This is a genomic window from Microbacterium foliorum, assembly GCF_006385575.1.
GTDB lineage: Bacteria > Actinomycetota > Actinomycetes > Actinomycetales > Microbacteriaceae > Microbacterium > Microbacterium foliorum_B.
Map to the genome: position 1 here is coordinate 3,450,941 of NZ_CP041040.1, position 55,175 is coordinate 3,506,115.

At 68.6% G+C, this 55,175-nt stretch carries 58 protein-coding genes (2 of these 58 running past the window's edge); 16 read left to right on the forward strand and 42 right to left on the reverse strand.

Translation table 11 applies throughout. From position 1 onward, the window contains the following. The 3 genes from FIV50_RS16665 to FIV50_RS16675 form a co-directional block, all read right to left on the reverse strand. Nucleotides 1-719: the 5' portion of a cytochrome c oxidase assembly protein gene (locus FIV50_RS16665; RefSeq protein ID WP_140038403.1), read on the reverse strand. 1,291 nt of this gene lie to the left of the window's left edge; 719 of the gene's 2,010 nt are visible here — the first part of the coding sequence; its start codon is at nt 717-719; its stop codon lies off the left edge, out of view. 85 nt (nt 720-804) lie between these two features. Continuing rightward, a complete protein-coding gene (locus FIV50_RS16670) occupies nt 805-1,092 on the reverse strand; it encodes an HU family DNA-binding protein (protein ID WP_042541574.1) in 288 nt (95 codons plus the stop codon). Between the two features lie 362 nt (nt 1,093-1,454). After that, nucleotides 1,455-2,063, reverse strand: a complete 609-nt coding sequence (locus tag FIV50_RS16675) for a TetR/AcrR family transcriptional regulator (RefSeq protein WP_140038404.1) — start codon at nt 2,061-2,063, stop codon at nt 1,455-1,457. A 126-nt stretch (nt 2,064-2,189) separates the two neighbouring features. Here FIV50_RS16675 and FIV50_RS16680 point away from each other — a divergent pair, with 126 nt between their 5' ends. Next, nucleotides 2,190-3,017, forward strand: a complete 828-nt coding sequence (locus tag FIV50_RS16680; protein ID WP_140038405.1) for an alpha/beta hydrolase — start codon at nt 2,190-2,192, stop codon at nt 3,015-3,017. A gap of 230 nt (nt 3,018-3,247) precedes the next feature. Here the strand turns inward: FIV50_RS16680 and FIV50_RS16685 are convergent, their stop codons facing one another. From FIV50_RS16685 to FIV50_RS16725, 9 genes are all read right to left on the reverse strand, one after another. Then, nucleotides 3,248-4,072, reverse strand: a complete 825-nt coding sequence (locus tag FIV50_RS16685) for a type IV toxin-antitoxin system AbiEi family antitoxin domain-containing protein (protein ID WP_258184321.1) — start codon at nt 4,070-4,072, stop codon at nt 3,248-3,250. Between the two features lie 304 nt (nt 4,073-4,376). Beyond that, entirely contained in the window at nt 4,377-4,682 is a 306-nt protein-coding gene (rpsN, locus tag FIV50_RS16690) for a 30S ribosomal protein S14 (RefSeq protein ID WP_042540535.1), read from the reverse strand. A 3-nt stretch (nt 4,683-4,685) separates the two neighbouring features. Then, nucleotides 4,686-4,856 carry a 50S ribosomal protein L33 gene (gene rpmG, locus FIV50_RS16695; RefSeq protein ID WP_017203558.1) on the reverse strand — a complete coding sequence of 57 codons (171 nt, stop codon included), beginning with the start codon at nt 4,854-4,856 and terminating at the stop codon, nt 4,686-4,688. Beyond that, on the reverse strand, nt 4,856-5,092 hold the full coding sequence (rpmB, locus tag FIV50_RS16700; RefSeq protein ID WP_042540533.1) for a 50S ribosomal protein L28: 237 nt from the start codon (nt 5,090-5,092) through the stop codon (nt 4,856-4,858). The genes rpmG and rpmB overlap by 1 nt, the downstream gene beginning before the upstream one ends. Before the next feature lie 161 nt (nt 5,093-5,253). After that, nucleotides 5,254-7,374 (reverse strand): alpha-galactosidase, encoded by a 2,121-nt coding sequence (locus FIV50_RS16705; RefSeq protein ID WP_140038406.1) that lies wholly within the window; start codon nt 7,372-7,374, stop codon nt 5,254-5,256. 71 nt (nt 7,375-7,445) lie between these two features. Further along, the gene (locus FIV50_RS16710) at nt 7,446-8,777 is read right to left on the reverse strand and encodes an ABC transporter substrate-binding protein (RefSeq protein WP_140038407.1); all 1,332 of its coding nucleotides are present in this window, start codon (nt 8,775-8,777) and stop codon (nt 7,446-7,448) included. Between the two features lie 87 nt (nt 8,778-8,864). After that, nucleotides 8,865-9,770, reverse strand: coding sequence for a carbohydrate ABC transporter permease (locus tag FIV50_RS16715; RefSeq protein WP_375137383.1), 906 nt, complete (start codon nt 9,768-9,770; stop codon nt 8,865-8,867). After that, nucleotides 9,767-10,696, reverse strand: coding sequence for a carbohydrate ABC transporter permease (locus FIV50_RS16720; protein WP_140038408.1), 930 nt, complete (start codon nt 10,694-10,696; stop codon nt 9,767-9,769). The genes FIV50_RS16715 and FIV50_RS16720 overlap by 4 nt, the downstream gene beginning before the upstream one ends. Next, the gene (locus tag FIV50_RS16725) at nt 10,693-12,702 is read right to left on the reverse strand and encodes a beta-galactosidase (protein WP_140038409.1); all 2,010 of its coding nucleotides are present in this window, start codon (nt 12,700-12,702) and stop codon (nt 10,693-10,695) included. Before FIV50_RS16725 ends, FIV50_RS16720 begins: the two co-directional genes overlap by 4 nt. 141 nt (nt 12,703-12,843) lie before the next feature. Here FIV50_RS16725 and FIV50_RS16730 point away from each other — a divergent pair, with 141 nt between their 5' ends. The 3 genes from FIV50_RS16730 to FIV50_RS16740 all read left to right on the forward strand — a co-directional run bounded on the left by FIV50_RS16730 (nt 12,844) and on the right by FIV50_RS16740 (nt 15,550). Beyond that, nucleotides 12,844-13,854, forward strand: a complete 1,011-nt coding sequence (locus FIV50_RS16730) for a LacI family DNA-binding transcriptional regulator (protein WP_140038410.1) — start codon at nt 12,844-12,846, stop codon at nt 13,852-13,854. A 125-nt stretch (nt 13,855-13,979) separates the two neighbouring features. Continuing rightward, nucleotides 13,980-14,966: a hypothetical protein gene (locus FIV50_RS16735; protein WP_140038411.1), complete on the forward strand. Its 987-nt coding sequence runs from the start codon at nt 13,980-13,982 to the stop codon at nt 14,964-14,966. A 140-nt stretch (nt 14,967-15,106) separates the two neighbouring features. Next, the gene (locus tag FIV50_RS16740; RefSeq protein ID WP_140038412.1) at nt 15,107-15,550 is read left to right on the forward strand and encodes a hypothetical protein; all 444 of its coding nucleotides are present in this window, start codon (nt 15,107-15,109) and stop codon (nt 15,548-15,550) included. Nucleotides 15,551-15,786: 236 nt separating this feature from the next. Here the strand turns inward: FIV50_RS16740 and FIV50_RS16745 are convergent, their stop codons facing one another. The 12 genes from FIV50_RS16745 to FIV50_RS16800 all read right to left on the reverse strand — a co-directional run bounded on the left by FIV50_RS16745 (nt 15,787) and on the right by FIV50_RS16800 (nt 28,274). Further along, nucleotides 15,787-16,497 (reverse strand): DNA-3-methyladenine glycosylase, encoded by a 711-nt coding sequence (locus FIV50_RS16745; RefSeq protein ID WP_140038413.1) that lies wholly within the window; start codon nt 16,495-16,497, stop codon nt 15,787-15,789. Between the two features lie 4 nt (nt 16,498-16,501). Then, entirely contained in the window at nt 16,502-18,265 is a 1,764-nt protein-coding gene (locus FIV50_RS16750) for an Ig-like domain-containing protein (protein ID WP_140038414.1), read from the reverse strand. After that, nucleotides 18,255-19,046 (reverse strand): TIGR03943 family putative permease subunit, encoded by a 792-nt coding sequence (locus FIV50_RS16755; RefSeq protein WP_140038415.1) that lies wholly within the window; start codon nt 19,044-19,046, stop codon nt 18,255-18,257. The genes FIV50_RS16750 and FIV50_RS16755 overlap by 11 nt, the downstream gene beginning before the upstream one ends. After that, the gene (locus tag FIV50_RS16760) at nt 19,039-20,046 is read right to left on the reverse strand and encodes a permease (protein ID WP_140038843.1); all 1,008 of its coding nucleotides are present in this window, start codon (nt 20,044-20,046) and stop codon (nt 19,039-19,041) included. The genes FIV50_RS16755 and FIV50_RS16760 overlap by 8 nt, the downstream gene beginning before the upstream one ends. 23 nt (nt 20,047-20,069) lie before the next feature. Then, nucleotides 20,070-20,486, reverse strand: a complete 417-nt coding sequence (locus FIV50_RS16765) for a Fur family transcriptional regulator (protein WP_042540517.1) — start codon at nt 20,484-20,486, stop codon at nt 20,070-20,072. A 44-nt stretch (nt 20,487-20,530) separates the two neighbouring features. Continuing rightward, on the reverse strand, nt 20,531-21,409 hold the full coding sequence (locus FIV50_RS16770; protein WP_375137384.1) for a metal ABC transporter permease: 879 nt from the start codon (nt 21,407-21,409) through the stop codon (nt 20,531-20,533). Continuing rightward, complete coding sequence (locus tag FIV50_RS16775) at nt 21,406-22,260, reverse strand: metal ABC transporter ATP-binding protein (protein ID WP_140038416.1); 855 nt, start codon at nt 22,258-22,260, stop codon at nt 21,406-21,408. The genes FIV50_RS16770 and FIV50_RS16775 overlap by 4 nt, the downstream gene beginning before the upstream one ends. After that, on the reverse strand, nt 22,257-23,273 hold the full coding sequence (locus tag FIV50_RS16780; protein WP_140038417.1) for a metal ABC transporter solute-binding protein, Zn/Mn family: 1,017 nt from the start codon (nt 23,271-23,273) through the stop codon (nt 22,257-22,259). Before FIV50_RS16780 ends, FIV50_RS16775 begins: the two co-directional genes overlap by 4 nt. A gap of 65 nt (nt 23,274-23,338) precedes the next feature. Next, nucleotides 23,339-25,018 (reverse strand): glycoside hydrolase family 13 protein, encoded by a 1,680-nt coding sequence (locus tag FIV50_RS16785; RefSeq protein WP_140038418.1) that lies wholly within the window; start codon nt 25,016-25,018, stop codon nt 23,339-23,341. Between the two features lie 51 nt (nt 25,019-25,069). Next, complete coding sequence (locus FIV50_RS16790) at nt 25,070-25,948, reverse strand: carbohydrate ABC transporter permease (RefSeq protein ID WP_140038419.1); 879 nt, start codon at nt 25,946-25,948, stop codon at nt 25,070-25,072. Then, on the reverse strand, nt 25,948-26,934 hold the full coding sequence (locus tag FIV50_RS16795) for a carbohydrate ABC transporter permease (RefSeq protein WP_258184322.1): 987 nt from the start codon (nt 26,932-26,934) through the stop codon (nt 25,948-25,950). Before FIV50_RS16795 ends, FIV50_RS16790 begins: the two co-directional genes overlap by 1 nt. Continuing rightward, nucleotides 26,931-28,274, reverse strand: coding sequence for an ABC transporter substrate-binding protein (locus FIV50_RS16800; protein WP_140038420.1), 1,344 nt, complete (start codon nt 28,272-28,274; stop codon nt 26,931-26,933). The genes FIV50_RS16795 and FIV50_RS16800 overlap by 4 nt, the downstream gene beginning before the upstream one ends. Before the next feature lie 101 nt (nt 28,275-28,375). Here FIV50_RS16800 and FIV50_RS16805 point away from each other — a divergent pair, with 101 nt between their 5' ends. Both FIV50_RS16805 and FIV50_RS16810 read left to right on the forward strand, forming a co-directional pair. Then, the gene (locus tag FIV50_RS16805) at nt 28,376-29,596 is read left to right on the forward strand and encodes an ROK family protein (protein WP_140038421.1); all 1,221 of its coding nucleotides are present in this window, start codon (nt 28,376-28,378) and stop codon (nt 29,594-29,596) included. A gap of 5 nt (nt 29,597-29,601) precedes the next feature. Further along, nucleotides 29,602-30,141, forward strand: a complete 540-nt coding sequence (locus FIV50_RS16810) for a 2'-5' RNA ligase family protein (RefSeq protein WP_258184323.1) — start codon at nt 29,602-29,604, stop codon at nt 30,139-30,141. 29 nt (nt 30,142-30,170) lie between these two features. Here the strand turns inward: FIV50_RS16810 and FIV50_RS16815 are convergent, their stop codons facing one another. Beyond that, on the reverse strand, nt 30,171-31,091 hold the full coding sequence (locus FIV50_RS16815; protein ID WP_140038422.1) for a LysR family transcriptional regulator: 921 nt from the start codon (nt 31,089-31,091) through the stop codon (nt 30,171-30,173). Between the two features lie 71 nt (nt 31,092-31,162). Here FIV50_RS16815 and FIV50_RS16820 point away from each other — a divergent pair, with 71 nt between their 5' ends. Then, nucleotides 31,163-32,104, forward strand: a complete 942-nt coding sequence (locus FIV50_RS16820; protein WP_140038423.1) for a DMT family transporter — start codon at nt 31,163-31,165, stop codon at nt 32,102-32,104. Here FIV50_RS16820 and FIV50_RS16825 read toward each other — a convergent pair. The 5 genes from FIV50_RS16825 to FIV50_RS16845 form a co-directional block, all read right to left on the reverse strand. Continuing rightward, nucleotides 32,095-33,009 (reverse strand): aldo/keto reductase, encoded by a 915-nt coding sequence (locus tag FIV50_RS16825; protein ID WP_140038424.1) that lies wholly within the window; start codon nt 33,007-33,009, stop codon nt 32,095-32,097. The two genes, FIV50_RS16820 and FIV50_RS16825, sit on opposite strands and share 10 nt — an antisense overlap. Nucleotides 33,010-33,080: 71 nt before the next feature. Further along, a complete protein-coding gene (locus FIV50_RS16830) occupies nt 33,081-34,439 on the reverse strand; it encodes a dihydrolipoamide acetyltransferase family protein (RefSeq protein WP_140038425.1) in 1,359 nt (452 codons plus the stop codon). 36 nt (nt 34,440-34,475) lie between these two features. Then, nucleotides 34,476-35,441 (reverse strand): alpha-ketoacid dehydrogenase subunit beta, encoded by a 966-nt coding sequence (locus FIV50_RS16835; protein ID WP_042540549.1) that lies wholly within the window; start codon nt 35,439-35,441, stop codon nt 34,476-34,478. 11 nt (nt 35,442-35,452) lie between these two features. Further along, nucleotides 35,453-36,580, reverse strand: coding sequence for a thiamine pyrophosphate-dependent dehydrogenase E1 component subunit alpha (locus tag FIV50_RS16840; RefSeq protein ID WP_258184324.1), 1,128 nt, complete (start codon nt 36,578-36,580; stop codon nt 35,453-35,455). Nucleotides 36,581-36,675: 95 nt separating this feature from the next. Next, nucleotides 36,676-37,743, reverse strand: a complete 1,068-nt coding sequence (locus FIV50_RS16845; RefSeq protein WP_140038427.1) for a histidinol-phosphate transaminase — start codon at nt 37,741-37,743, stop codon at nt 36,676-36,678. Between the two features lie 58 nt (nt 37,744-37,801). Between FIV50_RS16845 and FIV50_RS16850 the strand changes: the two genes are divergently transcribed. Beyond that, nucleotides 37,802-38,206, forward strand: coding sequence for a phage holin family protein (locus tag FIV50_RS16850; protein WP_140038847.1), 405 nt, complete (start codon nt 37,802-37,804; stop codon nt 38,204-38,206). A 31-nt stretch (nt 38,207-38,237) separates the two neighbouring features. Here the strand turns inward: FIV50_RS16850 and FIV50_RS16855 are convergent, their stop codons facing one another. Together FIV50_RS16855 and FIV50_RS16860 are read right to left on the reverse strand one after the other, a co-directional pair. Continuing rightward, a complete protein-coding gene (locus tag FIV50_RS16855) occupies nt 38,238-39,515 on the reverse strand; it encodes a hypothetical protein (RefSeq protein ID WP_140038428.1) in 1,278 nt (425 codons plus the stop codon). Further along, a complete protein-coding gene (locus FIV50_RS16860) occupies nt 39,512-39,775 on the reverse strand; it encodes a hypothetical protein (RefSeq protein ID WP_140038429.1) in 264 nt (87 codons plus the stop codon). The genes FIV50_RS16855 and FIV50_RS16860 overlap by 4 nt, the downstream gene beginning before the upstream one ends. 168 nt (nt 39,776-39,943) lie before the next feature. Between FIV50_RS16860 and FIV50_RS16865 the strand changes: the two genes are divergently transcribed. After that, a complete protein-coding gene (locus tag FIV50_RS16865) occupies nt 39,944-40,483 on the forward strand; it encodes a low molecular weight protein-tyrosine-phosphatase (protein WP_181164262.1) in 540 nt (179 codons plus the stop codon). Next, nucleotides 40,480-41,862 carry an adenylosuccinate lyase gene (purB, locus tag FIV50_RS16870; RefSeq protein ID WP_140038430.1) on the forward strand — a complete coding sequence of 461 codons (1,383 nt, stop codon included), beginning with the start codon at nt 40,480-40,482 and terminating at the stop codon, nt 41,860-41,862. The genes FIV50_RS16865 and purB overlap by 4 nt, the downstream gene beginning before the upstream one ends. Nucleotides 41,863-42,017: 155 nt before the next feature. On the opposite strand, the gene FIV50_RS16875 is transcribed toward purB, so the two are convergent. The 3 genes from FIV50_RS16875 to FIV50_RS16885 all read right to left on the reverse strand — a co-directional run bounded on the left by FIV50_RS16875 (nt 42,018) and on the right by FIV50_RS16885 (nt 44,515). Continuing rightward, nucleotides 42,018-43,451 (reverse strand): MFS transporter, encoded by a 1,434-nt coding sequence (locus FIV50_RS16875; protein WP_181164263.1) that lies wholly within the window; start codon nt 43,449-43,451, stop codon nt 42,018-42,020. A gap of 63 nt (nt 43,452-43,514) precedes the next feature. Then, nucleotides 43,515-43,868 carry a hypothetical protein gene (locus tag FIV50_RS16880; RefSeq protein WP_140038431.1) on the reverse strand — a complete coding sequence of 118 codons (354 nt, stop codon included), beginning with the start codon at nt 43,866-43,868 and terminating at the stop codon, nt 43,515-43,517. Continuing rightward, nucleotides 43,865-44,515, reverse strand: coding sequence for an acyl-CoA synthetase (locus FIV50_RS16885; RefSeq protein WP_140038432.1), 651 nt, complete (start codon nt 44,513-44,515; stop codon nt 43,865-43,867). The genes FIV50_RS16880 and FIV50_RS16885 overlap by 4 nt, the downstream gene beginning before the upstream one ends. Before the next feature lie 306 nt (nt 44,516-44,821). Here FIV50_RS16885 and FIV50_RS16890 point away from each other — a divergent pair, with 306 nt between their 5' ends. After that, nucleotides 44,822-45,745, forward strand: a complete 924-nt coding sequence (locus tag FIV50_RS16890; RefSeq protein ID WP_140038433.1) for a hypothetical protein — start codon at nt 44,822-44,824, stop codon at nt 45,743-45,745. A gap of 31 nt (nt 45,746-45,776) precedes the next feature. Here the strand turns inward: FIV50_RS16890 and FIV50_RS16895 are convergent, their stop codons facing one another. Next, nucleotides 45,777-46,613 (reverse strand): sulfurtransferase, encoded by an 837-nt coding sequence (locus FIV50_RS16895; protein WP_140038434.1) that lies wholly within the window; start codon nt 46,611-46,613, stop codon nt 45,777-45,779. A gap of 135 nt (nt 46,614-46,748) precedes the next feature. Between FIV50_RS16895 and FIV50_RS16900 the strand changes: the two genes are divergently transcribed. Continuing rightward, nucleotides 46,749-47,660 (forward strand): DMT family transporter, encoded by a 912-nt coding sequence (locus FIV50_RS16900; RefSeq protein WP_140038435.1) that lies wholly within the window; start codon nt 46,749-46,751, stop codon nt 47,658-47,660. Nucleotides 47,661-47,698: 38 nt separating this feature from the next. On the opposite strand, the gene FIV50_RS16905 is transcribed toward FIV50_RS16900, so the two are convergent. Beyond that, nucleotides 47,699-48,718, reverse strand: a complete 1,020-nt coding sequence (locus FIV50_RS16905; RefSeq protein WP_140038436.1) for a zinc-dependent alcohol dehydrogenase family protein — start codon at nt 48,716-48,718, stop codon at nt 47,699-47,701. A gap of 116 nt (nt 48,719-48,834) precedes the next feature. Here FIV50_RS16905 and FIV50_RS16910 point away from each other — a divergent pair, with 116 nt between their 5' ends. Together FIV50_RS16910 and FIV50_RS16915 are read left to right on the forward strand one after the other, a co-directional pair. Continuing rightward, on the forward strand, nt 48,835-49,494 hold the full coding sequence (locus FIV50_RS16910; protein ID WP_140038437.1) for a GTP cyclohydrolase II: 660 nt from the start codon (nt 48,835-48,837) through the stop codon (nt 49,492-49,494). Between the two features lie 13 nt (nt 49,495-49,507). Next, entirely contained in the window at nt 49,508-49,981 is a 474-nt protein-coding gene (locus FIV50_RS16915; RefSeq protein WP_219846226.1) for a MarR family winged helix-turn-helix transcriptional regulator, read from the forward strand. A 6-nt stretch (nt 49,982-49,987) separates the two neighbouring features. On the opposite strand, the gene FIV50_RS16920 is transcribed toward FIV50_RS16915, so the two are convergent. The 4 genes from FIV50_RS16920 to FIV50_RS16935 are packed head-to-tail and all read right to left on the reverse strand — an operon-like array spanning nt 49,988 to nt 53,520. Beyond that, entirely contained in the window at nt 49,988-50,740 is a 753-nt protein-coding gene (locus tag FIV50_RS16920) for an SDR family oxidoreductase (RefSeq protein WP_219846227.1), read from the reverse strand. Between the two features lie 28 nt (nt 50,741-50,768). Further along, on the reverse strand, nt 50,769-51,194 hold the full coding sequence (locus FIV50_RS16925; protein WP_140038438.1) for a hypothetical protein: 426 nt from the start codon (nt 51,192-51,194) through the stop codon (nt 50,769-50,771). Then, nucleotides 51,191-52,063, reverse strand: a complete 873-nt coding sequence (locus FIV50_RS16930; protein ID WP_219846299.1) for an aldo/keto reductase — start codon at nt 52,061-52,063, stop codon at nt 51,191-51,193. Before FIV50_RS16930 ends, FIV50_RS16925 begins: the two co-directional genes overlap by 4 nt. 2 nt (nt 52,064-52,065) lie before the next feature. Next, nucleotides 52,066-53,520 carry an MFS transporter gene (locus tag FIV50_RS16935; protein WP_140038440.1) on the reverse strand — a complete coding sequence of 485 codons (1,455 nt, stop codon included), beginning with the start codon at nt 53,518-53,520 and terminating at the stop codon, nt 52,066-52,068. 101 nt (nt 53,521-53,621) lie between these two features. Here FIV50_RS16935 and FIV50_RS16940 point away from each other — a divergent pair, with 101 nt between their 5' ends. Then, entirely contained in the window at nt 53,622-54,512 is an 891-nt protein-coding gene (locus tag FIV50_RS16940) for a helix-turn-helix transcriptional regulator (RefSeq protein ID WP_140038441.1), read from the forward strand. Between the two features lie 64 nt (nt 54,513-54,576). Beyond that, the gene (locus tag FIV50_RS16945) at nt 54,577-54,933 is read left to right on the forward strand and encodes a helix-turn-helix domain-containing protein (RefSeq protein ID WP_140038442.1); all 357 of its coding nucleotides are present in this window, start codon (nt 54,577-54,579) and stop codon (nt 54,931-54,933) included. A 139-nt stretch (nt 54,934-55,072) separates the two neighbouring features. Here FIV50_RS16945 and FIV50_RS16950 read toward each other — a convergent pair whose 3' ends face one another. Continuing rightward, nucleotides 55,073-55,175: the 3' end of a ClpP family protease gene (locus tag FIV50_RS16950; protein WP_140038443.1), read on the reverse strand. 491 nt of this gene lie beyond the right edge of the window; the window shows 103 of its 594 coding nt (coding positions 492-594); its start codon lies beyond the right edge, outside the window; the stop codon is at nt 55,073-55,075.

Genomic DNA, 55,175 nt, shown 5'->3' on the forward strand with positions numbered 1-55,175 from the left:
GCGAGACTCGAGTAGCGGCTGACCAGCCGCGCGGTGCCCACGCCCGACCGGTCGCGCAGGATCACGACGAGCAGCAGGCCGCCGAGCCACACCGCCGCGCCGATCGTGTGCAGCAGGATCGAGTTCACGGCGATGTTGTGTCCGGCGAGCTCGCCGGAGTGGCCCTGGGTCGCCAGCGGGAGGAAGGATGCCGCGGCGAGGATCGCCGTGATCAGGGTGGGCGTCCACGTGCGCCACGCGAACGCGAGCACGGTGATCACCGAGCCCATGATCGTGGTGATCAGCCACGACTGACCGAGCGGCAGCTGCAGCAGGAATCGTCCGAGCTGCTCGCCGAACTCGCGCTCGGCACTCAGCTGCGGGTTGAAGGCGGCCATGAACGTGAAGAATCCACTGATGCCCGCGGTGACCGTGAAGACGGCCGCACCCGCCGAGGCCGTGTTGAGGGCGGTGTCGAACGACTTCTCCTCGCTGCGCAGTGCGAACAGGGCCAGCACGAGCGAGCCCAGCATCGCCGCGGCCGCGATGTTCATCACGAGCTTGACGATGGGTGTGGCCCAGCGCACGAACGGACCCGGATCCTGCAGCAGCAGCGGCGCCGCACCTCCGCCGATCACGAGGGCGATGAGCACGCCGATCAATCCGGTCGCGAGCAGGATTCCGACTCCGGCCGCGCGATACGCGGAGCGGTTCGGGGTCTGCACGGCGCGGGCACTCACCCCTCAAGCCTAAGCCGCGGAATCGGGGCGGGAGCACGAAGGCCGCCCCCGACGGATCGGGAGCGGCCTTCGAAGAGGTGCAGTCTTACTTGACGGCAGCCTTGAGCTTGGAACCAGCGGTCACCTTGACGCGGTGGCCGGCCGGGATCTTGATCTCGGCGCCGGTCTGCGGGTTGCGGCCCGTGCGAGCTGCGGTTGCGACCTGCTCGAACGAGATCCAGCCCGGGATCGAGACCTTGCTGCCCTTGGCAACAGCGTCGGAGACCGAGGAGAACAGCGCGTCGAGGACACCCGAGACGGTGGCCTGGCTCTGGCCGGTGGCGGAAGCGATGCTCGCGACGAGCTCGGTCTTGGTGATGGACTTGTCAGCCATGTCATCCTCCAGCGACGAGGTTCCCGTCGCATCGTTGGTGTTCGAAGGGCGACTGCCCTCCGTTGGTCGAGTGACCGCCTTGAATGTACCAACCACCGCCCACATTTCCGCGTCATTTCGCGGGTTTTGGGGTTTTCGGCGGCGTGTCGTGGTGCAGAAGTGACGAATGTGACCCCTGTGGTGCCTTGTTCGGCGGTCGAACACCGCCGTTCCGCGGCTCGCGGCGGGTCTGCACGGTGGGCCTCGTCCCTGCATCGCACTGCGCCTCGGGAGGCGCACTGCGCCTCGGGAGGAGAGTTCTGCTCAGCCTCTCCTCCCGAAGCGCAGCCTTCCGCCCGGGGCGCAGTCCCGAGGGATGTGCGTCAGCGCGGACGGTGGGATGCGACGACCGAGCGGGCGGTGCGCGCGAACGCCGGGGTGACGTGCTCGTCTCCGTCGAGGTAGCCGCCGACGAGGGCTGCGTCGCGCAGCAGGACGAGGGATGCCGCGACGTCGGCGGGGCTCTCTAGTCCGGCCTGCTCGGCGACGGCCTGCAGGGTCGACCGGAACCACTCGCGGTGCTCGTCGATCAGCCGTCGCACCGCGCCGTCGGCATCCGGATACTCCGCCGCCGCGTTGATGAACGGGCAGCCGCGCGTGTGCCTGAGGCGGATGTCGGCGGAGATGCCCTCGATCACGGCGTCGACGAGCTGTGCCGGCTCGGTCACCGCTTCGCCCGCCTCGGCGAACATCGAGCGCAGCATCTCGTCTTCGTTGCGCAGGTACGCGAGGACGAGATTCTCCTTGCCCCCGAACTGCTTGTAGAGCGTCGCCCTGGTGACGGCGGCCTCGTCGATGATGCGGTCGACGCCCACCGCATGGATCCCCTCTTCATAGAAGAGCCGCGTGGCGCTGTCGATCAGTCGGGTGCGCGCGGCGCTCGGACGCTTCGGAGTCGTCGTCGGAGCCGGGATGGGAGTCGTGGTCTTCATGGTGATCCCTCTCATCGTGTCATCCGAATGTGATTTTCGGGAATAGGTTGCGGTAGATAGAACGTTCGGTCTACTATCAGCGTAACGCATCCGCACCAGGCGGGAGCAGAAACAGGAGACGAGACCATGAACAGCACCGAGAAGACCCCGATCGTCCTGATCCACGGACTCTGGATGACCCCGAAGAGCTGGAACACCTGGGCCGAGCGCTTCCGCGCACTGGGCCACGAGGTGATCATCCCGGGGTGGCCCGGCATCGACGACCGCTCGGTCGAAGACATCCGCCGCGATCCGTCCGCCCTCGAAGGCATCGGCCTCAAGCAGATCGCCGACAATTACGAGCGCATCATCCGCGCGCTTCCGGTGAAGCCGATCATCATGGGCCACTCGTTCGGCGGCGTGCTCACACAGATGCTCGCCGACCGCGGCCTCGGCTCCGCCTACGTAGGGGTCGCCCCTGGACAGACCGCCGGCGTCACCGCACTCCCCCTCTCGACGCTCTGGACCGGAACGCCGATCCTCTCGAACCCCTTCGGACGCAACGGCGCAAAGCCGCTGTCGAAGCGCCATTTCCACTTCACGTTCGGCAACGACCTCTCGCGTGCAGCATCCGACGCGCTCTGGGAGGAATACGCCGTGAACTCCTACAACAGGGTCTTCTTCGAAGGCGTGACCTCGGTGCTCAACGAGAAGGGCGGCGTCACCCACGTCGACTACGCACGCGCCGACCGCGCGCCGCTGCTCGTGATCACGGGCGAGATCGACCACGTGGTGCCGCCGGCCATCGGACGTGCGATCGTCAAGAAGTACCGCTCGTCCGGCAGCCCCGCAGTCGTCGACTACAGGGAGTACGCCGGCCGCACGCACCGCCTCGTCAGCCAGGACGGCTGGGAAGAGATCGCCGACTACGCGCTGACCTGGGCGGTGGCGCACGCGACAGCATCCGTCGCCTGATGTGCGGGTGTGCGGGGGTGGGTCCCTCGGGGCTCGGGAGGACCGCGCCGCTCTCGCCCCACATCGCGCTGCGCCTCGGGAGGAGAACTGCGCCTCGGGCGGAGGGATCTGCGGATTCTCTCCTCCCGAAGCGCAGTCTTCCTCCCGAGGGATGCCCGTGCGGGCACGGGAGAAGGTGCAGAGGGGTGCGAAGGGATGCGGGCAGGGAGAGAGATGCGGATGCGGGTGGCTCAGGCCGCAACGTGGAGACGCTGCCCGACCGCGGTCAGGATCACCTGCTGCACCTGCGCCCACTGGCTCATCAGCTGGCCGTAGCCGATGCGGATCACGTGATAGCCGTGCAGCTTCAGGAGAGCATCGTGGGCGATGTCGCTCGTCCGCTGTTCACCGACATGATGACCGCCGTCGATCTGAATGACCAGTCGCTCACCGATGACGAAGTCGACCCGATGGCCGAGTATCCAGACCTGCGGCACGACGGGGATCCCCAGCCACCTCAGGCGCACCTGGAAGATGCTCTCGGTACCGGAATCGGCGAACTGCCGCGCATCCGCGAGCAGACGTCGAGCAGCGGGCGGAAGCGGTGCGCGCTCGAGGATGCCGGGCGCGATGAGGTTCTGTCGCATGGCCGACTCCCAGGTCGCAAGGGCACTCTCATACGGCTGACACCCCGCGACCAGGATCAGCGCGTTCTCGAGCGAGTCCTCGCGCGAATCAGGATCACGCGGGAACACCGGTTCGTTCCAATGCACTGTGCCGCGGGACAACGTCACGTGGCCTGATCGTGCCGGAGCCGCGACGTGCGGCTGCACGTCACCGAGCACCCACAGCCCTTTCCGCGCGGCGAGCGTGACACAGCTCAGGAACACTCCGCGGCGGGCAGCCGCAAGGAGCATCGGGTCGGCATCCGGCAGCGCGACCCACCCGCGGCGAACAGCGATGACGTCACCCCTCTGAACAGACGATCGAAGCGCATGCCTGCTGACCCCGAGCCGTCTCAGGGTCTCGGTGCGGGCCACGCCGTCGCGCTGCGTCAGCGCCTGTCTGGGGTTCACCCGTCGAGGATCGCTGATGGCCGCATCCGCCATCGACACGGCATCCACGATTCGTGTCCCGCTGCCTCAGATCCCCGTCCGTGCAGAAAAGGTCCGCCGCCCTCGCAGCCGACACGTCCCGTATACGCCCGCACAGCCCGCGCGCGCGAACATCCGTCGGGAGGAGGACTGCGCCTCGGGAGGAGGAAATCTCGAGATCGCTCCTCCCGAAGGGCAGTTCTCCTCCCGAGGCGCAGAGGAGACAGAACAGCGAAAGGGGCGAGGATCCGAAGATCCTCGCCCCTTTCGGCTTGTCTGCTGAGACTTACCAGCTCGACTTGGTGACACCGGGCAGCTCGCCACGGTGTGCCATGTCACGGAAGCGGACGCGCGAGACGCCGAACTTCGTGAGGACACCGCGGGGGCGGCCGTCGATGACGTCGCGCGAACGCACGCGAGCCGGCGACGCGTTGCGCGGCAGCTTCTGCAGGCCGACGCGTGCGGCCTCGCGGGCCTCGTCGGTGGCGTTCGGGTCGACCAGGGTCTTCTTCAGCTCGGCGCGACGCTCTGCGTAACGCTCGACGATGACCTTGCGCTGCTCGTTGCGAGCGATCTTGCTCTTCTTAGCCATTGATCAACGCTCCTCTCGGAATTCGACGTGCTGACGGATGACCGGGTCGTACTTCTTGAGCACGAGGCGGTCGGGGGTGTTGCGGCGGTTCTTCTTCGTCACGTACGTGTAACCCGTACCTGCCGTCGAACGCAGCTTGATGATCGGACGTACGTCCTGAGCCTTCTTGGCCATTAGAGCTTCACACCCTTCGCCTGGAGGTCCTTGACCACGTTCTCGATGCCGCGGACATCGATCACCTTGATGCCCTTGGCGGACACGTTGAGCGTGATCTTACGACCGAGCGAAGCGACGAAATAGGTCTTCTTCTGCACGTTCGGGTCGAAGCGGCGCTTCGTCCGGCGGTGCGAGTGCGAGACGTTGTGACCGAAGCCGGGAACAGCTCCGGTCACCTGGCACACTGCTGCCATGATGGTGACTCCTTCTATACCGTGAGGCCGGACGGCCTCACCCAAGATCCCTTGTCTGCGCGCCACCCCGCAGCGCCGATCTCTCGGCTGAAGAAGGGGAAGCACGCGAACTACGCACAGGAGTGTGCGCAGACAAAGAGTCAGTTTAGCACGGTCCGGAATCAGAGCCGAACGGCCTCGAGCAGCAGCGCGGCCCCCGGTGCGAGCAGCGGCAGGGGCACGCCGACCGACTCGAAGAACGCCCCCGTGGCCTCGACCCCGGAATCCAGCCACGCGGGGTCGGAGACCTGATGCCGCGACACCGACCCGAGGTCCTCGCGCACGCGCAACCGGTACCGCTCCCCCACGACCAGACCGGGGATGCGGGTGCGTGGAGTGAACCCGTCGACCGAGGCACCCAGGCGAACCCACGCGAACACCGCGCGCGAGCCGTCGGGAGCGACCACACCGTGCAACAGGGTCTCGTCGTCGACCTCGTCACTGCGCACAGTGACGCCCGAATGCAGCAGCGGACGCAGTTCGCGATACAGCGCGGTCCACCGCGACAGCATCTCGCGCTCCTCCGACGTGCACCGGGTGATGTCCCACTCGATGCCGGCATGCCCGAACAGCGCGGTCGTCATGCGGAACGGCAGGGATGCCGCACGGTGCGTGGTCTCGGCGATCGGCGGACCGACGTGCGAGCCGACGAGCTCGGGAGGCACGAGCGTGCCGGTCCAGCGCTGGATGCGCTGCCGCTCGATCGGGTCGTTCGAGTCCGACGCCCAGACACGCTGGGTGCGCTGCAGCACGCCGAGGTCGACGCGGGCGCCGCCGCTCGCGCACGATTCGATCTCCAACGCCGGATGCCGCTCGCGCAGCGCATCGAGCAGGGCGTAGAACGCGGCGGTCTGCTCGTGCACCGAGGCACGACCCGTGCGCGGCGACACCGCCGCATGCAGATCGCGGTTGTGATCCCACTTGATGAAGTCGATGCCGACCTCGGCGACCAAGGCGTCGATGCGTTCGAAGAGGTAGGCCGCGGCATCCGGGTTCGAGAGGTCGAGCACCTTCTGATGCCGCCAGGTCGGCGAGTCGGACGACGCCTGCAGCACCCAGTCCGGATGCTGCGCCGCGAGGTCGGACACGGGATTCACCATCTCGGGCTCGAACCAGAGACCGAACCGCATCCCGAGACCGTGCACGTGATCGGCGAGCGGGCGCAGGCCGTCGGGCCATTTGGCGTCGTCGATGAACCAGTCGCCGAGCCCCGAGCGGTCGTCGGGGCGCCCGCGGAACCAGCCGTCGTCGAGCACGAAGCGCTCCACCCCGACGGATGCCGCGGCCTCGGCGAGCTCGATGATCTTCGCGGGATCGTGGTCGAAGTACACCGCCTCCCAGGTGTTCAGCACGAGGGGGCGCGGCGTGGTCGGGTGCGCGGCGAACGATCGCACCGTCGAGTGCAGGCGTGCAGACACCGAGTCGAGCCCGCTCTCGCCGTAGGTGAGGAACACCTGCGGCGACACGTAGGTCTCGCCCGCGCCGAGTCGGATCTCGCCCGGCAGCAGCAGCTCTCCCCCGCCGAGCACCGAGCCGTGCACCCCGGCGCCCTCGGGCAGGCGCTCGACCCCGACCTCGAGGTCGCCGCTCCACGCGACGTGCGCTGTCCACAGCTCGCCGCTGCGGAAGCCGAATCCGTCGGTGCCGACCGCGGTCAGATAGGGCGCATCGTGCCCGCCGCGGCCTCGACGAACCTGGCGCAGGTGCGCTCCGTGCCGAAGCACGCCGCGCTGCGGGTGCCGCTCGCCGGTCCAGCGACCGGTGTGGTCGAGCACCTCGGTCGCATGCGCGGGCACCGGCAGCAGGATGCGAGCGGCGAGCAGATCCAGCGGCTCGGCGCCGTCGAGAGTGCTGGTGACCGACAGCTGCGCGGTCAGCACGCCCCCGGCATCCAGTGCGAGGTCGAGCACGACCGTGACTCCCGCCGCGGCATCCGAGAACTCCGCGCGCAGCGACGTCGCCGTCGACTGCCACCCCGTCGATCGCAGCAGCGGCGCGCCGTGCATCCCGCCCCGATGCCAGGCCAGCGCCGGTGCCCCTGACCACCCGTCGGCTTCGACCGCGAGCAGCGGAAAGGTGCGCGGAGCATCGAACGAGCTGAACGTCACCGAGCCGGTCGACGACCCTGCAAGCGCGTCGAGGTCGGCGTGATCCAGTGCCGCGCCCCAGTGCAGCAGCCGCGCAGTGGTCGTGTCGATGACGACGCTGACGCCGCCGGAGGTCAGGTGGACGAGTTCGCTCATTGCCGCTCCAGACGGGTCACAGACGAAAGGGAGGCCCGCCCGTGAGCATACGGGCGGGCCTCCGAGGGGTGTTACTCCTTGACGGGGATCGACGCGGCCTTGAGCGCGTCGACGGTGGCCGTCTGACCCTTCTCGATCGCGTCGAGCAGCGTGCCGCTGCCCGAGACCGCGGCCTTGAACCCGTCGGACACGTCCGAGTAGGTCTGGGTCATGGTCGGGCCCCACGCGAAGTCGGGCGAGACCTGGGTGGCGGCGTCGGCGAAGACGTCGTAGATCTTCTGGCCGCCGTAGAACTCCACACCCTCGGCGTAGACCGGAAGGTCGAGGCCGGCGGTGGTGGCCGGGTAGAGGTTGGCCGCCTCGGCGAGCGCGGTCAGCGCCTCATCCGACGTGTTGAGCCACAGCGCGAACTTCGTCGCCTCGTAGAGGTGCTCGCTGCCCTTGAGGACCGCGGTCGACGAACCGCCCCAGTTGCCGGCGGCGGATCCGCCCTCCTCCCACTGCGGGAGCGCCGCGACGGCCCAGTTGCCCGCGGTGTCGGGCGCGCCGCTCGAGATCGAGTTGGCGCCCCAGACGGCGGAGTTCCAGGTCCAGACCTGACCGGAGTTGTAGGCGTTGTTCCACTCGTCGGTCCACGCGGGGACCGTCGCGACCAGGTCGTCGTCGAGCATGCTCTGCCAGTAGTCGGCGACCGTGGCGGTGGCGTCGTCGGCGAGCGAGACCGTCCAGCCCTCGTCGTCGCTCGAGAACCACTGCGCGCCGTCCTGCCAGGCGAAGCCCGCGAACTGGTTGATGTCGGACTGCGAGAAGTTGGTGATGTACCCGCCGAGTTCGCGGATCTTCACGGCGGCCTCGCGATACTCGTCCCACGTGGTGGGGATCTCGATGCCGTTCTGCTCGAACAGGTCGGCACGGTAGAACAGCCCCATGGGGCCCGTGTCCTGCGGCACGCCGTAGACGCCCTCGGTGCCGAGAGTCACCTGGCCCCAGGCCCAGTCGACGAACTGGTCTTCGGCGGCGACCACGTCTTCGCAGGCGCTGAGGTCTTCGAGGCCGTCCTGCACGAGGAAGTTCGGCAGGGCGTCGTACTCGATCTGGCCGAGGTCGGGAGCGTCGCCCGCCTTGATCTGGTTGAAGAAGTTCTGGTACGTGCCGCCGTTGCCGTTCGGGCCGGTCTGCACGTCGACCTGGATCTCGGGGTTGGCCTCGTTCCAGATCTCGACGACGTCTTCGATGCCGGGGATCCAGGAGGTGAACTCGAGCGTGACGTCGCCGTCCGCCGGAGTGCACGAGGCGGCGTCGCCGCCCGTGCCGGAGCTGTCTCCGCCGGATGCCGAGCAACCGGCGAGCGCGAACGCCGAGATGGCGATGACAGCGGCTGCCTTCATCTTCGAATGCTGCATTTCGATCCTTTCGTGGATGCGATGGGTGGTGCGGGTGAGGGATGGTGCGGGTGGTGCGCCGTCCGGTCGGTCCGGGCGGCTGCCTGCTCACTTCAGGGCGCCGGCGCCCAGTCCGTTGCGCCAGAAGCGCTGGAGCAGGAGGAATGTGACGATCAGCGGGATGACCGACAGCAGAGCGCCGATCAGCACGAGACCCCGGAGTTCCGGCAGCTGATTCAGCTGGTTGTTCCAGTTGTAGAGACCGAAGACCACGGGGAAGAGGTCTTCGGATCGCAGCATGATCATCGGCAGGAAGAAGTTGTTCCAGATGGCCACGAACTGGAAGAGGAACATCGTCACCAGTGCCGGGGTCATCAGACGGATGCTGACGGTGAAGAACGTGCGGATCTCGCCCGCCCCGTCGAGCCGACTCGCCTCGAGCAGCTCGTCGGGCACCGACGAGGCCGCGAAGATCCTGGCCAGATACACACCGAACGGACTCACGATCGAGGGCAGGAAGACCGACCAGAACGTGTTGGTCAGCTGCGCCTGACTGAAGATCAGGAACAGGGGCAGCGCGAGAGCGGTGGCGGGCACGAGCACCCCGCCGAGCACGATGTCGAACATCAGATCGCGACCAGGGAAGCGGTACTTCGCCAGCGCGTAGCCCGCCATGGCGGCGAGCAGGGTCGCGATGGCACCGCCGAGGGCCGCGTAGAGCACCGAGTTCATCAGCCAGCGCAGGTAGACGCCGTCGCGGTAGGCGAACAGCTCGGCGATGTTGTCGAACAGGTGGAAGTCGGCGAACCACAGCGGGGCGGTGGTGAGGATGTCGCCGGTCTCCTTGCTCGATGCGACGAGCAGCCACCACAGCGGGAGCAGGAAGTAGACCGTGAACACGGCCATGATCAGCATCGCTCCCGTGCGGGAGATGCCCGACTCGCGAGCGGCCTTTCCGCGCGGGGCCTTGCCGCGGGAGCCCCGCCCAGGGGCGACGATCGACATGGTGCTCATGCGTTCTGCTCCTTGCGCTGCATGTACTTCATGAACCCGAACGACAGCACGAACGTCGTCACGGCGAGCACGACCGAGAAGGCGGCCGCCAGGTTGGTGTTCGGGATGGATGCCGTGGCGTACACGGTCATGTTCGGGGTGAAGGTGCTGGTCACGGCCGAGCTGAACGAGCGGAAGACCTGGGGCTCGGCGAGCAGCTGCAGCGTGCCGATGATCGAGAAGATCGCGGTCATCACGATCGCCGGGCGCACCAGCGGGATCTTGATCGACCAGGCGATGCGCCACTGGCCCGCGCCGTCGAGGATCGCCGCCTCATAGAGCTCCTGCGGGATCGACAGCAGCGCCGAGTAGATGATCAGCATGTTGTAGCCGACGTAGACCCAGGTCACGACGTTCGCGATCGACCACAGCACCAGATCAGCACCGAGGAAGTCGATGTTCTTGGTGATCGCGGTGAACGGCGACAGGTTGGGCGAGAACAGCGAACCCCACATGATCGCGGCGATGACACCGGGCACCGCGTAGGGCACGAAGAACGCGAGACGGAAGAAGCGCTTGCCTCGCACGAGCGGCGAGTCGAGCAGCAGCGCGAACAGCAGGGCGAGGCCGAGCATGACCGGCACCTGCACGACGCCGAACGTCAGCATCCGCCCCATCGAGCTCCAGAACGCCTCGTTCTGGAAGACGAGCACGTACTGCGTGAGGCCGCCGAACACCTGCTCGGCCTTGCCGAAGGTGCCGTCGCGCTCGACGACGAGCAGCGACTGCCAGAACGCATACGCGATCGGCACGACGTAGAACAGCGCGAACAGCACGCCGAAGGGCACGATGAGGAACGCGATGGCGCCCTTGTGCGGAATCCGTCGGCGGCGGCCCGGCGCCCGGGGCGCTGAGGCGACCGCCGGAGCGGTGAGCGTGGTGGTCATACATCCTCCTTGATGATGCGGACTGCCCCCGCGGGAACGTAGCCGGTGGCGGGTGCGTCGGTGACGAGGTCGTGCCCCGTGGCGCCGATCTCGGCGGCGGAGTCGCCGTGGTTGATGACGAACAGGAAGCTGCCGTTCGCGCCTGAGCGACGGACGATCTCGACGTCGCGGCTCGCCCCCGCGTGCGGCGCGACGCCCGCATCCGCGGCGAGGCGGGCGATCAGATCCCGGTAGGCGATGCGGTCGGGCTGCGTGGCGACGAACCAGGCCGCGCCCTCCCCCACCTCGCGACGGGTGAGCGCGGGCCCGCCGGCGGCGGGGCCGTCGGCGAAAGACGCCACGATCTCGGCATCCGTCGTCTTGAGTCGCTCGGCCCATACCGATCCGCTCGTGCCGTCGGTGAGGAACACGGTCTCTCCGGGAAGCAGCGGAGCGAACTCCTCCGAGCGGATGCCGAGCAGGTCGCGGAACGCTCCGGGGTAGCCGCCGGTGCGCACGCGGTCTTCCTCGTCGACGATGCCGCTGTAGAAGGTGATCAGGGCGGTCGCGCCGTTCTCGACCGCACGCGCGATCGCCGCGGCATCCGCGTCGCTGATGAGGTGCAGGGCGGGGACGATCAGCAGGCGGTAGCCGTCGAGGTCCGCGCCCGGACGGACGACGTCGGTGGTGACGCCGGCATCCGACAGCGCCGCGTGCGCGGCGTGCACCTGGCCGAGGTACGTGAGCCCCTCGCTCGGGCGGCCCTCGTTCTCGGTGGCCCACCAGCTCTCCCACGAGAAGAACAGCGCGGCGTCGGCGGCGACGCGGGTGCCGGCGACCTCACCGAGGCGGTCGAGCAGACCGCCGAGCTCGACGACCTCGCGCCACTGGTCGGAGTCCTCACCCGCGTGGGGAACGAGGGCTGTGTGGTACTTCTCGGCCCCCTGCGTCGAGGCCCGCCACTGGAAGAAGCAGATGCCGTCGGCGCCGCGGGCGATGTGCGCGGCGATGTTGCGCTGCAGCTCGCCCGGGGCCTTGGCGAGGTTGTAGGGCTGCCAGTTGACGGCACCGGTCGAGGTCTCCATCAGCAGCCACGGGGCACCCTGTGCGAGACCGCGCGTGAGGTCGGCGGCGAACGAGAGCTCGCCTCGCGCGTCGTCGAGGCGGCGGTCGAGGTAGTGGTCGTTGGCGATCAGATCCATCTCGCCCGCCCACGACCAGTAGTCGAGATTGCGGATGTGCGCGGTGACCATGAAGTTGGTCGTGACCGGCACGTCGCTGCGCTCGCGCAGGATCTCAGCCTCGGCTCGGTACAGCGCCAGCTGCTCGTCGGAGCTGAACCGCTGGAAGTCGAGGATCTGACCCGGATTGCGCAGCGAGAGGGCCTGGCCGGGCACGCGCACGTCGTCGAAGTCGCTGTAGCGCTGGCTCCAGAACGTCGTGCCCCACGCGCGGTTGAGGGCATCGATGTCGTCGTAACGGTCGCGCAGCCAGCCGCGGAACGCCTCGGCGCTCGCGTCGCAGTAGCAGAGCGCGTTGTGGCAGCCCAGCTCGTTCGACACGTGCCACAGCGACACGGCCGGGTGGTCTCCGTAGCGCTCGACGACGCGGGTGACGACCTCGGCGGCATAGTCGCGGAAGAGCGGCGAGCTCGGGCAGTAGCCTTGGCGGCCGCCCTGCTGGAAGACGGTGCCGTCTTCACCGACGGGCAGGATCTCGGGATGCTGCGCGGTGAGCCACGGCGCGGGCGAGGCCGTGCCGGTGCCGAGGTTGATGCGGATCCCCGCGGCGTGCAGCAGCTCGATGATCTCGTCGAGTGCGCTGAAGTCCCACACGCCCCGAGCCGGGTTGATCGACGACCAGCCGAAGATGTTGATCGCCACGAGTCCGACACCGGCCTGCTGCATGAGCCGCACGTCATCGGGCCAGACGCTGCGATCCCACTGCTCGGGGTTGTAGTCGCATCCGAAGACGAGGCCGCGCCCTGCGGAGAGGGTGGCGATGCGGTCGGACACTGCGGCGGCCATGCGGTGACGCTCCTTTGCGGTTCATGTGTGCACGTGCACAGTTCGCGGCGTGAAAGCAGCGATAGGGATTTCTGTGAACGTGCACACATCGTCGCATGTCGTGGCGAATCACGTCAAGTCCGGGTCGCTAGGCTGTCGACCATGAGCACTTCCGCACGCCGCCGCAGCACCGTGCACGACGTGGCGCGAGTGGCCGGGGTCTCGCGCGGAACCGTCAGCCGCGTCATCAACGGCGGGTACGTGTCGGACTCCGCGCGCACGGCGATCGAGGACGCGATCCGCGAGGTCGGCTACGTGCCCAACACGGCCGCGCAGAACCTGGTGCGCCAGCGCACCCAGGCGATCGCGTTCATCGTGCACGAGCCGCACGCGCTGTTCCTCGAGGACCCCAACATCGGCGCGATCATGCTCGGCACCAACGAGACGTTGTCGGAGGCGGACTACCAGATGGTGTGTCTCGTCGTCGATTCGGTGCGCGACACCGAACGGGTCGCGCGGTACCTCAACGGCGGTTTCGTCGACGGAGCGGTCATCGTCTCGGCGCGCGCACAGGACCCCATCACCAAGGCCGTCATGCGACTCGACCTGCCCGTGACCTACGTCGGCCACCCGCCCGACGTCGATGCGGCGTGGGTCGGCGTCGACAACCGGGGCGCCGCGCAGGCCGTGACCTCGCGCCTCCTGGCGACAGGGCGCAAGCGGGTCGGCATGATCGCCGCCGCGCTCGACCGCGACTCGGGCACCGACCGACTCGCCGGCTTCACCGACGCTCTCGGCAGCGCGTTCGACCCGGACCTCGTCGAAGAGGTGCCGCTGTACTCTTACGCCGACGGTGCTGCGGCGATGGCGAGACTGCTCGATCGCGTGCCCGACATCGACGGAGTCTTCGCCGCATCGGACGCCGTCGCCGCCGGCGCGATGTGGGCGCTGCGCGAAGCGGGGCGTCGCGTGCCCGAGGACGTGGGTGTGGTCGGCTTCGACAACAGCACGTGGGCGACGCGCACCACCCCGCTGCTCTCGACCGTCGACCAGCCGGCCGAAGGGCTCGGGGCCGCAGCCGCGGCATCCGTCCTCGCGCAGCTGCGAGACGATCAGCGCCCGCGCGAGGGCATCATGCTGCCGACGCCTGTCGTGTGGAGAGACTCGGCCTGAGCGCGGGGCTCATCGGGCGATTTCTTCAGCGGAGACAAGAAGGTTCGAAGGGAGCACTTCGAGTTTAGATACCCCCGCCGGTACACACGTTACCCGTAGGGGTAATGTTGGAGTACGATGGTCGCATGAACCAGGATCCGGCCTCGTCAGAACTGCTCGAACGTCTCGTGCGTTCCGTTGCGGCGATACCGGATCCCATCAAGCGGGCGCGAGAGTGTGTTGCTGTGGGTGAAGAGCTTCGGACGGTCCAGGGTCGTTTGGCGCAGGTACGCCGTCAGGCGATCTATGAGGCCACTCTCCGTCCGGGCGCTACCGGGAGAAGTGTGGCAGAAGAGCTGGGCGTGTCTGCGAAGACAGTGTCTTTGGCGTCGTCGGAGTTTCGGCGACGAGACATTGACCTCTTGCACGACCTGGTCGAGGCCACGGAATCCGTCGCTCCAGACTCCCCAGAGCTCTTACATGCGAAAGCGGTGGTTGCGAGCTCGACGAACGTGGGAGTACTCTCGCACGTCGTCGCGGAACTCGACAGCGTCTGGATCTTGGCGGCTTCCATCGATGGCGACAGCGACTCATGGGAGGAGCTCTATCAAGGCTTCAAGAGAGCGAAGTATCTCAGCAAGCTCGCGAGCATCGAGCCCCCCACGCCCCCTAAGCCGGATGGCTCTAGCGAGTTCGGCGCTCCCCCTCGTTTGCAGTGGCTCTCCGAGGTCCTCAACGCTATGCCCGGCATTGGAGGATGGGCCTCAATGGACACTCGAGACGATGATCACAAATGGGAGTTGTGGTGGTCGATTGAGTCAGCCGACGCCAACCTCGAAGTGGCCGACGTCGGCCCATCGCCGGAGGGATGGCTGGTGTCCGAGTGGCTTGTGTGGCTTGTGCGGGACTACCGTATCGCCGGAAGGCTCATTGAGTCGTCGGTGACCGCGCCTCCTCCGATGATCAATGAACCCGGAGCGATGATGACCTTCTACATCACGGCTTCCCTGGCGGGTCCGGACTCCGTCGACCCTGACGAGTTCGCTCAATCGATCATCAATGTCTGGGATGGCCGACCCGGCTCCCCAAGAACCGGCTACTTTGACATCGACTGGCCGGGGAAGCGCTCGTGACGCATACGCGCCCGGCCCCGGAACTGCATGCGTGGGTCGATGAGTCCATCCATGTCAGAGCGAACCTCTACCTCCTGGCAGCGGCAGTAACGACATCAACGGCCGAGGACTTGGACACGACGCGCCTACGGTTGCGGGCCATGGCAAGGCGCACCCGCGGGAGAACTCACTGGAATAGCGAGGAAGAGCGCGACAGGCTCCGGATATCCAGACTCATCGGAGATTTGCCGCTGACGAATATCGTCGTCACTGCCACGCGGATCGATCCGCGGCGACAGGAGCGCGCTCGTCGAAAGTGCATGCAGCAGCTGCTTCATAAGCTCTCTTCAGGGGGTGTCACACAGGTTTGGTTCGAGTCGCGAGATGAGATCGGCAACAGAAGAGACCTCGCCATGGTCGCCAACCTCCGCACAACAGACGCGCTCCCTCCGACGCTGCGCGTCGACCACGCCAAGCCCTTGGAAGAACCTCTTTTGTGGGTTCCCGACGCAGTAGCCGGCGCAGTCGCCGCAGCTCACGACGGCCGCACCCTCTACCGCGCCTGCTTCGAGGACAAGCTTGAAGAGGCCATGTTCGAGCTGTAGACGCGCGAAAGCCGGGTCCCGTCCTGCGGCGGGGGTCCCGGCTTCACTTCCTCGCACCCCTCAGGGGGAGGCTCACCTCAAGCATACAAGCCACCTAGGCTCCCTGGCCACCCCGCGTTCCCTACTCTGACGCCGGGCGCGCGGCCACCGATACTCCGCGCGAGCGCCCCGCCCGCGAGCCGGCGATCGGTCGCCGCCGGTAGAGCCAGGCGTCGAGAGCCTGTCAGAGACGCCAGCTACCCGATGATGTGTCGGGTAGCGGACTCAGACGCTTCCTGAGCGCCCCTCCCCCAGCGGAACGGCGAGACCGTCGGGTCGCCGGCGATCCAGAAGCGCCAGGGGAACGCCGCTGTTCCGGCGACGCCGGCCACGCCCACGCGCGGACCGGTCGCCACGTCGATCACGGGCTCGTCGCGCAGCCACAGCTCGGCACGGGCACCCTCGAACTCCTCGCCGGTGACCGCATCGATGCCGTCGTGGATCGGATGCCGCAGCCCCACCGCCTGGCCGAACCGGCCCGGCCCCTTGGCGAGGTCACGCAGTGCCGTCACTGTCAGCGGGGTCGTCGCGCGACGGCGCACAGCCGCGGCATCCGCCCCGTGCACGACCTCGCCCGCGCGCAGCAGGATTCCGCCGGCCTGACCCTCAGGCCCCGAGACGACGTTCACGCACGAGTGGATGCCGTGGCTCAGGTAGACGTACAGATGCCCCGGCTCGCCCCACATCGTCGCATTGCGCGCGGTGCGGCCCATGCGCGCGTGAGAACCGGGATCGGCCGCGGGGCCGGTGCCCTGCCCGTGGTACGCCTCGACCTCTGTGAGGCGCAGTCGCACCTCGGAGCCCGCGACCACGGTGCGCAGCTCTCCGCCGAGCAGCAGCGGTGCGACCGCCACCGGCAACCCGCTCAGCTCGGTGCGGGTCGCTCGATGGAGGGCATCCGTCGCCATGCGGTCAGAACTGCGGCGCCGTCTGGCACCACGAGGCGTCGAAACCGGTCAGCGCCACGATCTCGTCGCCCGTGCGCAGGTCGAGCAGGTGCGTCTCGAGATTCTCGGGCAGCGGCAGCAGCATCTGGTCGTACGGGTTGTCGGCCAGCTCCGGCGCGATCACGACCGCGGCATACTGGCCGCTGGGCGAGGCGCAGGCCTGCAGGATCGAGTCGGTCGAGTCGACCTCGACGAGGGGTGTCGCGGCTCCCTCGTCGTCGACCCGGACGATCGCCTGACCGATGGGCAGTCCGTTCTCGTCACGCGAGACGACGTGGCGCAGCGTGCCGCCGGGGAACGGCGTGATCGTGATCGCGGAGCCGTAGTCGGGAGTCGATGCCTCGAGCGGCACCTCCGAGCCGTCGGCGAGATTCAGCTCGACCACCGAGCCGTCGAGTCGCTCGACGATCGCCGTGTACGTGCCGCGCGAGATGCCCTGAATGGTCGTCGCGAGTCCGAGGGACTGCACCCCTGCGTCGGACGAACGATCGACCAGCGAGAGCGCGCCGTCGAAGTCGATGAAGAGCACGGCGGCGCTGTCGGGCACGAACTGCCAGACGAAGATGTTCGCCTCCTTGCCGCCGACCTCGGTCACCACCGGTTCGTCGTCGCCGCTCAGCGACTGCGTCACGAGCACGCTCGCGCGCCCCTCGGTGTCGCTGAGCTCCTTGTCGGAGTAGCTGTAGCCGACCAGACCGCCGCGCTCAGAGACCTGGATGGCGCCCACGTATCCGACGCCGGGCAGCTCGAGCTCGCGCTGATCGGTGCCGTCGCGCCGCATCACGAGCAGCTTCGAGCCTTCTTCCTCCTCGACCGAGACGACCAGCTGCGATGACGTGGCGCGGAAGTCGTTGATCTTGTCGGCGGCGAAGACAGCCTGCGCCTTCTCGCCCGTCAGGTCGGTGCGGAAGATCTGGTCATTGCCGTCGGCATCTCGGCGCAGCAGGAAGATCGTGGACGGCGGAGTCGAGAAGCTCGTCGAGAGCGTGGCGCTGGGGCCGCCTCCGGCGCCCACCGCATCGGCGACATTCACGGTGTACTCGGTGTCGTCGTCGAGCGGAACGGTGAAGCGGATGCCGATGCCACGGCCTGCGGCGTCGAGCGTGAACGGCACCGCGGGCTCGACCGTCACCTGCGACTCGTCGATCGCCGCCAGCGACTGGTTGGCGGTGAGGATGACACGGCTGCCCGACGTCTCGATCGCCTCAGCCGGATCGACCTGCACCTCGGTGATGCGAGGACCCTGCGTCAGGCTGACGACGCCGAGCCCTGCACCCACCAGCACGAGGATGCCGAGCACGGCGCCCAGGGCGAGCAGGAACCGGCTGTCGCGTGAGGCGGCGGGCTTCTCGGGCCTCGGTGCCTTCTCCGGCTTCGGTACCTTGGCGGGCTTCGGCGTCTTGGCGGGCTTGGGTGCCTTGGCGGGCTTCGGCTTCTCGGGCGCGGGAGGCGTGTAGTCGGTCGTGGAGGGAGCGGGGGGCACGTAGTCGGCCGAGGAGTGAGCCGCGAACGTGGTCGTCGAGTCGGCGTCCGGCGGGACGAAGGTCGAACGCACCGGCCGCGCGCCGCCCGTCGGGCGAGCGGCTGGTGGCGTTTCGTCTCGGTCAGCTCCGCCGTCCTCGCTCGACGAACGGGACGCGGCCGCCGCTTCGGCCTCGCGAGCGGCACGCAGCTCGGCGCGCGTGCGCGGAGCCGCCGGTCCGTCCGGCCGCTGGTCGTCAGTACTCATACGGGTCCGAAGGCTCATCGATGGCGGTCACGGTCGTCGGTTCGACGTGCAGCGACCCGTCGGCGTCCGCCTTGACCGTGCCCTCGACCTCGACCCACTGGCCGGTGTCGAACTCTCCGGCGTCGATCGTCACGGGCAGGGTCGCCGGCTGCGCGTCGATCACGCAGTGCGTGATGACGAGTCGCGTGAGGTTGACGCCGTCAGCATCCGTCGGGGTGACGAACCCGGTCAGCGTGACCGTCTTGCCGTCGTACGCGGCGGTGTTGGTCGCCGTGGCGAACACGCTCGCCCAGTCGCCGACTCCGAAGGTCGCGGTGTCGGCGACGCCGAGGGTCACGTCGTCGGCCCCGGCGAACAGGGCGGTCTGCTCGCCGACCCTCGACATCGCGAGCTCGACCGACAGCGAGGCGGGAGGCAGCACGAGCGCGGCGATCACGACGCCACTGGCCACGACCCCACCGGTCACCGTGCCGGCCAGGGCGAGGGAGCGTCGGGGCGACGGCTCGGCATCCGCCTCATGCGCGTCGCCGTGATCGTGTCCGTGGTCGCCCTCTTCGCCGAGCGGCAGCGTGCACGACCAGATCGCGCCCGCGAGCGTCACGACGGCCGCGGCGCACGCGAACCACACCGATTCGGGGCTGATGTAGAGATTCAGTCGACCGGTCAGACCGAGTCCGAGGGTCACGACAGAGATGACGGCGGCGAGGCCGATGCCCAGCCAGCGGGTGGCGAGTGCCCGGGCGCGCGATGGCGCGTCAGAGGTGACTGTGTGATCAGACAAAGACGTTCACCCCGATCCCGATGGCGAAGGCGGCGAACACGACCACGCCGACGATGCCGGCGAGCGTGCGGGTGGTGAACGTCGTGCGCATGAGCGCGAGCATCTTGACGTCGACGAGCGGGCCGACGAGCAGGAACGCGACGAGAGCGCCCGACGAGAAGGTCGAGGCGAAGGAGAGTGCGAAGAACGCGTCGACGTTCGAGCAGATCGCGACGGTCATCGCGAGCGCCATCATCGCGAGGATCGACAGCACCGGGTTCGAGCCGATGGCCAGCAGCACCTCGCGCGGGATCAGCACCTGCACGGCTCCGGCGAGCGCCGAGCCGATCACGAGGGCCGGCATGACGGCCCGCAGCTCGATGAGGAACTGCGTCAGGCTGCGGCGAACCGGCGTGCCGTGCTCGTGCGTGACGCGGTCACAGGTGTCGACGAAGCGCTGCGTGAGCAGCGAGTCGGGCGAGGGGTGGCGGCTGTAGATCCAGCCGATCAGGTTGGCGATCAGGTAGCCGCCGATCAGACGGGCGACCAGGATGCCGTCATCGAAGCCGAAGGCCGCGTGCGTGGTGAGGATCACGATCGGGTTCACGATCGGGGCGGCGATCAGGAAGGTCAGCGCCTCAGCCGGCGCCAGACCGCGCATCATCAGTCCGCGGGCGAACGGCACGTTGCCGCACTCGCACACCGGGATCAGCATGCCCAGCAGCGACAGCACCGCCCGGCGGGCCCACGCGCGCTTCGGCAGCCAGCGGTGGATCACGTCGGCCGGCAGCCACACCTGCACGACGATCGAGAGCAGCACACCGAGGATCACGAACGGCAGCGCCTCGATGAGCACGCTCAGTGCGAGCGTCAGCCCGTCCTGAGCTCTGCTCGGCAGGCTCTCGGCGAAGAGCGTCGGCAGGAATCGGTCGACCAGGAAGAGCGCGGCCACGATCGCGGCGCCGAGACCCACTCCGATCCACGGCGAGCGCGGCGATCGAGAGGGTCGGTGCGGGTGCACCGACCGTGGAGCGGCCTGGGTGGTCACGCGTTCGCTGCCTCTTCGGCATCGCGCTTGTTGGTGCAGGAGGCGCACAGCCCGAAGATGTCGACGACGTGCGCAGCATCCGTGAACCCGTGCAGAGCCGCGGTGCGATGCGCCCACTGCTCGACGTCGGTGGCTTCGATCTCGACGGTGAGACCGCAGTTGCGGCAGATCAGGTGGTGGTGGTGGCCCTGGGTCGTGCAGGCACGGTAGAGCGCCTCACCCTCGGGGCTCTGCAGCGAGTCGGCATCACCGGCCGCGGCGAGCCCGGCGAGGGCTCGATACACCGTGGCGAGGCCGATGCCGGTGTTGTCGTCGCGCAGCGAGGCGTGCAGATTCTGCGCGCTGACGAACCCTCGCGCGTCGGCGAGGGCTTCGCGCACTCGATCGCGCTGCCAGGTGTTCCGCTGAGCCATACCCACGATTCTAGGCGCGCCGCCCTTACCGGGCCCTGGGAGCGTCAGGCACGCACGCGGAGCACGCCGCCGCGGGCGCGCTGGATGATCCAGCACACGACGTAGATCGTGAACGACAGCGTCGTGATGTACGGGCTCACCGGCAGCGTGCCGGCGAGGGCGAGCAGGATGCCGCCGACGGCCGACACGAACCCGAACAGCGCCGCGAGCAGGGGAACGGCCACCGGCCCCGCCGTGATGCGCATCGCGGCGGCCGCGGGAGTGACGAGCAGCGCCATCACGAGCAGCGCGCCGATGATGTGCACACTGACGGCGACGATCAGGCCGAGCAGCACCATGAACAGCAGGCTCACGGCGCGGGTGGGCACTCCGCGGGCGGCGGCCGACTCGGGGTCGAGCGAGTCGAAACGCAGCGGGTTCCACATCAGCAGCAGTCCGAGCAGCACCACGATGCTGATGCCGAGCAGCCAGCCGAGGTCGGGGCTCGAGACCGAGACGATCTGCCCGGTCAGCAGACTGAACCGGTTGGCGCTGCGCCCGTCGTAGAGAGACAGGAAGAGGATGCCGAGGCCGAGTCCGAACGGCATCAGCACCCCGACGATCGAATTGCGGTCGCGGGCTTTGGCCCCGAGGATGCCGATCAGGATCGCCGCGACGAGCGCTCCACCGAGCGAGCCGACGACCACGCTGCCGCCGAAGAGCAGTGCGGCGGCGGCACCGGCGAACGACAGCTCGCTGACGCCGTGCACCGCGAACGCGAGGTCGCGCTGCATCACGAAGACGCCGATCAGTCCGCCGACGATGCCGAGCACGGCACCGGCGATGATCGAGTTCGCGAGCAGGGCGACGAGCTCGCCGTAGTCCTGGAACGAGAAGACGTCGCTCCAGTCGACCGCCGGGACGATGCCGGTCATGGCGTTCATGCGGCACCTCCGTGGTCGTGGTCGTGCGCGTGCTCATGGTGGGGCTCGGCATCCGGCACTCCGACGACGACCAGTCGATCACCCGCCCGCAGCACGAACACCGGGGTGCCGTAGAGCTCGGTGAGCACCCGCGTCTGCAGCACCTCTTCGGGCGTGCCGAGCACGAAGCGGCCACCCGCGATGTAGAGGATGCGGTCGACCCGGCCGAGGATCGGGTTGATGTCGTGCGTCACGAACAGCACGGCGGCGCGGCGATCACGACGCTGGCGGTCGATGATGTCGGTGATGGCAACCTGGTTGGCGAGGTCGAGGTTCGACAGCGGCTCATCGCACAGCAGCAGGGTCGGCTCATCGGCGAGGGCCTGCCCGACCCGCAGTCGCTGCTGCTCTCCGCCAGAGAGCAGCCCCACGCGGCGGTCGGCGTAGTGCGCCGCCCCGACCGATTCGAGCAGCTGGTCGACCTTGGCCTTGTCGCCGCGGTGCGGGATCGGGAATCCGAAGCGGCTGCCCTGCACCCCGAGCGCCACCAGGTCGCGGGCTCTCATGCTCGTGTCGGGGGCGAGCGAACGCTGCTGCGGGATGTAGCCGATGCGCGGGTTGCCCTTGCGCACCGGTTCGCCCGCGACCGTGATCTGGCCCGCCGACAGCGGCTGGAGACCCAGGATGCTGCGCAGCAGCGTGGTCTTGCCCGAACCCGACGGTCCGAGCACTGCGATGAACTCGCCGGGATCGACCGTCAGATCGAGGCCCGACCACAGCTCGCGGTCACCGCGCTGGAGTGCGGCTCCACGGATGTCGAGCACCGGGTTCGACTTCTCGGCTCCTGCCCGCGCGTCGGCGGCAGCGCTCACGACTGGAGCGCGGCGGCGAGGCTCTGGATCGCGTCACTCATCCACTCAGAGTACGACGATCCGTCAGGCAGCAGCTCCGTGAAGGCGACGAGCGGGATGCCGGCATCCGTTGCGGCATCCTCGACACGCTGCGTCTCGGCTCCGCCGGTCTGCGCATTCGTGAGCACGGCCGCAACATCGCCGCTCTCGACGACGTTGAGAGTCTCGAGCAGCGTGGCGGGGGCGACATCACTGCCCTCCTCGACCGACTCGGCGAAGCCCTCGGGGGTGACGTCGGTGAGACCGGCGGCCGTGGCGAGGTAGCCGGGCAGCGGCTCGGTGATGATGACGTTGGCACCGGCGGCATCCGTCTTGAGCGTCTCGAGGTCAGCCTCGAAGCCCTCGAGGTCGGCGACGATCTCTTCGGCGTTGGCGGTGAACTCCGCCTTGCCGTCGGGGTCGATCTCGGCCAGCTCGTCGGCGATGGCCTCGACGACGTGGACCATCGTGTGCGGGTCGAACCACACGTGCTCGTTGAAGCCCTCGATGTGGTCGTGACCCTCGTGGCCCTCTTCGCCCTCGGCGTGGTCGTGCGCCTCGTCTTCTGCGTGCTCGCCTTCGGCGTGCTCCTCTTCGGAGTGCTCGTCTTCGGCGTGGCCCTCGTTGCCGGGGAAGTCATGCGAGAACTCGACGGCTGTGACCAGGTGGGGGTCGTCGGCATCCTGCAGCAGCGTGTCGATGAAGGCGTCGTAGCCGCCGCCGTTCTCGATCACGAGGTCGGCCTTCTGCACCGTCAGGCGGTCACGGGCCGAGGCCTCGTACGAGTGCGGGTCCTGAGTGGCGGAGGTGATGATCGAGGTCACGTCGACGCGGTCACCGCCGATCTGCTCGGCGAGCGAGCCGTAGACATTGGTGCTCGCCACGACGGTCACCGCGCTGTCGTCGCCCTCTCCCGCGGCGGGGGCAGTCGAGCATCCGGCCAGCGAGAGTGCGGCGACGGATGCAAGGGCGAGGGCGACGAACGGCTTCTTCATGTTCCCACTCTAAACGCTAATGAGAACCATTATCAAATCGGCGGCTCGTCGCCCTGCCCTCTGCGTCAGCCGATCAGACCAGGCGCGATCCAGACCGTCGAGTCGGACGGCAGCGCGCCGTCGGCCACCGTTCCGAGCACGACGTCTGCGGCATCCGCTCCGAGGTCGAACGGCTCGGTGCCGAAGTTCGTCACGATCTGCCAGCCGTTCGGGCGGGCGAAGCTCAGCACATCGGGGCGTCCGGCCTCGATCCACTCGAGGCTCTCGTCGGTCTGCAGCTCGCGACGCAGACGCAGCGCCTCGCGGTACAGCGACAGCGTCGACGACGGGTCAGCCGCCTCGACATCGACCGCGGACTCGGCGAACCAGTCGGGCTGCGGCAGGTGCGCGTCGCCCGAGCCGAAGCCGAATGAGGGACCGGATGCCGTCCACGGCAGTGGCACACGGCATCCGTCGCGTCCGAGGCCGTCGAAGACGGCTCCACGGAAGAATGCCGGATCCTGACGCTGCTCGGCCGAGATCTCGGCGACCTCCTGCAGCCCCAGCTCCTCGCCCTGGTAGAGATACGTGCTGCCGGGCAGGCCGAGCAGCAGCAGCGTCGCGGCATGAGCCCGACGCAGCCCGAGCTCACGGTCGAGCTGGTCCTCGGGCCCGCCGGCGGCGACCCATTCGACACCCTGCTTCACTCCGGTGCGCCCGCCGAGCTGCGGCAGTCCATACCGCGTCGCGTGCCGCGTGACGTCGTGGTTCGACAGCACCCACGTCGTCGACGAGCCCGTCGCCCGCGACTGCGCGAGGTTGTCGGTGATGATGGTGCGGAACTGCGTCGCGTCGAAGTCGGCGACGAGCAGATCGAAGTTGAACGCCTGACCCAGTCCCTCGGCCGAGGCGTACTTCGCACGACGCTCCGGAGTGCTCACCCACGCCTCGGCGACAGCCGTGCGCGGCGGGTCGTACTCGTTGAAGACCCGACGCCACTCGGCGTACACCTCGTGCACGTCGTCGCGGTCGTGCAGCGGGTGGTTGCCGTCGTGCGGCAGCAGCTCGAGCTCGGCGGTGCTCGGCAGCGGCTCGGTGAGGTCCTTGGTCAGCATGTGGGCGACGTCGATGCGGAAGCCGTCGACTCCGCGGTCCGACCAGAAGCGCAGGGTCTTCAAGAAGTCCTCGCGCACCTCGGGGTGGTCCCAGTTGAGGTCGGGCTGCTCGGGCGCGAAGCTGTGCAGGAACCACTGGCCGTCTTCCACCCGCTCCCACGCAGACCCGCCGAACGCGGCGGTCCAGTCGGTCGGGGGCTCCGAGCCGTCCGGCCCCGAACCCTCGCGGAAGATGTATCGCTCCCGAGCCGCCGACCCGCGGCCGGCGGCGAGCGCCTCCTGGAACCACTCGTGCAGGTCGGACGAATGGTTCGGAACGATGTCGACCACGACGCGGATGCCGCGGTCGTGCAGAGCCGCGACCATGTCGTCGAAGTCCTCGAGCGTGCCCAGGCGCGGGTCGACGTTGCGGTAGTCGGCCACGTCGTAGCCGCCGTCGGCGAGTGCCGACGGGTAGAACGGGCTCAGCCACACCGCGTCGATCCCGAGGTCGCGCAGGTAGTCGGCCCGCGAGACGATGCCCGGGATGTCACCGAGTCCGTCGCCGTTCGCGTCGGCGAAGCTGCGGGGGTAGATCTGGTAGACGGCGGCCTGTCGCCACCATGCTGCCGTCGTGTCGTCGCGGGTCTCGGTGAGAAGCGCATCGGTCATGAGGGGTGTTGCTCCTTCGTGTTGCGGTCGGGGGTCTGGGGTGCGGCTGCGTCAGCCCTTGACGGCGCCCTGCGTCACGCCCTCCATGACGAAGCGCTGCGTGAACAGGTACGCCAGGATCGCCGGGGCCATCGCCATCAGGTACGAGGCGAACGACACGTTGTAGTTGTTGCTGAACTGGGTCTGGAAGAGGTTCTGCCGCACCGGGAGGGTCTGCATGGCCGGGTCCGAGATGATCAGCGACGGCATCATGAAGTCGTTCCACGCGTAGAGGAAGGCGAAGATGCCGACCGTCGCGCTCATCGGTGCGAGCAGCGGGAAGATCAGCTGCCAGAACGTCTGCCACGTGCTCGCACCGTCGATGCGGGCGCTCTCCTCGAGTTCGATCGGGATCGACCGCAGGAACGCCGTGAACAGCAGCACGCTGAAGCTCAACTGGAACATCGTCGCGAGGATGATCACCCCGAACGGGTTGTCGAGTCCGACCCAGCCGGTCAGCTGGATCTGCGGCAGCGCCACGACCGGGAAGGGGATGAACATCGCGGCCAGCAGGTAGAAGAACGAGTAGCGGAACAGGCGGTGGTCCCAGTTGCGCACGATCGCATACGACGCGAAGGCGGCGAGCACGATGGTCGCGATGACCGTTCCCGCCGTGACCAGCAGCGAGATGCCGGCCCCGACCGGGAACTTCGTCAGGTTCCACGCCTCGACGAACCCGTCGATGCTGAACGGCGCCGGCAGCGAGAAGGCGTTGCCGTCGACCGCCTGGCCCGTGGTCTTGAACGCCATCGAGATCGTGACGTACAGCGGCAGCAGAACCGTGACCGCGCACAGGATCAGGATGATCGTGCCCGACCAGTTGACGCGCTCCATGCGGACGCGCGGCTTCTTGCCCGAGGTGGGGATGGTGGTGAGTGTCTGCGTCGACATCAGAGTGCGTTCCTTCCGCGGGTCAGCGAGAGCTGAAGCAGGGAGATGAGCACGGCGACGATGAAGAAGATCGTCGCATTGGCCATCTGATAGGCGTAGTCGCCGCCGTTGAAGCCCGCGATGATCGTCATCGCGACGCTGCGGGTGGCAGTGCCGGGCCCGCCGTTGGTGAGTCCGACGATGATGTCGTAGGCGTTGAGGAAGCCCTTGAAGCCCAGGATCACGTTGATCACCACGTATCCGGCCACCAGCGGCAGCGTGATGCGGAACAGCTGCTGCCTCTTGTTCGCGCCGTCGATGCTCGCCGCCTCGTAGACCTCGCCGGGCACCGAGAGGAGCCCTGCGATGTAGATGAGCAGCGTGCCGGGAACCGCCTGCCACGCGGTCACGATCACGATCGCGACCCACGCGAGATCGGGGTTCGCGAGGAGGCTGGTCGAGAGCCACGGGATGCCGGTGGCGGCGCCCGCGGCCGGGATGGAGTTCGAGAAGAGGAAGTTGAAGACGTAGGCGATGATGATGCCCGAGATCACCATCGGGATCACGAAGATCGTGCGCAGCCCCGTCTTGAAGCGGATGCGGGAGGTCAGCCCCACCGCGAGCATGAAGGCGACCACGTTGACGACGATCACTGTGGCGATCGAGAAGCCGAACGTGAACAGGTAGCTCTGCAGGATGGCCGGGTCGCTGAACATCGCGATGTAGTTCGTCAGCCCGTTGAAGCTCCACTCGCCGATGCCGATGGAGTCGGTGAAGCTGAAGAAGATGCCCATGATGCCGGGCACCGTGATCGCGAGCGTGAAGATCACGAGGGTCGGCAGCAGGAACAGGTAGTAGATCGGCTCGACGCGTCCCTTGCGACGGGCGAGCTTGCGGGTGCCGCCCGTGACGATCGCCGTGGTGTCGGTCGTCGGGCTGTTGGGCTTCGTGATGTTCGATGCCGCGGGGTTCGGAGCTGCCGGGCCCGGCAGAGCGGTGTTCGTCATGGCGTGGACTCCTCTGTCTCGCCGGATGCTGAGTCCTCACCGGATGCGTTGTCCTGGGTCGACGGGATGGGAGCGCGGAACGCGATCCTGGCCCAGTCGGCATCCATGGTGCGCAGCGTGGAGGTCGTGGACGCGCCGAGCACCATCGCCTGCGCGTAGTTGAAGACCGGAAGGGTCCTGGGCACGAGAACCGAGGGTCCCTGATAGATCTGGCCGTTGTCGTAGTACTCGACCATTCCCTCGACCCGAGGGTCATCGGGGGCCGGAGCATCGTTCGTCGGCGTGAAGCCGAGCTGCGAGGCGTTGTACTCCTCGATGTTCTCGGGCAGGAACAGGTACTCGAGGAAGTCGCGTGCGGCCTCCTGGTGCTGCGACCCCTCGGGGATCATCGCGGCGAGGTCCATGTTGACGCGTACGCCGAGGTCGGCGGGGTCGTCGGTCATCGGCAGCGGGAAGGTGCCGAGAGCGAGATCCGGAGCGGTCTTCTCGATCTCGCTGAACGCCCACGGCCCCTGCAGGTACATCGCCGCCTCGCCCTTGCCGAACGCGAGGTTGCCGTCGCCGTACGCACGGCTCGCAGCATCCGCATTCGTGTACTCGTTCACGAGCGTCATCATGCGGTCCATGGGCTCTGCGAAGTCCTTCTCGAACGAGGCCTCCGAATCCGGTCCCACTTCGGTGCCCTCCTGCGCGAGCGTGTCGAAGAAGTCGATCACATCGACCGAGCCGCCGGCGGTGTAGTCGTACCAGCCCTGCGCGACCGTCCAGTCGTCCTTGAAGGTGGCGTAGAACGGGTCGATCCCCGCCTCTTTCAGCTGGTCGCACACGGCGATCAGCTCGTCCCAGGTCTGCGGAACCTCGAGACCCTGCTGCTCGAAGATCTCCTTGTTGTAGATCACCGAGGCGCCCATCACGGAGTACGGCAGCGCGCTCGTGCGCCCCTCGCACGACCCGTACTGCTCCATGAGAGGCTGCAGGTCGTCGCGGATCGTCGAGGCGGCCTCGGCGCCGGAGAGATCGGTTAGCGCGCAGCGCTGCACGAATCGGGCGATCTCGTAGTTGTAGTTGGCGAGCATGATGTCGGGCGGGTTGCCCCGCACGAAGCTGGCCGAGACGACATCGACACCGGACGTGTCGATCTCGACGCGCACCTTGTCTTGCGAGGCGTTGTACTCGGCGACGCGTTCGGTCATGAACTCGATCGCCTCGCGTTTGCTGAAGGTGAAGCGGATGGTCTCGGTTCCGCCGGCGGTCGAGCACCCGGTCAGGGCGGCGCCGACCAGGGCGAGCGCGGCGGCTCCGGCGACGAGCCGGGCCGGGCGTGGTGGTTTGAGAGACACCGTTGTCCTTTCGTCCGGTAGATCCGCAGACTAAATCTAGTGAGCGAATTTACTTCGATGAACGGTACTGTCTCATGTGAACGAGAGTGAGGTCAAGACCCGTGACAGAAGTCTCTGCAGGTCTCGGCACCGGACGAGCCAGTGTCGGCGCGATCCTCGACTTCGCCTGGACCGCCGGTGAGTTCACCGCTACCGAGGCGATGGCGACCACCTCACTGACCCGCTCGACCGCGATCGACGGGATCGACACACTCGTCGACGCCGGCGTGCTGCGCGAGCTTCCCAACGCCCGCGTCGCCGGAAGCTACCGTGCGGGGCGCCCCGCTCGCCGCTTCGTGCTGGCATCCGATCTCGGCGTGGTGATCGGAGTGGATGCCGGAGACACCCACCTCGCGGTCACGATCGCCGACCCGCTCGAGAACACGCTCGTGCACCATCGCACCGACCTCGATCCGACGCAGTCCGCAGCCGCCCGTCGCGCGACGATCCTCGAGCAGATGCAGCTCGCGATCGCCGAAGCAGACGTCACACGTGAATCGATCCTCGCGATCTGCGTCGGAGTGGCCGCGCCCGTGAATCGCGCGGGCATCTCACCTCCGCACCCGGAGGGCTTCTGGGAGCGCACCAACCCGGGCCTCGCCGAGGCGCTCGACGACTGGGCGCCCGTCGTCGAGATCAAGAACGACGCACAGCTCGCCGCGATCGCCGAGGGCTCAGCCGGAGCGGCGATCGGATGCCGCGACTACGTCGCCCTGCTCGCGAGCGAGCGCTTCGGCGGTGGCGTCGTCGTCGACGGCCACGTGCTGCACGGTGCACACGGTGGCGTCGGTGAGGGCGTCGTGTTCGACCACATCGTCGGGGTCGGCTCGGCCTTCGGTCTGCGCTACGCACTGCAGGACGAGGTGCGCGATGCGGTGCGGAGCGGCGAGATCGACTCGGACTCGGCGATCGGACGGCTCGCGGGCGCAGACCGCATCGACCCGCGCACTGTGCTGACCGCCGCAGCCGCAGGCGATGTCGACGCACTGCTCGCGACTTCTCGCGTCGGCGCGACCCTCGCCCGTGTCGTGGGCGTGCTGGGCAGCATGTACGACCCCGCGCGCGTGATCGTCTGCGGCGGGGTCGCCGAGAGCATCGCACCGGTACTGACAGCTGCGCGCGAAGTGCTGCCGACGCAGCTGCACCTCCCGGCACCCGAGATCCTCGCCTCGACGCTCGGCGCCGAGGTGGTGTCGATCGGCGCCGTCGCGACGGCCCGCCGTGCCGCCCGCGAGGTGGCCGTGCCGCTGCTGGCGGAACGGCGCCTCAGCGCGGTCGGCTGAGCGCCGTGCGCGAACCAGAGCTGCCGCACTCCCCCACTGCGATCGAACTGCTCTTCGACCCGGCGGCCGAGACCGCGATCCGGGCCGAATGGGAGGCTCTCGCCGCACACGGCATGTCGAGCCTCGCGAGGCACACGTCGGCGAGCAACAGCCCTCACATCACGCTGGTCGCTCGCATTGGGCTGCCGAAGGTGGACCCGCGCGTCCTGGTAGACATACCGTCGTTCCCGATCACGCTGGGCGCTCCCCTGCTCTTCGGCAGCGGCGAGCGCCGCGTGCTGGCCCGCAGCATCGTTCCGAGTGCGGAGCTCATCGGCCTCCGCGAGACGATCCTGACCGCGATCGGGCCGGGCGACGATGCCCCGCACACCGCACCGGGCGAGTGGATGCCGCACGTCGCCCTCGCCCGCCGGCTGCGCATCGCCGACCTTGCGGCAGCGCTCGAGCTGATCGGCGGCGACGTCCACGGTCACGCCCACAGCGTGCGGCACTGGGACCCCGCCACCGCGGTGATCACGACTCTCGCGGAGATGCGGCAGGCATAGCCGGGCGACCCTCACGGAGCGGAGTCGCCTCAATGAGGTGAGGGGAACGCGTCGCGTTGCACGCGAACGGCGACATCCTGCAGGGCTCGGAGCACACGCCTGACCGCCGTGTAGGCCAGCACATCCGGCCGAGCCAGCACGTCGACGTGGCGGATCAGATCCACATCCGACAGCGGCCTGAGAACGAGGCCGTCCACCGCCAGAGGCGTCGCGGTGGTGCGGGGCATGACGGCGATCGCCGCCCCCGCCCTCACGACCTCCGCCGTCACCGAGAACTCGTTGATGCGATGCGCGATCCGCAGCGGCGCCCCCGATAGTGCCGCGAGGTGGTCGAGCACACCCGCGAGAGGGAATCCCGCGTGCACCGACACCCACTCCTCGTCGCGGAGGTCGGCGAGAGTGATGCCCGCTCGGCCGGCGAGACGGTGACCTGCGGGGAGGGCGATGTCGAGCGACTCCTCGACGAGCGGGATCGCGACGACTCGATCAGCGGGCCAGGGGGCGTCGTGCGCGAGCCGATGGGCGATGACGAGATCGTGGTCGGCGGTGAGCCCGGGAAAGTCCCGGTGCGGTACGTCGGCATCGGCAAGGCGGACGGCAGGACTCCCGTCTAGCTCTCTCAGGAGCGGCCGGAACAGGGCGAGTCCTGCGCTGTTGAACGACGACACCCGCACCGGCCGGTCGCCTGCTTCGAGGAGCGCCCCGATCGAGTCGCGTGCCGCGGTCAGCGCCTCATCGACACGCGTGCTCGCGGCGGCCAACGCCTCGCCCGCCGCGGTCAGGATCAGGACTCGACCCCGGCGCACCGTAAGCGGCAGGGCCACCGCCGACTGCAAAGTCGCGAGCTGCTGCGAGACCGCCGACGCCGAGATTCCGAGAGCGGCAGCGACGGCGGTCACACTGCCTCGGTCGCGAAGCTCCCGGAGCAGTCGAAGGTGGGTCGGATCCATAAGGCCAACCTTAAAGGAGAATCAAGCAGCTGCATCTGGGTCTTCATCGAGAAAGACGAGAGTGTGGAGTCATGCCTCGACGTCCGTCTCGCGATCTGCTCGTCGACGTCCTGCTCGTCGGCGTGGCGGTGGTGTGGGGCGCGAGCTTCATGGCAGCCAAGAGCCTGACTCTCGAGACGGGCGTCCCCTCCGCGGTCGCACTCCGGTTCCTCGTCGCAGCAGTCGCTCTCGGTGTGATCTGCGCGGTGCGCAAAGAGCGGATGCCGCGTGGCCGCGGGCTGGCCGCCGCCGTCCTCCTCGGCTTCTCCCAAGCCGCCATCATCGGCCTCGAGACCTGGGGCGTCCATCTCACCTCGGCGACCAATGCCGGGCTGCTCATCAGCCTCGCGCTCGTGCTCACCCCCGTGCTCGAGAGCCTCGCCGCGCGGTCGTGGCTTCCGCGCTCGTACTTCGTCGCCGCCGTCGCGGCCGTGGTGGGGGTCGCCCTTCTCGTGTCGGACGGCGGACTGCGGATGCCGACCGCAGGGGACGCCCTCGTGGTCGCGGCGGCGGTCGTGCGCGCGTTTCACGTGACGGCGAGCGCCAGGCTCACCCGCGACCGCGGGGACAGCACGCTCGCCGTCGTCCTGGTTCAGCTCATCGTCTGTGCAGGGACAGCATGGCTGGTCGCAGGGGCGGAGCTGCCCGCGGCCGTCGCACGGCTGGACGGATCGGGGTGGGCGAACGTCCTGTTCCTCGGGCTGATGTGCTCAGTGTTCGCGTTCGTCGTTCAGCTCTGGGCGGTGCGGCACACCTCTGCGACGCGCGCGAGCATCCTCATGGGCACAGAGCCCGTCTGGGCGCTGCTCGTCGGAGTCCTGCTCGCCGGGGAGAGCGTCGGGGCCTTCGGCCTGCTCGGCGCCGCGCTCATCGTCGCCGCTTCGTACGCAGGGCAGGCGATCGAACGCCGCCACCGGCAGCGCGCGCTCAGGCCGCCGGTCGTGGCGCTGAACAGCAGCAACTCTCAGGCGTAGTCGCTGTCGTCCACCGGGGAAGGCGCCGGACCCAGGCTCGCGACGGCGTCCCACAGCCCGTCCGGGACCTCCGTCTGCTCCAGCTCGTCGAGCTGTTCACGGCGATGCGGTGACGACACCCCGACGACAGTGGAGTCGACCAGCGGGGACCGCAGCGAGTAGTGCAGCGCTGCGGCAGCCATCGACGTTCCATGGTCGGCGCAGACGCGCTGCAACCGCTCGGTCCACGCCAGCAGCTCCTCGCCGGCGGGCCGATACGCATACTGCGCACCGGGATGCGGGCCCTTGACGAGCAGTCCCGAACCGAACGGCGCGGCGTTGAACACGGCCATGCCGCGCGCCTTGGCGTCGGCGAAGACAGGCTCAGCCGAGTGATCCACCAGCGTGAATCGGTTGTGGATCAGCACGGCGTCGAACACCCCCGTCTCGACGTACTTCGCCATCAGCGGCACCGGAGCGGCCGCCACGCCGATCGCGTCCACCACGCCGGCGCTGCGGAGTTCGATGAGCCCCTGCACCGCACCGCCGATCGAGATCGAGTCCTCGAACGACACCGAGTACGGGTCGTGCAGGTGCAGCAGCGGAAGCCGGTCGACCCCGAGCCGGGCGGTCGTCTCCTCGAACGAGCGGAGGACGCGGTCGCGGTCGAACACTCCGGTCTCAGGGTCCTGATCCACCTTCGAGATGACCCGCGAACCGTCCAACCCGAGTTCGCGCAGCGCGATTCCGAGCACTGCCTCGGAGCGACCCGCGGAGTAGTTGTTCGAGGTGTCCACGAACCCGTGTCGGCTCGTGAGCAGGTCGATCGCGACCTCGACGGCCGCTCTCTCCTCGGCGGACCCCGGCTCCGAATGCCGGCCGAGGCCGGAGGTTCCGAGGGTGATGGCGGTCGGTTCGATCTTCATCCGCTGGATTCCGTTCTACTGGGGGCCGGTCGTCGCGGTTCTGCTGCCACTGTATCGCCGGGCGATCCGCCTCACTCCACGAGCAGTGCGGGCTCCTCGAGCACGGATGCCACGTCGGCGATGAAGCGGCTCATGCCGTCGCCGTCGATCACGCGGTGGTCGAACGACCCCGCCACGGTGGTGACCCAGCGGGGGCGCACCTCACCGTCGACGACCCACGGCTTCTGGCTGATCGTGCCCATCGCCACGATCCCTGCCTCGCCGGGGTTGATGATCGGCGTGCCGGCATCCATCCCGAAGACACCGATGTTGGTGATCGTGATGGTGCCGCCCTGCTGGTCGGCCGGGCTCGTCTTGCCCTCGCGCGCGGTGAGGGTCAGCCGGTTCAGCGCGCGGGCGAGGTCCTTCATGCTGAGGTCCTGCGCGTCCTTGATGTTCGGCACGAGCAGGCCGCGAGGCGTCGCCGCCGCGATGCCGAGGTTCACGTAGTGGCGCACGGCGATCTCGGCGCCGCCCTCGGTCTCGATCCACGCCGCGTTGACCATCGGGGTGCGACGCGCGGCCCAGATCACGGCACGGGCCATGATCAGCAGCGGAGAGACGCGGATGTCGGCGTAGTCGGGCGACGCCTTCAGGCGCTTGACGAGCTCCATCGTGCGGCTCGCATCGATCTCCTTCCACACGGTGACGTGCGGGGCGGAGTAGGCGCTCTGCACCATCGCCGACGACGTGGCCTTGCGCACTCCCTTGACCGGGATGGACTCGGTGCGATCGTCGCTCTGGCTGGAAGCGGGTGCCGGGGCCGGCGACAGCCCGCGAGCAAGGCCCGCTGCAGCATTCTGCGGCGCGGGCACGGTCTCTTCGCGCACGGCGCCCCACTCGGGAGTCTCGATGTTGCGGAAGACGCTGGCCTGCGAGGCGTGGGTCATCACGTCGTCGCGGGTCACCTCTCCGTCGGCTCCCGTGGGGGTGACGGTCGTGAGGTCGACGCCCAGGTCGCGGGCGAGCTTGCGGATCGGCGGCTTCGCGATCACGCCCACCGACGAGCGAACGGGGCGCTCTGCCGGACGCTTGCGACGAGAGGTGGCGCCGCCACCCGTGCCGTAGCCGACCAGCACCGAGCCACCGCCCTCTTCAGGCGCGGGCGCCTCGGCCGTGGCGATCACGCCGGGTCCGGCGTCGTCCCGCGCATCCGTCACGAACGTGATGATCGGCGAGCCGACCTCGACCGTCGCGCCCTCGGCGGCGAGCAGTTCGCCGACGACTCCCGCGTGCGGCGAGGGCAGCTCGACGAGCGACTTGGCGGTCTCGATCTCGCAGATCACGTCGTTGATGGCGACGGTGTCACCGGGCGCGACCTTCCACGCCACGATCTCGGCCTCGGTCAGGCCCTCTCCCACATCGGGGAGGTTGAAGTTCTGCGTGCTCATGTGCGGTCCTTTCGGAACGGCGAGATCGGGGTGGGATCAGTAGGCGAGGGAGCGGTCGACGGCCTCGAGGATGCGGTCCGCATCCGGAAGGTAGGTGCCCTCGAGCTTCGCGGGCGGGAACGGGGTGTCGTACCCCGAGACCCGCAGCACCGGCGCCTCGAGTGCATAGAACGCGCGCTCCATGACGGTCGCTGCGATCTCGCTGCCGATGCTGACGAACCCCTGCGCCTCCTGCGCGTAGACCATGCGTCCGGTCTTGCGCACCGAACTCAGGATCGGCTCGTAGTCGACCGGCGACAGCGAACGCACATCGACGACCTCGCAGCTGGTGCCCTCGGCCTCGGCGAGCGCCGCCGCCTGCAGCAGTGTCGTGACCATGGCGCCGTGTCCGACGAGCGTCACGTCGGACCCGGTGCGCACGACGCGAGACGAGTGCAGCGGAGCAGCCGACGCGTCGAGCTCGACCTCGCCCTTCTGCCAGTAGCGGCTCTTGGGCTCCATGAAGATCACCGGGTCGTTCGACGCGATGGCCTCCTGGATCATCCAGTACGCGTCGTTCGGGGTCGACGGCGACACCACCCGCAGCCCCGGGGTGTGCGCGAAGTACGCCTCGGGGCTCTCCTGGTGGTGCTCGACGGCACCGATGTGTCCGCCGTACGGGATGCGGATCACGATCGGCAGGCTCAACTTGCCCTCGTGCCGGTTGGTGAGTTTGGCGAGCTGCGTCGTGATCTGGTCGAACGCGGGGAACACGAAGCCGTCGAACTGGATCTCGATCACAGGGCGGAACCCGGTCATCGCGAGCCCGATCGCTGTGCCGACGATCCCCGACTCGGCGAGGGGTGTGTCGAGCACACGCTTGTCGCCGAAGTCGCGCTGCAGATGCTCGGTGACGCGGAAGACGCCGCCGAGCTTGCCGATGTCCTCGCCCATGAGCAGGACCTTGGAGTCGTCCTCCATCGCCCGGCGCAGGCCCGAGTTGAGCGCCTTGCTGAGGGGCATCGTCTCCAGGGTCACTTGCTGTCTCCTTCGAAAGACGCCTCGTATCGCGCGTGCCAGGCCTTCTGCTCCGCGATGAGCGGATGCGGCTCGCTGTACACGTGGTCGAAGATCAGGTCTGCGGTGGGTGATCCGAGTTCGACGCTGCGCGAGCGCAGGTCTTCGGCCGCGTCCGCGGCCTCGGCATCCACATCGGCGAAGAACTGCCCGGCCGCTCCCCTGTTCTCGAGGAACGCGCGCATGCGGTCGATCGGGTCGCGCAGCGCCCACGACTGCTCTTCGTCCGAGCCGCGGTACTTGGTCGGGTCGTCGCTGGTGGTGTGGGCGCCGAGACGGTAGGTGACCGCCTCGATCGCACGAGGACCCTGGCTGCTGCGGGCCTCGTCGAGGGCGACCCGCGAGACGGCATAGCTGGCGAGCACGTCGTTGCCGTCGACCCGGACGCTGGGGATGCCGTAGCCGGCGCTGCGCTCGACGAGCGGCACGCGCGACTGCGTCGCGACCGGCACGGAGATCGCCCAGTGGTTGTTCTGCAGGAAGAACACGGTGGGCGCCTGGTAGCTCGCGGCGAAGACCATCGCCTCGTGCACGTCGCCCTGGCTCGATGCCCCGTCGCCGTAGTAGACGATGACGGCTTCGTCGGTGTCGACGTCGCCGGTGCCGGATCGGCCGTCGAAGTTCAGCCCCATGGCAAACCCGGCGGCGTGCAGAACCTGCGAGCCGAGCACGAGGGTGTACAGCCGGGTGTTGCCGTTCTTCGGGTCTGTCGGGTCCCAGCCGCCGTGTGAGACACCGCGCATGAGCTTGATGATGTCGACGGGGTCGACGCCGCGGATGCGCGTCACGGCGTGCTCGCGATACGACGGGAAGATCGTGTCCTGCGCGCGGGCGGCGCGGGCGGATCCGACCTGGGCGGCCTCCTGCCCACGGCTCGGCGGCCACAGCGCGAGCTGCCCCTGACGCTGCAGGTTGGTCGCCTGGGTGTCGATCGCACGGATGACCACCATGTCGCGGTAGAACTGCTCGAGCTCGGCGTCGCTGATCGCTTCGATCAACGACAGATACTGCTCAGCAGCCGGACTCGGCGTGAAGCGGCCATCCTGATCCAGGACGCGGACGAGTTCAGTCTCTGACGAGGTCACGATGCCACGCTACCGCCGCGCGCATGCTCGGTCACGCATACCTAGGACGTCCTCGCAACTGCCGGGAAACCGGAGAACAGGGCGCCCCGAGCCCGTCAGAGCTGGGTCGCTGCGACCTCGAGAACGCGATCGACGGATGCCTCTTCGCCGACCGAGATGCGGATGCCGTCGCCCGGGAAAGGTCGCACGATGAGGTCGGCGGACGCGAAGGCCGCCGCGACCTCGACCGTGCGCTCGCCGGCGGGCAGCCAGACGAAGTTGGCCTGGCTGTCGGGCACGTCCCACCCCTGCGTGCGGAGCCCTTCGACCAGGCGGGTGCGGCGCTCGACGATCACCGCGACGCGCTCGAGCAGCTCGGACTCGGCGTCGAGGCTGGCGATGGCGGCGTTCTCGGCCGCCGATGTCACGGAGAGCGGGATGCCGGTGGTGCGCGCGGCGTCGAGCACCTTCTCGTGGCCGATCGCGTATCCGATGCGCAGACCGGCGAGCCCGTAGGCCTTCGAGAAGGTGCGCAGCACCACGACGTTCGGATGCCGTTCGAAGACGCGCTCTGCGAGGCCGTCGACCGCACCGGGTGCGGTGACGAACTCGGCGTAGGCCTCGTCGAGGACGACCAGCACGTCGGTGGGGACGCGCTCGACGAACGTCGCGAACTCGTCGCTCGTGATGATCGGACCGGTCGGGTTGTTGGGGGTGCAGAGGATGACCGCGCGTGTGCGCTCGGTGACGGCGTCGGCCATCGCGTCGAGGTCGTGGCGGGAGTCTGTGGTGAGAGGCACCTGCACGCCGGTCGCACCGGCGACGAGCGGCAGGCTCGGATAGGCCTCGAACGACCGCCACGCGTAGATGACCTCGTCGCCGACCGATGCGGTGGCGAGGATCAGCTGGTGGAGGATCGAGACGCTGCCCGCGGCGACGTGCACCTGCTCGGGAGCGACGGCGTAGCGGACGCCCAGACGTCCGCGCAGGCGGCCGGCGGTGGCATCCGGGTAGCGGTTGATCGGCGTCGTATGCTGCAGCGCTGCCGCAACGGAGGGAAGCGGCTCGAACGGGTTCTCGTTGCTCGAGAGCTTGAAGGCGTCGGGACCCGCCTGCTTGCCCTGTCGGTACGGCGCCAGGGCGGCGATGGCGGGGCGGATGCGCGGCAGGATCGGGTCGGTCACAAGGATGAGTCTAGATTCCACCGCCCTCCGGCGGAGCGCATGGAAGACTGGGATGACTATGCGCTTCATCATCCGAGTCGTCGTCAACGCGTTCGCCCTCTGGGTCGTGACGCTGATCCCCGCCCTGCAGGTGCAGATCACGGCGTTCGCGCCGGGCGAGACCCTGCAGCTCGTGCTCACTCTGCTCGCGGTCGCCGCGATCTTCGCGCTCGTGAACACCTTCATCGGCACGGTGGTGAAGATCGTCGCCTTCCCGCTGTACATCCTCACCCTCGGCCTGATCGGTTTCGTGATCAACGGGTTCCTGCTGTGGCTCACGGCCTGGATCACGAGCGGCTTCGACTGGGGTCTCACGGTCGGCAGCTTCTGGTGGGGCGTGCTCGCGGCGCTCATCATCTCGCTGATCAACGGCGTCTTCGGCTTCATCCTGCGCCCGCAGAGCAAGAAGCAGCGCCGCGACTGACGCGCAGTCGCACGCACCCTCCGCGCATCGGTCATTCGACGCGCTCGGCCTGATACTCGGTGCGCTCGATGACCTCGGCCGCGTCGAGCTCTCTCCAGAACTCGTCCATCGCGTCCATCCGAGGATCACTCAGATCATCGGCGGTCTTCGCGGTGTCGATGTAGGTGTCGAGGTGGTGCGCGTCGACTGCCAGGTCGCCGACCGTGTCGAGCGGGGTTCCTTGGGTCAGCAGGGTGACGCTGTCATCTGAGCCGGTTCCCTCGGGCGATCCTCCGCCCGCCAGGCTGGAGACCGGGTCGTCGGAATGACGGACCTGGATGATGGTCTGGTCGTCGTCGAGCGTCGGTTCGACCGGGCTCCCCGCGGTGATCTGCATCTGCACGTCGAACCCGCTCTCCATCGAGAGGTGCGCGGCGACCATCCCCGATTGCGAATGAGCGACGACATCGACCTCGTCGCCGGGCTGCGCTCCGGCCGCCTGGAGCGCCTCGATCGTCGACTGATACGACGCCGATCTCTGCCCGGTGTAGAGCTGGAGGTTGGACTTCGAGTCCCACGGCTCCTTTCCTCCCCACCCGACGCTCTGCGTTCCCTCCAGGTAGGCGACGAACTTCGTGCTGCCATCGGCGAACGAGTACTTCTCGACGGCGATCTGCGCTCCCGAAGTGCGCGGCATCCGCCCGAGAGCTCCCGCGAGACCTGACGGCGCGCCGGCGGGCGACGACGTCTTCACCGGCGCGACGGAGACGGCGTCTGCCTTGCCCGTGAGAGTCTCACCGAGACGCACCTTTCCGAGTCCCGACACGACTCCCACTGTCGCCACGGTCAGGAACAGCTGGTCGTAGAGCCCGGGCGTCACGACGTTGCCGGCGAGACCCTCGAAGCGCTCGGCGCGCCACTGGGCGATGAGGTCATCGGCCATCGCCCGGATGCGGTCGTCAGATGCCGCGAGCCGATCGGCCTGGCGCAACAGCCGCTGCGCCGTGCCCGGATCCGAGCGCTCGAGCATCTCGGCCTCGGCACGCAGCTCGACATACTCATAGGCATCGGCCATGAGCAGGGTCGAGCGTGCGGTCTCCTGGCATTCGGAGTGCAGGCGAGCCACGTGCTGCCCCGACGACCACAGCCCGACGGTGTCGACGTGTGTGCTGAAGCCCGGAGTATCGACGATGATCCGATGCACGCGCATGATCGCCGCGCGCGCATCGTCGCAGCGGGAGGCGACGGCATCCAGGCGTCGAGCGACATCCCGCAGGGCGTCGGGGTCGACAGAGATCGCTCCGCCGTGATCGATCGTCAGCCCGGTCACAGGACATCGATCCGTTCAGCCTCGGATTCGCGACTGCGCATCTCGGAGGCCTCGAGGCGTGCTCCCAGCCGGAGATCCTCGAGCGCGTCCTGCATCGCGCGCACCCCGTCGGAGTGCCAGTCGGTGTCGGAAGTCAGGACGGCGAGCGACGCGCGAACATCGTCGAGCGCCTCGACGGCGGTGCGGAGTGCTGCCAGGACCTGCGCTTTCGCCCAGGCGGTCTCGGCCGCGCCGGTCTGCGCGAGTGCAAAGGAGTACATGCGCCCAGCATCCGTCATCACGCGTCGAGCCCGAGGCGCAGGACGCCGGGATCAGCGGAGACCGTGAGGGGATCGCTCGACCCCGGCGGTCGTGCAGAACGGATGCACAACGCCCTGCCCGGGACGCGCGGCATCGCGCGATCGCTCTCCGAGGGGCAGAATAGGACGGTGACATCCCCGGATCCCTTCCGCGTGATCTTCGTGTGCACGGGGAACATCTGCCGCTCTCCGATGGCAGAGGTGGTGTTCCGCGATCTCGCGGAGCGACAGGGCCTGGGCTCGCGGATCGTCTCGCGCAGCGCCGGCACCGGCGACTGGCATCTCGGCGAACAGGCCGACCATCGCACGATCGATTCACTCACCCGCCGCGGCTACGACGGCTCGCAGCATCGTGCGAAGCAGTTCACCTTCGCCTCCTTCTCGGAGAACGATCTGGTCGTCGCACTCGACCGCACGCACGAGCGCATCCTGCGCGAATGGGCGCACGATGAAGACGAAGAGGGCAAGGTCACCCTGCTGCTCGCCTTCGACCCCGATGCCCAGAGCCAGGACGTGCCAGACCCCTACTACGCCGGCGCCGAGATGTTCGATTCGGTGCTCGGTATGATTGAGACCGCGACTCGCGGGCTGTTCCGCCAGCTCGAGCCGGCTCTTCGCCAGCCCCGCACGCCCCGCACTCCCGGGGCCCGATCAGGAGGACTCCCCTGACTTTCCAGCCTTCGCTCCCGCCCCAGCCCCTGAGCCCCCTCGACGGTCGCTACCGCGGCGCCGTCACCGGCCTCGCCGACTTCCTCTCTGAGGCGGGTCTGAACCGCGCCAGGGTCGAGGTCGAGGTGGAGTGGCTGATCGCCCTCACCGACCGCTCGCTCTTCGAGACGAGCCCGCTGTCGGATGCCGACAAGGAGCGCCTGCGCGCGCTCTACCGCGACTTCGGCCAGGCCGAGATCGACTGGCTCGCCGAGAAGGAAGCCGTCACCCAGCACGACGTCAAGGCCATCGAGTACCTGGTGCGCGACCGCCTGTCGACGCTCGGCCTCGACAGCATCGCCGAGCTCACGCACTTCGCCTGCACGAGCGAGGACATCAACTCGGCCTCCTACGCGCTCACCGTGAAGCGCGCCGTCGAAGAGGTCTGGCTCCCCGCGCTCGACGTCGTGATCGCCAAGCTCCGCGAGCTGGCTGCCGAGCACGCCGACGCCGCGATGCTCTCTCGCACCCACGGACAGCCGGCCACACCGTCGACAATGGGCAAGGAACTCGCCGTCTTCGCGTGGCGTCTCGAGCGCGTGCGCGCCCAGATCGCGGCATCCGACTATCTCGCCAAGTTCTCGGGCGCCACCGGCACCTGGTCTGCGCACATCGCGGCCGACCCCGACGCCGACTGGCCCACGATCTCGCGTGAGTACATCGAGGGCCTGGGTCTCGGCTTCAACCTGCTCACCACGCAGATCGAATCGCACGACTGGCAGGTCGAGCTGTACGACCGGGTGCGTCACGCCGGCGGCATCCTGCACAACCTCGCGACCGACGTCTGGACCTACATCTCGCTCGGCTACTTCGCGCAGATCCCCGTCGCCGGTGCGACAGGGTCGTCGACCATGCCGCACAAGATCAACCCGATCCGGTTCGAGAACGCAGAGGCGAACCTCGAGATCTCCGGCGCCCTGCTCGCGTCGCTCGGACAGACCCTCGTCACGAGCCGCCTGCAGCGCGACCTCACCGACTCGACCACGCAGCGCAACATCGGCGTCGCTTTCGGGCACTCGCTGCTCGCGATCGACAACCTGCGCCGCGGCTTGAACGCCATCTCACTGTCGCGCGACGTGCTGCTCGCCGACCTCGACGTGAACTGGGAGGTTCTCGCAGAGGCCATCCAGACCGTCATCCGCGCCGAGGTCGTCGCCGGTCGCTCGTCGATCACCGACCCCTACGCGCTGCTGAAGGAGCTCACCCGCGGACACCGCGTGGGAGCTGCGGATCTGGCCGAGTTCGTCCAGGGGCTCGAGATCGGGGATGCCGCGAAGCAGCGTCTGCTGGCCCTCACCCCCGCGTCGTACACAGGCATCGCCGAGCAGCTCGCGAAGTAGCAGTCGCGCGCTCGCTGCGGGGTCACTAACGCATCGCTCACGCGATGCGGGGTCAGAAACGCACCGCAATCGGGCGAATCGGATGCGTAATCGACCCCGCACCGAAGCGGCGCAACGCCGAGCTGCGCGACGCCGCGAGTACAACGATCCGACCGCTACGGGCGCGGCTCTCCGGAGTGCGCGCCCGCGGGGTCGCGCGGCATGAACGCCGCAGCGATCAGGGTCAGCACGGCCACAACTGCGGCGGCGATGAACACCCAGACGGATGCCGAGATGATGGTCGCCGGGTCATCCGGACCCCCGCCCTGCGCGATCACCGAGTTCGAGATCGCGCCGAATACGGCCACTCCGAGCGCGCTGCCGGCTGACCGGGCGAACGCGTTCATGCCGGTGACGGCACCGCGCTCCCCCCACCCGACCGAGGCCTGAGCCGCGATCAGCGTGGGAGCCGCGCTCCACCCGAGGCCGAATCCGAGCACGAATGCGACGGCCGCGATCGAGAACGGATTGGGCCACGGCGAGACCAGCGCGAGGGCGACGGCGGCGACAGCCGTGATCGACATGCCCGTGAGCGCGGTGCGCCGGAACCCGATCCGCATGTACAGCCGACCCGCGTTCGCGGCGGCGAGCGGCCAGCCGAGGGTGAGCGCCGCGACCGCCAACCCCGACAGCAGCGGCGCGATGCCGATGGATCCCTCGAGATAGGCGGGCGCGAAGCTCGTCACTCCGGTCATCAGCGCGCCGATGCCCAGCGAGACGATCGTGGTCGTGAGGATGAGCGGCCTCGCAGCGAGGCGCAAGTCGACGATCGGCTCGGCGGCACGACGCTCGACGAGTCCGAAAGCCACGAGCGCGGCCGCACCCAGACCGAAGCAGATGGCGCTGGGGATCGAAAGCCAGGCCCAGGCGTTGCCGCCCTCGAGCATGCCGAGGATCAGGCCGGTGAGTCCGACGGTCAGCAGCACGGCCCCCGCGTAGTCGATGCGATGCTGCTGCGTCTGCTTCTCTTCGTGGTACTTGCGCAGCAGCATCCATCCCGCGATCAGACACAGCGGGATGTTGACCCAGAAGATCCACCGCCACGCGTCGAGCTGGGCGAAGATGCCGCCGAGTGCAGGGCCGACGACCGAGGAGATCGCCCAGACCGATGCGATGTAGCCCTGCACCTTGGCGCGCTCGGCGACGGTGTAGATGTCGCCCACGATCGTCATCGACATGGGTGCGACGGCACCTGCGCCGAGACCCTGGATGATGCGGAAGACGATCAGTGCCGTCATGCTCCAGGCGAAGCCCGAGAGCACGGAGCCGAGCAGGAACAGTGCGATTCCGAGCAGGATGATCGGCTTACGACCGACGGTGTCGGCGAAGCGCGAGTAGATCGGCACACTGACCGCCTGTGCGAGCAGGTAGACCGAGAAGAGCCAGGGGAACTGCTGATAGCTGCCCAGGTCGCGCACGATGCTGGGCACCGCGGTCGCCAGGATCGTCGCATCGATCGCGATCAGGCCGGTGGCGAGCATGAGCGCCCCGAGCACGGGGCCTCGTTCCGACCTGAGTCCGATGGAGGCGCGGTCGATCGAGGCAGTCACTACAGGGACAAGCCGTCGGGGCCCCGGGCTATTCCGGCCGGATCCCAGAAACCCGCGATCATGTCAGGAGGAGGACGTGCGGCCCGGCTTGTCGGAGTCGGGCTCGTCTGACGTCTCGGGGTCGAAGAGCACGGGGCGGTCGACCGTCTTGGTGACGTCGGCGGGGTCGACCACGAGGATCAGCATCGCGAGGAACAGCAGCGTGACGATGAACGCGCCGCCGCCCACCACGAGACCGAGCGCGATCGGAGTGAGGCCCTCGTAGGTGCCGCTGGCGATCGCGTTGTTGACGCGGGCGGTGAACGCCCCTGTCGACACGAGCGTCACCACGGCGGCGAAGATACCGCAGCCGAGGGCGATGCCCAGCAGATGCAGAGGGCGCAGGATGTCGCGCCGGGTGGGCTTGTCGTCGCTCATCGCTCTCCTCCGTGCCCGGCGGGGGCGGGGTCGTTCTCGGCCACGCGCCCCTCGGCGACGGCATCTGCTCGCTTCGGGGTGAGGCCGGCGATGCCGAGGAAGACGGCGACGACCGCCGCGTATCCGCCGAACATGCCGACACCGAGGATGATGCCGGTGAGCTCGAACGCGCCCGCTCCCTCGATCGCGTAGGGCTGCACGAATCCGGCCGGGATCGCGATCAGCAGCGCGGCGAGCAGCAGTCCGAACGCGCCGAGGGTGATCGAGTCGCGTGCGTTCGCCTCGCCGGCTCTGCGTGCGCGCAGCCCGACGACGAGCTCGAGGATGCCGGTCGTCACCGACCAGGCGATCACGACGACGAAGAAGAGGTCTTCGGTTCGCCAGGCGGGCACGCCGGCGGTCATGCCCGCGGCGAAGCTCAGCAGGGCGAAGACCACGGAGGGCCAGCGCTGACCTGCCGGGTGGACGAGCCAGGCGGAGACGATCATCACGAGGCCGGTCGTGAGCACGAAACCGCTGAAGACGGAGAGACCGACGGCCGCCGAGTGATCGGGCGAGAAGGTGATCATCACGGCTGCGGCGGCGGCGAAGAGCGCGCGCAGCAGCTGAACGTGACGCACGGTGAACGCGCGGGCAGGGGCAGACATGAAGATCGAGAGTCCTCCGGGGGTGTTGCCCCCAGTCTACGCGGGGGCGCTGAGTGGGCGCCGACACCGGAGAGGTGTTCGCGGGGCCCGATGGATCTCCCCAGATCGATCATCAGGCCCCGCGACAGAACGCAGCGACGGGGGCGACACTGCGTTGTGGACTGAGTCGCCGTGAGGTCGGGCACCCTGCTCACGATTGCTCAGCCGATAGACCCCAGAAATAGCACCTCGTCCCCTACGCGATGCCAGTGTGGTCGTAAGCTCACTTTAGAACGCGATTCTTCACATACCGGAGGGGGTGCTGTGATGAGTATGGAAAGTGGCATTCGCCGATATGCCGATGTATTCGCGGCGTCCTTCCGTGATGCGATCAATGCACGTGGATTGACTCTCGCCCGGCTGCACCAGCAGTTGCGCGCCCGGGGGAACAGCGTGTCGATGGCGACGCTCAGCTACTGGCGCTCCGGTGCGCGCCGCCCCGAAGGTGCGCAGTCGATGGCCGCCCTCAGCGAGATCGAGCATCTTCTGCACCTCGAACCCGGCTCGCTCACCGATCTGCTCGGCACGACGAACCGCACCGGGCCCCTCGGGCCCAATCTGTTCCCCCTCGACGAGCAGGAACTCGAGGAGGCCGTCAAAGAGGCGTTCGCCGCGCTCGGTGCGGAGTACCCCGACACCTCGCGCGAGCTCACGACGCACTCCGTGACGGATGTGGATGCCGCCGGCAACGTGTCGTACTCGATCACGCGCAGCATCGTGCAGTCGACCGTCGGGACCGTCGAGTCGATCCCGTTCCTCGAGATGACACCGGGCATCAGCACCCCCGCGCCCTTCATCGAAGCGGTGGCCGGTGGCCATATCGCCGCCCGGTACTCGCACCCCAACGGCGAGGTGCACGGCGTGCTGTTCGAGCTCGAGGTGCCGCTGACCGCACCGGGCACCGCGATGGTCGAGTGGTCGGTCGCGTATCCGCCCGACTATCCGCCGCAGCGCGAGACGGGTCACGCCGTCGCCCGGCAGACGAGGGAGCTCTTGGTGTGGACCCGGTTCCATCCCGACGCGCTGCCCGATCGCATCGAAGAGCGCGTCGAGACCCCGGACGGCTCGAAGCTCACGGAGCTGTCGCTCGAAGGCCGCACGTCGGTGCACCAGGTGCGACGCGCGTTCGGCCCCGGATTGCTCGGCGTCGCATGGAGTTACGCCGACGGGCGCCCGGCCCCCGGCGCCTGACCGCTCACGCCTGACCCCGGCGCCTGACCGCTCAGCCCGGCTGATCGCCGACCGCGACCGGGCGACCGGGAGTGTTCGACCACTGGCTCCACGAGCCGGGGAAGACCTTCGCCTCGATGCCGATCTCGTCGAGCACCAGAGCCGTGTGCGCCGCCGTGATGCCCGAGCCGCAGTAGGCCGCGACAGGTGTGCCCTCGGTCACGCCGACGGCTGCGAAGGTCGCCTGGAGGGTGTGCATGTCGAGGATCCGGCCCTCAGGATCGAGATGAGCGGCCATCGGAACGTTGAGCGCTCCGGGGATGTGCCCCGCGACGGGGTCGAGAGGCTCGTGCTCTCCGCGATAGCGGTCGGGCGCGCGCACGTCGAGCAGCACGCCGGTGTCGGCGTACGAGGCGGCCTCGTCGATCGAGATCGCGTCGCCGCCGATCTCGTCGAGCACGACATCACCCGGCTCCTCCTGCACGTCATCGTCTGCGACCGGGAGGCCCGCGGCCGTCCAGGCGCGGATGCCGCCGTCGAGCACGCGCACATCCACCCCGCCCTGACGCAGCAGCCACCAGGCTCGCGATGCGCTGAGCCCCTTCGCGTCGTCGTAGGCCACGACGACATCACCCTGGTTGACGCCCCATCGGCGCGCAGCATCCTGAAGCGTCTGAGTGGAGGGCAGCGGATGCCGGCCCTCAGACGGCTCTCCGTGGGTGGCCAGCTCGGTCGCCAGCGGCACGAAGACCGCCCCCGGGATGTGCCCTGAGAGGTAGTCGGCACGGCCGTCCGGCCGGTCGAGTCGCCACCGCACATCGATCACACGGACAGGTGTCTCGGACCCCAGCAGTTCGTCCAGTTCGGCGGCGCTCACGAAATTGCTCATGAGGCGAGGCTATCGATCGGCCGTTCGAATCACGCACCTGACCGCACTCTGTCGACATATCGGGCCGTTCGCGCGATTCGAAACGGGGGTGCGCACGGCGCTAGGCTCGACCCGGCCGCGTCGAGAAAGGACAGCATGTCCACTCGATTCCGCTTCATAGGCCTGCGCCGACAGGAGATCGCCCTCATCGCCGTCACCGCAGTGTGGGGCAGCACATTCCTGCTCGTGCACTGGGCGATGCAGCACTCCGGGCCGTGGTTCTTCGTCGGCATCCGGTTTCTGATCGCCGGCCTGATCAGCGTCGTCATCTTCCGCCGGGCGCTGCGAGGCATGCGCTGGCGCGACATCGGCGCCGGTGTCGCGATCGGCGTGATGATCTATCTCGGCTACGGGCTGCAGACCGTCGGGCTGCAGACCATCGACTCGAGCACGTCGGCGTTCATCACGGCGATGTACATCCCGCTCGTGCCGCTCGCGCAGTGGGCCGTGTTCCGCAAGCGCCCACCGGCGATGGCGTTCGTGGGCGCCGCTCTCGCGTTCCTGGGCCTGCTGTTCATCGCGGGCCCCGAGGCCTTCGCGCTGACACTCGGATCCGGCGAGATCCTGACGCTCATCAGCACGCTGCCGATCGCGGCCGAGATCATCCTGATCAGCGTCTTCGCCGGCAGGATCGCCCTCGGCCGGATCACGATCGTCCAGCTCCTCACCGCGGGAGCGCTCGGCATCCTCACCATGCCGGTGGTCGGCGAGGGGGTGCCGGAGTTCTCGTGGATCTGGGTCGGCTGCGCGGTCGGGCTCGGCGCGGCGAGCTGCATCATCCAGCTCACGATGAACTGGGCCCAGAAGTCCGTGTCGCCGACCCGCGCCACGATCATCTACGCGGGCGAGCCGGTGTGGGCCGCCGTGATCGGGCGCATCGCCGGCGAACGTCTGCCCGTCGCCGCGCTGATCGGCGGGGCGCTCGTCGTGCTCGGCATCCTGGCCAGTGAGCTCAAGCTCGTGCGGCGCCGCGAACCGGAACCGGCACCGACGCCGACGCCGGACTAACCGTTCAGCGTCGGCGGCGATCGTCTTCGGTGACCCGGTCAGACGGTGAGCAGGACCTTGGTGGCGCGACGCTCGTCCATGGCGCGATAGCCCTCGGCGGCCTCCTCGAGCGGAAGCGTGAGGTCGAACACCTTGCCGGGGTCGATCTTGCGGTCCCAGATGAGCTGGATCAGCTCGGGGAGGAAGCGGCGCACCGGTGCCGGGCCGCCGTGCAGGTGCACGCCCGAGAAGAAGAGCTCCTCACCGGGCAGCGCGACGTCGTGCGAGACGCCGACGTATCCGACGTGACCGCCGGGCCGGGTCGCGCGAATGGCCTGCATCATCGACTCCTGCGTGCCGACGGCCTCGATCACCGAGTGCGCGCCGAGCCCGTTCGTGAGCTCTTTGATGCGGGCCACCCCCTCGTCTCCGCGCTCCTCGACGATGTCGGTCGCGCCGAATTCGCGCGCCAGCGCCTGGCGGTCGGCGTGACGGCTCATCGCGATGATCCGCTCGGCGCCGAGTTCACGCGCGGCGAGGATGCCGAGCAGACCCACAGCTCCGTCACCGACGACGGCGACGGTCTTGCCCGGGCCGACCTCTGCGGCGACGGCGGCGAACCAGCCGGTGCCCAGCACATCGGATGCCGCGAGCAGCGACGGGATCAGATCGGCGTCGGGCTGCCCCGGCGTCGCGACGAGCGTGCCGTCGGCGTGCGGGATCAGCGAGTACTCGGCCTGGGTCCCATACCGGCCCATCGGCACGACGTGCACGCAGCGCGACTGGTATCCGGCCTGGCAGATCTCGCAGGTGTTGTCGGACGCCATGAACGAGCCGACGACGAAATCGCCGACCTTCACGGTCTTCACCTGGTCGCCGATCTCCTCGACGACACCGACGTACTCGTGCCCCATCGGATCATGATCGACCTCGTTCGCGCCCCGGTAGGGCCACAGGTCGGATCCGCAGATGCAGGTCGCGGCGATCCGGATCACGGCATCGGTCGGACGGGTGATGGTCGGCTTCTCGCGGTCCTCGACGCGAACGTCGCCGGGCGCGTACATGACTACTCCACGCATGAGTGGTGCTCCTTCGGTGTTGTGGTTCCAGTCAACTCCCGATCTCGCGTGCTCGGGAGGTTCTGAGAGAACTCCTCTCACGGGAATATCGGTGACGTCGCCGCGTTGCACCCGACATGATTGAAACTTCAACCGTCGTTCCGGTCGCCTCCGAGCGCACGCGTGTGCGCGTGCCGATGCGCTTCGCCGACGGGTTCTCCACCACGGCGGATGTCGTGACGTTCGACGGTCTGATCGACGGCCGTGAGCACCTGCTGCTCGGTCTCGGCGACTGGAGGGCGGCCATGGAACGTGCGGCCGACGGCGGCGACGCACCCCTCGTGCGCCCCCACAGCGAATGCCTGACCGGCGACGTCTTCGGATCCGAGCGCTGCGACTGCGGCCCCCAGCTGCGAGAGGCCGTCGAGCGCATCGCCGAGGAGGGCGGGTTCCTGCTCTACCTGCGACAGGAGGGCCGGGGAATCGGTCTCTACGCCAAGCTCGACGCGTATGCGCTGCAGGACTCGGGACTCGACACGTACGAGGCGAACGTGGCACTCGGTCGTGGTGAGGACGAGCGCGACTACACGATCGCCGCTCAGATGCTGCGGGCGGTCGGCGTCGACAGCATCCGCCTGCTGAGCAACAACCCCGACAAGGCGGCACAGCTCGAGGCCCTCGGCATCCGCGTGACCGAGCAGGTGCGCACCGGCGTTCATCTCTCAGATGCCAACCACCGCTACCTCGAGGCCAAGCGCGACCACACCTCGCACACGCTCGATCTCTCTGCCGCGTGATGGGCGGGGTGTGATGAGCGAGCGCGTGATGAGCGAGCGGAGGCTCGATGACGACGAGATGCAGACGTGGTTGCCGACCATCCGCCTCGTGCAGCTGCTGCCGCAGGTGCTCGACCGCACCCTCAAGGCGCAGACCGGGCTCAAGCACTCGCACTACGCGATTCTCGTGACGCTGGCAGGCCAGGATGACCGCGCGATCCCGATGACCGAGCTCGCGCAGATCGCCGGGCTCAGCAGATCGCGGCTCAGCCATGCGATCGACTCGCTCGAAGAGCGCGGCTGGGTGACGCGCACGTCATGCAGCACCGATAAGCGCACACTGACGGCGGCGCTGACGGATGCCGGTCGCGAGCTGCTCCGCGCAGCGGCGCCCGTGCATGTGGCGCAGATCCGCGAACTGATCCTCGATCCTCTGACCGCAGAGGAGAGGGAGCAGCTCGGCACGATCGCGGCCAAGCTGCTCCCCGGTGTGACTGCGGCCCTCTAGTGCCGATCAGCCCCGGGGCGTGAGGCGGTCGAGGTCCTCGCGAACCGACGACGGTTCGTCCGACACCGGCATGTTCTCGGCATCCTTCGCGCCGTCTATGCCGTCGTCCGGCTCGAGAGCGGCGAAGAGCGGTTCGAGGTCGGTCTGAGCAGGGCCCCGCTCGGCGACAAGCTCGAACGTCTTACCGATCGCGGCGTCGGAGGTCAGTGCGGCGACGAGCACCTCGGCGAGCTGTTGGCGCGAGATCACGCCGTCGGCGGGACTGCCGGAGGTGCGGGTGTCGCCCTGCAGGAAGTGCAGCTCGTGCTGATCGTCGTCGTTGTGGTCGAACCAGCTCGGGCGCACGATCGTGTAGTCGTGGCCGCTCGCACGCACCAGGCGCTCGGCCCGGCGCTTCCAATCGTGGGCGCGGTTGCTGCGGTTGTAGGCGCCGTCGCGGTAGGTGACTCCGATGGCCGTCATCAGCGCGATTCGCAGGGGGCGGTCCCCGGCGGCCTCGAGCACGTTGCGCACTCCGCCGTAGTCGACATCGCGGTAGCCCGCCTCAGCGCCGTGCGTGCCGTGGGTGAAGATCACCGCGTCGATGTCGCGCACGGCGTCGGCGAGGCTCGCCGGGTCGGTGAGATCTCCGCGGACCGCGCCCGCTCCGCCCTGACGGCTGAGGATGCGGATGCTGTGGCCCGCCGCCGTCGCGACGCGCGCGACGTGGCGGCCGATGCTGCCGGTGCCGCCGACGAGCAGGATGTTCAGATCTGTCATGAGAGTTCTCCTCGGTTCAGGTCGCGGGTCACGCCCGAGCCTGGGTCTTGATCTCGGCCAGGGCGTTCATGAACCCCTCCGAGCATCCGCTGGCACCTGCCAGTCGGTCGAGCGCGATGTCATCGATCCGCTGCCCGACGATCTCGCCGGGGAGCGCGGCTGCGAACGCCTGCTGGTGCTGCAGCGAGGTCGGGTCCTCGGCCGGCGTCGTGATCGAGACCTCGGTGACCACGTCTGCCTCGATGGTCAGCGTGACGTCGTGGTGGGAGGGCAACGAGCCGTACCAACCGGTGGCGTCGTACTCGCCGTCTCGGTAGTCGACCTCTGCAGGCTCCGGCCCCGTCGAACTGTCGCCGGTCGGGCGCGGAGTGGATTCGGCGCCGCACGCCGCGAGGGAGACCCCCGCGATCAGGGCCCCGGCCACCCACACGCCCGACCTGGCGATGCGGGTCATGCTTCGGGGATCTCCCGGCCGAAGGTCTCGAGCGTGACGTCCTCGGGCTCGGGGCCGCGGCGCACACCGGTGTCGAGCGCGTCGATCGCGCCGAGCTGATCAGCGGTGAGCTCGAAGTCGAACACGTCGAAGTTCTCGGCGATGCGGGCAGGGCGCACCGACTTCGGCAGCGCGGATCGACCCTGCTGCAGGTGCCAGCGCAGCATCACCTGAGCGGGCGACTTGCCGTGCTCGGCGGCGATGGCCGTGAGGGTCTCGTCATCGAACACGGATGCCCCGTTGGGGCGGTAGGCCGTGATGCCGCCGATGGGCGACCAGGCCTGCGTGACGGTGCCGGCCGCGGCATCCGCCTGCTGCACCTCACGCTGCTGGAAGTAGGGGTGCACCTCGATCTGGTTGATCGCCGGGACGATGCTCGTCTCGGCCGCCAGCTTCTCGAGGTGCTCCACCATGAAGTTGCTGACACCGATGGCGCGCACCCGACCGTCGGCGAGCAGGGTCTCGAGTGCCTTGTAGGCGCCGAGCGTGAGGTCGAAGCGGGTGGGCAGAGCCTGGTGCAGGATCAGCAGGTCGAGCTGGTCGACGCCGAGCTTGCCGGTCGACTTCTCGAACGCATGCAGCGTCTCGTCGTAGCCGAAGTCGCTGATCCAGACCTTGGTCTCGATGAAGATCTCGTCGCGCGCGATGCCGGTGCGACGGATCGCCTCACCCACCTCGCGCTCGTTGCCGTACGCAGCGGCGGTGTCGATCAGGCGATAACCCGTCTCGAGGGCTGTGCTGACGGCATCGACGGTCTCGTCCGGAGCGGCCTGGAAGACTCCGAAGCCGAGGGCGGGCATCTCGATGCCGTTGTTGAGCGTGATGTTCATTGTCATGCCTCCAGTGTGCGCGTGGGTGAAGTGGCGAGGGAGTGCCTGGTGGAACCCCCCTCTGCGGCATCCGTTCGCGACGCGCGCGCGGAGGGAAGGATCAGAGCGAGAGCGAGCACGAGCGCGGCGATCAGGAAGCCGGTCGCCGCGGTCAGAGCCGCGGACACCTCTCCGGCGAGCGCTGCCCGTGCAGTCGCCCCCGAGGTGTCGGATGCCGCGGCGATCGCGACGAGCACGCCCAGGCCGAGTGACATGCCCACCTGGTGGAACGTGTTCACGACCCCTGAGGCGGCACCGGCACCCTCGTGCGCGGTGCCGGCGATGCCGAATGAGGTCATCGGCGCGAACGCGAGGCCCTGTCCCGCCCCGATCAGGAGCATCGGCAGGGCGACGCCGGTGAGGTACGAGCTGTCGATGCCGAGTCGGCTGAGCCACAGCATCCCACCCGCGGTGAGCAGGATGCCGACGACCAGCGGCACCCGCGCGCCGACGTGCGCGACGAGTCGAGGGATCGCGAGGGCGACCGCGAAGTTCACCAGGGTCATGGGGAGGAAGGCCAGCCCTGACTGCAGCGCCGTGAGACCGAGCACACCCTGGAGGAACTGCGTCGTGAAGTAGAAGAAGCCGATCATCGCGCCGAGGTACGTCAGGCGCACCAGGTAGGCCCCGGTGCGGATCCGGCTGCGGAACAGGCGCAGCGGCATGATCGGCTGCGCCGCCCGAGACTCCGCGATCACGAAGGTGACCAGCAGCGCGAGCGACGCCGAGAACGAGGCGATCGTCACGGGGTCACCCCACCCCGCTTCGGATCCGTGCAGGAGGGCGAACACGAGAGAGCCGATGCCGAGCGTCGAGGTGATCGCCCCGATGACATCGAAACGACCGGACGCTGCGTCGGTCTCGGGGAGGAACCGCGGCGCGAGGACGATCATCGCGATGCCGATCGGAACGTTGATCCAGAACCCGGCTCGCCACGACAGCAGGGTGGCCGCGGCGCCGCCGACGAGCATCCCGAGGCTCGCCCCGATGCCGGCGGTCGCGGCGTACCAGACGACGGCCCTGTCACGTTCCGGGCCGTCGAAGCTCGCCGTCAGCAGCGAGAGCGCCGAGGGCGCCACGATCGCAGCCCCCACGCCCTGCAGCGCGCGGGCCGAGATGAGCCACCACGCGGCAGGGGCCAGGGCGATCAGCAGCGAGGCGACGGAGAAGACGACCAGACCGAACACGAACACGCGTCGACGCCCGAGGATGTCACCGGCGCGGGCGCCGAGAAGGAGGAGTCCGCCGAAGACGAGCGTGTAGGCGTCCTGCACCCACGCGAGCTCGCCCTGGCCGAGTCCGAGGTCCGCGGCGAGCGCGGGCAGCGCCGTGAAGATCACCGAGTTGTCGAGCAGGATCATGAAGTAGCTGACGAGGATGATCGTCAGGATCGCCGCGCTGTTCCGGGTCTGTGCCATGGTGCCATTCCACGCCGGCCCCACGGTCGGGGGCAGTGACGGCTCTCCCCGGTACTGCCAGTACCTCCCTCGATCGCGCGCGGGGGCGTACCGTCGAGGACATGGACACCCGCAACGAGGTGCGCGAATTCCTCTCGTCGAGGCGCGACCGCATCACCCCCGATCAGGCAGGCCTGCCCGCATACGGCGGCAACCGGCGCGTGCCGGGGCTCCGCCGAGAAGAGGTGTCGCTGCTCGCCGGCGTCAGCGTCGACTACTACACCCGGCTCGAGCGCGGCGATCTGTCCGGGGTCTCCGACAGCGTGCTCGACGCGCTCGCCCGCGCCCTGCAGCTCGACGAGGCCGAGACGGCCCACCTGTTCGACCTCGCCCGCACGGCGAACGCCTCACCGGTCGCCCGCAAGCCGCGCAAGAAGGTCGAGACGCTGCGCCCCAGCATCCTGCGCCTGCTCGACGCGATGACCGAGGCGCCCGCGATCGTGCGCAACAACTACTTCGACTACCTCGCGGCGAACGCACTGGGCCGCGCGCTCTACGCCCCGCTCTTCACGACCCCGGTGCCGAACAGTGCGCGCTTCGCCTTCCTCGACCCCGCCGCGCAGGAGTTCTACCCCGAGTGGGAGCGCAACACCCAGGAGCTCGTGGCCGCGATGCGCGGCGAGGCCGGGCGCAACCCGTTCGACCGCAAGCTCACCGATCTCGTGGGAGAGCTGTCGACCCGCAGCGAGCGGTTCCGCACCCTGTGGGCCGCGCACAACGTGCGCTTCCACCGCAGCGGCGTCAAACGCATCAACCACCCCGTCGTGGGCGAGATGGAGCTGACCTACGAGGCGTTCGAGCTGCCCGCCGACGCAGGGTTGCAGATGTCGACGTACACGGCAGAGCCGGGAACAGCGTCGGAGGAGAAACTGCGGATGCTGGCGAGCTGGATGGCGACCGACGCGGCCGTCGCCGCGCCCGAGACCGTGTCGCCGGAGCGCACCGAGGCCTGAGCGAGAGGTTCTGCTCTGAGCAGAACCGCTCGAATCATGCGCTGACCGCGGATTATCGTGAGGCATGGCCGACCTCGTCCCGTTCCCCCGCGCACCTCGCCCCGCTCGCCCTCGCCCCAGCGAACCCGAACCTCTGTGGCGCCAGATGCTCGGCGACCAGCTGCGGCGGCGACGACATGACCGCGACGAGACGCTGACCGAGACGGCCGAGAACGCCGGAGTCTCGCCGCAATACCTCTCGGAGGTCGAACGAGGACTCAAAGAGCCGTCGAGCGAGATGATCGCCGCCATCGCGGGAGCCCTCGACACCTCGCTGATCGAGCTGGCGAGCGGCGTCGCCGACGAGCTGCGTCAGGTGACGGCGGCTCCGGCATCCGCTGCGGTCTCGGCCTCGCGCGGGGCCTTCGCCCTCGCCGCCTGAGCCGTCTGCTCCCTCGCTGTTCTCACCCCACCGCCCCGCGCGGCGGTGCGGGGTCAATAGTGCACCGGATCCGGCCGTGCGGGATGCGATATTGACCACCCACCGCGGGCGGGATGCGATATTGACCCCGCACCGCCCGTCACGCAGCCCGCTCACCCAAGACGGTGTCGATCAGCCCGTACGCGAGGGCTGCGGATGCCGTGAAGACGCGATCGCGGTCGGTGTCGGCGCGCAGCTCGGTC

Bases quoted from the DNA above. Each gene is read 5' to 3' on its own strand.
- FIV50_RS16900 (WP_140038435.1), top strand. From the start codon at position 46,749: ATGTCCACTCGATTCCGCTTCATAGGCCTGCGCCGACAGGAGATCGCC.
- FIV50_RS16715 (WP_375137383.1), bottom strand. From the start codon at position 9,770: ATGAGCACCATGTCGATCGTCGCCCCTGGGCGGGGCTCCCGCGGCAAG.
- FIV50_RS16750 (WP_140038414.1), bottom strand. From the start codon at position 18,265: ATGAGTACTGACGACCAGCGGCCGGACGGACCGGCGGCTCCGCGCACG.
- FIV50_RS16825 (WP_140038424.1), bottom strand. From the start codon at position 33,009: ATGAAGATCGAACCGACCGCCATCACCCTCGGAACCTCCGGCCTCGGC.
- FIV50_RS16785 (WP_140038418.1), bottom strand. From the start codon at position 25,018: ATGACCGATGCGCTTCTCACCGAGACCCGCGACGACACGACGGCAGCA.
- FIV50_RS16920 (WP_219846227.1), bottom strand. From the start codon at position 50,740: ATGACAGATCTGAACATCCTGCTCGTCGGCGGCACCGGCAGCATCGGC.
- FIV50_RS16885 (WP_140038432.1), bottom strand. From the start codon at position 44,515: ATGTCTGCCCCTGCCCGCGCGTTCACCGTGCGTCACGTTCAGCTGCTG.
- rpmG (WP_017203558.1), bottom strand. From the start codon at position 4,856: ATGGCCAAGAAGGCTCAGGACGTACGTCCGATCATCAAGCTGCGTTCG.
- FIV50_RS16795 (WP_258184322.1), bottom strand. From the start codon at position 26,934: ATGACGAACACCGCTCTGCCGGGCCCGGCAGCTCCGAACCCCGCGGCA.
- rpmB (WP_042540533.1), bottom strand. From the start codon at position 5,092: ATGGCAGCAGTGTGCCAGGTGACCGGAGCTGTTCCCGGCTTCGGTCAC.
- FIV50_RS16930 (WP_219846299.1), bottom strand. From the start codon at position 52,063: ATGAACATCACGCTCAACAACGGCATCGAGATGCCCGCCCTCGGCTTC.
- FIV50_RS16710 (WP_140038407.1), bottom strand. From the start codon at position 8,777: ATGCAGCATTCGAAGATGAAGGCAGCCGCTGTCATCGCCATCTCGGCG.
- FIV50_RS16915 (WP_219846226.1), top strand. From the start codon at position 49,508: ATGAGCGAGCGCGTGATGAGCGAGCGGAGGCTCGATGACGACGAGATG.
- FIV50_RS16835 (WP_042540549.1), bottom strand. From the start codon at position 35,441: ATGCCCCTCAGCAAGGCGCTCAACTCGGGCCTGCGCCGGGCGATGGAG.
- FIV50_RS16745 (WP_140038413.1), bottom strand. From the start codon at position 16,497: ATGGCGACGGATGCCCTCCATCGAGCGACCCGCACCGAGCTGAGCGGG.
- FIV50_RS16720 (WP_140038408.1), bottom strand. From the start codon at position 10,696: ATGACCACCACGCTCACCGCTCCGGCGGTCGCCTCAGCGCCCCGGGCG.
- FIV50_RS16925 (WP_140038438.1), bottom strand. From the start codon at position 51,194: ATGACCCGCATCGCCAGGTCGGGCGTGTGGGTGGCCGGGGCCCTGATC.
- FIV50_RS16765 (WP_042540517.1), bottom strand. From the start codon at position 20,486: ATGGCTCAGCGGAACACCTGGCAGCGCGATCGAGTGCGCGAAGCCCTC.
- FIV50_RS16895 (WP_140038434.1), bottom strand. From the start codon at position 46,613: ATGAGCAATTTCGTGAGCGCCGCCGAACTGGACGAACTGCTGGGGTCC.
- rpsN (WP_042540535.1), bottom strand. From the start codon at position 4,682: ATGGCTAAGAAGAGCAAGATCGCTCGCAACGAGCAGCGCAAGGTCATC.
- FIV50_RS16830 (WP_140038425.1), bottom strand. From the start codon at position 34,439: ATGAGCACGCAGAACTTCAACCTCCCCGATGTGGGAGAGGGCCTGACC.
- FIV50_RS16935 (WP_140038440.1), bottom strand. From the start codon at position 53,520: ATGGCACAGACCCGGAACAGCGCGGCGATCCTGACGATCATCCTCGTC.
- FIV50_RS16945 (WP_140038442.1), top strand. From the start codon at position 54,577: ATGGCCGACCTCGTCCCGTTCCCCCGCGCACCTCGCCCCGCTCGCCCT.
- FIV50_RS16815 (WP_140038422.1), bottom strand. From the start codon at position 31,091: ATGGATCCGACCCACCTTCGACTGCTCCGGGAGCTTCGCGACCGAGGC.
- FIV50_RS16705 (WP_140038406.1), bottom strand. From the start codon at position 7,374: ATGAGCGAACTCGTCCACCTGACCTCCGGCGGCGTCAGCGTCGTCATC.
- FIV50_RS16880 (WP_140038431.1), bottom strand. From the start codon at position 43,868: ATGAGCGACGACAAGCCCACCCGGCGCGACATCCTGCGCCCTCTGCAT.
- FIV50_RS16890 (WP_140038433.1), top strand. From the start codon at position 44,822: ATGAGTATGGAAAGTGGCATTCGCCGATATGCCGATGTATTCGCGGCG.
- FIV50_RS16940 (WP_140038441.1), top strand. From the start codon at position 53,622: ATGGACACCCGCAACGAGGTGCGCGAATTCCTCTCGTCGAGGCGCGAC.
- FIV50_RS16740 (WP_140038412.1), top strand. From the start codon at position 15,107: ATGGCAAGGCGCACCCGCGGGAGAACTCACTGGAATAGCGAGGAAGAG.
- FIV50_RS16675 (WP_140038404.1), bottom strand. From the start codon at position 2,063: ATGAAGACCACGACTCCCATCCCGGCTCCGACGACGACTCCGAAGCGT.
- FIV50_RS16850 (WP_140038847.1), top strand. From the start codon at position 37,802: ATGCGCTTCATCATCCGAGTCGTCGTCAACGCGTTCGCCCTCTGGGTC.
- FIV50_RS16860 (WP_140038429.1), bottom strand. From the start codon at position 39,775: ATGTACTCCTTTGCACTCGCGCAGACCGGCGCGGCCGAGACCGCCTGG.
- FIV50_RS16790 (WP_140038419.1), bottom strand. From the start codon at position 25,948: ATGTCGACGCAGACACTCACCACCATCCCCACCTCGGGCAAGAAGCCG.
- FIV50_RS16770 (WP_375137384.1), bottom strand. From the start codon at position 21,409: ATGAACGCCATGACCGGCATCGTCCCGGCGGTCGACTGGAGCGACGTC.
- FIV50_RS16730 (WP_140038410.1), top strand. From the start codon at position 12,844: ATGAGCACTTCCGCACGCCGCCGCAGCACCGTGCACGACGTGGCGCGA.
- FIV50_RS16735 (WP_140038411.1), top strand. From the start codon at position 13,980: ATGAACCAGGATCCGGCCTCGTCAGAACTGCTCGAACGTCTCGTGCGT.
- FIV50_RS16680 (WP_140038405.1), top strand. From the start codon at position 2,190: ATGAACAGCACCGAGAAGACCCCGATCGTCCTGATCCACGGACTCTGG.
- FIV50_RS16780 (WP_140038417.1), bottom strand. From the start codon at position 23,273: ATGAAGAAGCCGTTCGTCGCCCTCGCCCTTGCATCCGTCGCCGCACTC.
- FIV50_RS16670 (WP_042541574.1), bottom strand. From the start codon at position 1,092: ATGGCTGACAAGTCCATCACCAAGACCGAGCTCGTCGCGAGCATCGCT.
- FIV50_RS16910 (WP_140038437.1), top strand. From the start codon at position 48,835: ATGATTGAAACTTCAACCGTCGTTCCGGTCGCCTCCGAGCGCACGCGT.
- FIV50_RS16820 (WP_140038423.1), top strand. From the start codon at position 31,163: ATGCCTCGACGTCCGTCTCGCGATCTGCTCGTCGACGTCCTGCTCGTC.
- FIV50_RS16725 (WP_140038409.1), bottom strand. From the start codon at position 12,702: ATGGCCGCCGCAGTGTCCGACCGCATCGCCACCCTCTCCGCAGGGCGC.
- FIV50_RS16905 (WP_140038436.1), bottom strand. From the start codon at position 48,718: ATGCGTGGAGTAGTCATGTACGCGCCCGGCGACGTTCGCGTCGAGGAC.